General features: G+C 60.9%; 52 protein-coding genes (2 of these 52 running past the window's edge). 26 read left to right on the forward strand and 26 right to left on the reverse strand.

The genetic code is table 11. The annotated features are described in order from the left end of the window. Positions 1 to 886 carry the 5' portion of a methionine ABC transporter ATP-binding protein gene (locus CRX69_RS27015; protein WP_047229777.1) on the reverse strand. It extends 122 nt beyond the left edge of the window, so only the first 886 of its 1,008 coding nucleotides appear in the window; it begins with the start codon at positions 884 to 886; its stop codon lies beyond the left edge, outside the window. 265 nt (positions 887 to 1,151) lie between these two features. Here CRX69_RS27015 and katE point away from each other — a divergent pair, with 265 nt between their 5' ends. Continuing rightward, positions 1,152 to 3,290, forward strand: a complete 2,139-nt coding sequence (gene katE, locus CRX69_RS27020; RefSeq protein ID WP_047229778.1) for a catalase HPII — start codon at positions 1,152 to 1,154, stop codon at positions 3,288 to 3,290. A 116-nt stretch (positions 3,291 to 3,406) separates the two neighbouring features. On the opposite strand, the gene CRX69_RS27025 is transcribed toward katE, so the two are convergent. The 4 genes from CRX69_RS27025 to zur are packed head-to-tail and all read right to left on the reverse strand — an operon-like array spanning position 3,407 to position 6,203. Next, on the reverse strand, positions 3,407 to 4,120 hold the full coding sequence (locus CRX69_RS27025) for a PA5502 family lipoprotein (protein WP_047229779.1): 714 nt from the start codon (positions 4,118 to 4,120) through the stop codon (positions 3,407 to 3,409). A 37-nt stretch (positions 4,121 to 4,157) separates the two neighbouring features. Beyond that, positions 4,158 to 4,946 (reverse strand): zinc ABC transporter permease subunit ZnuB, encoded by a 789-nt coding sequence (gene znuB / locus CRX69_RS27030; protein WP_047229780.1) that lies wholly within the window; start codon positions 4,944 to 4,946, stop codon positions 4,158 to 4,160. After that, positions 4,939 to 5,721 carry a zinc ABC transporter ATP-binding protein ZnuC gene (gene znuC, locus CRX69_RS27035; RefSeq protein ID WP_076383150.1) on the reverse strand — a complete coding sequence of 261 codons (783 nt, stop codon included), beginning with the start codon at positions 5,719 to 5,721 and terminating at the stop codon, positions 4,939 to 4,941. Before znuC ends, znuB begins: the two co-directional genes overlap by 8 nt. Then, a complete protein-coding gene (gene zur / locus CRX69_RS27040) occupies positions 5,721 to 6,203 on the reverse strand; it encodes a zinc uptake transcriptional repressor Zur (RefSeq protein ID WP_047229782.1) in 483 nt (160 codons plus the stop codon). The genes znuC and zur overlap by 1 nt, the downstream gene beginning before the upstream one ends. 66 nt (positions 6,204 to 6,269) lie before the next feature. On the opposite strand from zur, the gene znuA reads away from it, so the two are divergent. Then, positions 6,270 to 7,199, forward strand: coding sequence for a zinc ABC transporter substrate-binding protein ZnuA (gene znuA / locus CRX69_RS27045; protein WP_107323309.1), 930 nt, complete (start codon positions 6,270 to 6,272; stop codon positions 7,197 to 7,199). Between the two features lie 131 nt (positions 7,200 to 7,330). On the opposite strand, the gene CRX69_RS27050 is transcribed toward znuA, so the two are convergent. Both CRX69_RS27050 and CRX69_RS27055 read right to left on the reverse strand, forming a co-directional pair. Continuing rightward, the gene (locus tag CRX69_RS27050) at positions 7,331 to 8,281 is read right to left on the reverse strand and encodes a homoserine kinase (protein ID WP_076383149.1); all 951 of its coding nucleotides are present in this window, start codon (positions 8,279 to 8,281) and stop codon (positions 7,331 to 7,333) included. Between the two features lie 60 nt (positions 8,282 to 8,341). Beyond that, positions 8,342 to 8,629: a DUF2782 domain-containing protein gene (locus tag CRX69_RS27055; protein WP_047229784.1), complete on the reverse strand. Its 288-nt coding sequence runs from the start codon at positions 8,627 to 8,629 to the stop codon at positions 8,342 to 8,344. A 74-nt stretch (positions 8,630 to 8,703) separates the two neighbouring features. On the opposite strand from CRX69_RS27055, the gene polA reads away from it, so the two are divergent. Then, positions 8,704 to 11,472 carry a DNA polymerase I gene (polA, locus tag CRX69_RS27060; protein ID WP_076383148.1) on the forward strand — a complete coding sequence of 923 codons (2,769 nt, stop codon included), beginning with the start codon at positions 8,704 to 8,706 and terminating at the stop codon, positions 11,470 to 11,472. A 319-nt stretch (positions 11,473 to 11,791) separates the two neighbouring features. Here the strand turns inward: polA and yihA are convergent, their stop codons facing one another. Beyond that, a complete protein-coding gene (gene yihA / locus CRX69_RS27065; RefSeq protein WP_107323183.1) occupies positions 11,792 to 12,433 on the reverse strand; it encodes a ribosome biogenesis GTP-binding protein YihA/YsxC in 642 nt (213 codons plus the stop codon). Positions 12,434 to 12,624: 191 nt separating this feature from the next. Here yihA and CRX69_RS27070 point away from each other — a divergent pair, with 191 nt between their 5' ends. The 7 genes from CRX69_RS27070 to CRX69_RS27100 all read left to right on the forward strand — a co-directional run bounded on the left by CRX69_RS27070 (position 12,625) and on the right by CRX69_RS27100 (position 19,945). After that, positions 12,625 to 12,915: a c-type cytochrome gene (locus CRX69_RS27070; RefSeq protein WP_003196231.1), complete on the forward strand. Its 291-nt coding sequence runs from the start codon at positions 12,625 to 12,627 to the stop codon at positions 12,913 to 12,915. A 46-nt stretch (positions 12,916 to 12,961) separates the two neighbouring features. Further along, on the forward strand, positions 12,962 to 13,570 hold the full coding sequence (locus CRX69_RS27075; protein ID WP_047229787.1) for a c-type cytochrome: 609 nt from the start codon (positions 12,962 to 12,964) through the stop codon (positions 13,568 to 13,570). Between the two features lie 198 nt (positions 13,571 to 13,768). Next, a complete protein-coding gene (locus tag CRX69_RS27080) occupies positions 13,769 to 14,413 on the forward strand; it encodes a thiol:disulfide interchange protein DsbA/DsbL (RefSeq protein WP_047229788.1) in 645 nt (214 codons plus the stop codon). Between the two features lie 14 nt (positions 14,414 to 14,427). After that, complete coding sequence (locus tag CRX69_RS27085) at positions 14,428 to 15,306, forward strand: endonuclease/exonuclease/phosphatase family protein (protein WP_047229789.1); 879 nt, start codon at positions 14,428 to 14,430, stop codon at positions 15,304 to 15,306. Further along, positions 15,303 to 17,375 (forward strand): GGDEF domain-containing protein, encoded by a 2,073-nt coding sequence (locus CRX69_RS27090; RefSeq protein WP_107323184.1) that lies wholly within the window; start codon positions 15,303 to 15,305, stop codon positions 17,373 to 17,375. The genes CRX69_RS27085 and CRX69_RS27090 overlap by 4 nt, the downstream gene beginning before the upstream one ends. Positions 17,376 to 17,476: 101 nt before the next feature. Then, the gene (locus CRX69_RS27095) at positions 17,477 to 18,256 is read left to right on the forward strand and encodes an N-acetylmuramoyl-L-alanine amidase (protein ID WP_047229791.1); all 780 of its coding nucleotides are present in this window, start codon (positions 17,477 to 17,479) and stop codon (positions 18,254 to 18,256) included. Between the two features lie 75 nt (positions 18,257 to 18,331). After that, entirely contained in the window at positions 18,332 to 19,945 is a 1,614-nt protein-coding gene (locus CRX69_RS27100) for an EAL domain-containing protein (protein ID WP_076386507.1), read from the forward strand. Positions 19,946 to 19,951: 6 nt separating this feature from the next. Here CRX69_RS27100 and CRX69_RS27105 read toward each other — a convergent pair whose 3' ends face one another. Next, positions 19,952 to 21,742 (reverse strand): ATP-binding protein, encoded by a 1,791-nt coding sequence (locus CRX69_RS27105; protein WP_047229792.1) that lies wholly within the window; start codon positions 21,740 to 21,742, stop codon positions 19,952 to 19,954. Between the two features lie 10 nt (positions 21,743 to 21,752). Then, the gene (algB, locus tag CRX69_RS27110) at positions 21,753 to 23,099 is read right to left on the reverse strand and encodes a sigma-54-dependent response regulator transcription factor AlgB (RefSeq protein ID WP_047229793.1); all 1,347 of its coding nucleotides are present in this window, start codon (positions 23,097 to 23,099) and stop codon (positions 21,753 to 21,755) included. Positions 23,100 to 23,537: 438 nt separating this feature from the next. On the opposite strand from algB, the gene CRX69_RS27115 reads away from it, so the two are divergent. From CRX69_RS27115 to CRX69_RS27135, 5 genes are all read left to right on the forward strand, one after another. Beyond that, positions 23,538 to 23,819, forward strand: coding sequence for a hypothetical protein (locus tag CRX69_RS27115; RefSeq protein ID WP_047229794.1), 282 nt, complete (start codon positions 23,538 to 23,540; stop codon positions 23,817 to 23,819). 80 nt (positions 23,820 to 23,899) lie between these two features. After that, positions 23,900 to 24,064, forward strand: a complete 165-nt coding sequence (locus tag CRX69_RS27120; RefSeq protein ID WP_003177151.1) for a DUF1328 domain-containing protein — start codon at positions 23,900 to 23,902, stop codon at positions 24,062 to 24,064. Between the two features lie 2 nt (positions 24,065 to 24,066). After that, complete coding sequence (locus tag CRX69_RS27125; RefSeq protein WP_047229795.1) at positions 24,067 to 24,531, forward strand: inhibitor of vertebrate lysozyme family protein; 465 nt, start codon at positions 24,067 to 24,069, stop codon at positions 24,529 to 24,531. Positions 24,532 to 25,235: 704 nt separating this feature from the next. Next, positions 25,236 to 26,567: a glutamate/aspartate:proton symporter GltP gene (gene gltP, locus CRX69_RS27130; protein ID WP_047229796.1), complete on the forward strand. Its 1,332-nt coding sequence runs from the start codon at positions 25,236 to 25,238 to the stop codon at positions 26,565 to 26,567. Between the two features lie 226 nt (positions 26,568 to 26,793). Next, positions 26,794 to 28,023, forward strand: coding sequence for a nucleoside recognition domain-containing protein (locus tag CRX69_RS27135; RefSeq protein WP_047229797.1), 1,230 nt, complete (start codon positions 26,794 to 26,796; stop codon positions 28,021 to 28,023). 43 nt (positions 28,024 to 28,066) lie between these two features. On the opposite strand, the gene CRX69_RS27140 is transcribed toward CRX69_RS27135, so the two are convergent. From CRX69_RS27140 to CRX69_RS27185, 10 genes are all read right to left on the reverse strand, one after another. After that, on the reverse strand, positions 28,067 to 28,702 hold the full coding sequence (locus tag CRX69_RS27140) for an ABC-type transport auxiliary lipoprotein family protein (protein WP_076383144.1): 636 nt from the start codon (positions 28,700 to 28,702) through the stop codon (positions 28,067 to 28,069). After that, positions 28,699 to 29,637 (reverse strand): MlaD family protein, encoded by a 939-nt coding sequence (locus tag CRX69_RS27145; protein ID WP_107323185.1) that lies wholly within the window; start codon positions 29,635 to 29,637, stop codon positions 28,699 to 28,701. The genes CRX69_RS27140 and CRX69_RS27145 overlap by 4 nt, the downstream gene beginning before the upstream one ends. Position 29,638: 1 nt before the next feature. Further along, on the reverse strand, positions 29,639 to 30,445 hold the full coding sequence (locus CRX69_RS27150) for an ABC transporter ATP-binding protein (protein ID WP_171061294.1): 807 nt from the start codon (positions 30,443 to 30,445) through the stop codon (positions 29,639 to 29,641). Continuing rightward, positions 30,439 to 31,587, reverse strand: a complete 1,149-nt coding sequence (locus CRX69_RS27155) for an ABC transporter permease (RefSeq protein ID WP_107323186.1) — start codon at positions 31,585 to 31,587, stop codon at positions 30,439 to 30,441. Before CRX69_RS27155 ends, CRX69_RS27150 begins: the two co-directional genes overlap by 7 nt. Positions 31,588 to 31,639: 52 nt before the next feature. After that, on the reverse strand, positions 31,640 to 32,668 hold the full coding sequence (locus tag CRX69_RS27160; protein WP_047229801.1) for a DUF5924 family protein: 1,029 nt from the start codon (positions 32,666 to 32,668) through the stop codon (positions 31,640 to 31,642). 72 nt (positions 32,669 to 32,740) lie between these two features. Continuing rightward, positions 32,741 to 34,114: a M16 family metallopeptidase gene (locus tag CRX69_RS27165; RefSeq protein ID WP_047229802.1), complete on the reverse strand. Its 1,374-nt coding sequence runs from the start codon at positions 34,112 to 34,114 to the stop codon at positions 32,741 to 32,743. A 172-nt stretch (positions 34,115 to 34,286) separates the two neighbouring features. Further along, positions 34,287 to 35,945: a Na/Pi cotransporter family protein gene (locus CRX69_RS27170; protein WP_047229803.1), complete on the reverse strand. Its 1,659-nt coding sequence runs from the start codon at positions 35,943 to 35,945 to the stop codon at positions 34,287 to 34,289. A 338-nt stretch (positions 35,946 to 36,283) separates the two neighbouring features. Then, entirely contained in the window at positions 36,284 to 37,051 is a 768-nt protein-coding gene (locus tag CRX69_RS27175) for a TerC family protein (RefSeq protein ID WP_076383142.1), read from the reverse strand. A gap of 75 nt (positions 37,052 to 37,126) precedes the next feature. Beyond that, positions 37,127 to 38,434 carry a CitMHS family transporter gene (locus tag CRX69_RS27180; protein ID WP_047229805.1) on the reverse strand — a complete coding sequence of 436 codons (1,308 nt, stop codon included), beginning with the start codon at positions 38,432 to 38,434 and terminating at the stop codon, positions 37,127 to 37,129. Between the two features lie 324 nt (positions 38,435 to 38,758). Next, positions 38,759 to 39,085, reverse strand: coding sequence for a DOPA 4,5-dioxygenase family protein (locus tag CRX69_RS27185; protein ID WP_076383141.1), 327 nt, complete (start codon positions 39,083 to 39,085; stop codon positions 38,759 to 38,761). A gap of 86 nt (positions 39,086 to 39,171) precedes the next feature. On the opposite strand from CRX69_RS27185, the gene CRX69_RS27190 reads away from it, so the two are divergent. Further along, complete coding sequence (locus CRX69_RS27190) at positions 39,172 to 39,831, forward strand: NAD(P)-dependent oxidoreductase (protein WP_047229807.1); 660 nt, start codon at positions 39,172 to 39,174, stop codon at positions 39,829 to 39,831. Between the two features lie 44 nt (positions 39,832 to 39,875). Here the strand turns inward: CRX69_RS27190 and CRX69_RS27195 are convergent, their stop codons facing one another. Then, entirely contained in the window at positions 39,876 to 40,826 is a 951-nt protein-coding gene (locus CRX69_RS27195; RefSeq protein WP_076383140.1) for a choline sulfate utilization transcriptional regulator, read from the reverse strand. Positions 40,827 to 40,940: 114 nt separating this feature from the next. On the opposite strand from CRX69_RS27195, the gene betC reads away from it, so the two are divergent. The 3 genes from betC (at position 40,941) to CRX69_RS27215 (ending at position 45,140) form a co-directional block, all read left to right on the forward strand. Then, on the forward strand, positions 40,941 to 42,455 hold the full coding sequence (gene betC, locus CRX69_RS27200) for a choline-sulfatase (RefSeq protein WP_047229809.1): 1,515 nt from the start codon (positions 40,941 to 40,943) through the stop codon (positions 42,453 to 42,455). 15 nt (positions 42,456 to 42,470) lie between these two features. Continuing rightward, entirely contained in the window at positions 42,471 to 43,388 is a 918-nt protein-coding gene (gene choX, locus CRX69_RS27205) for a choline ABC transporter substrate-binding protein (protein ID WP_047229810.1), read from the forward strand. 183 nt (positions 43,389 to 43,571) lie between these two features. Further along, positions 43,572 to 45,140: a SulP family inorganic anion transporter gene (locus CRX69_RS27215; RefSeq protein WP_107323187.1), complete on the forward strand. Its 1,569-nt coding sequence runs from the start codon at positions 43,572 to 43,574 to the stop codon at positions 45,138 to 45,140. A gap of 126 nt (positions 45,141 to 45,266) precedes the next feature. On the opposite strand, the gene aroE is transcribed toward CRX69_RS27215, so the two are convergent. Together aroE and hemF are read right to left on the reverse strand one after the other, a co-directional pair. Then, complete coding sequence (aroE, locus tag CRX69_RS27220; RefSeq protein ID WP_107323188.1) at positions 45,267 to 46,088, reverse strand: shikimate dehydrogenase; 822 nt, start codon at positions 46,086 to 46,088, stop codon at positions 45,267 to 45,269. 13 nt (positions 46,089 to 46,101) lie between these two features. Next, positions 46,102 to 47,016, reverse strand: coding sequence for an oxygen-dependent coproporphyrinogen oxidase (hemF, locus tag CRX69_RS27225; protein WP_047229813.1), 915 nt, complete (start codon positions 47,014 to 47,016; stop codon positions 46,102 to 46,104). Positions 47,017 to 47,179: 163 nt separating this feature from the next. Between hemF and CRX69_RS27230 the strand changes: the two genes are divergently transcribed. Further along, positions 47,180 to 48,157 (forward strand): NADPH:quinone reductase, encoded by a 978-nt coding sequence (locus CRX69_RS27230; protein WP_047229814.1) that lies wholly within the window; start codon positions 47,180 to 47,182, stop codon positions 48,155 to 48,157. 146 nt (positions 48,158 to 48,303) lie between these two features. On the opposite strand, the gene tsaC is transcribed toward CRX69_RS27230, so the two are convergent. From tsaC to CRX69_RS27250, 3 genes are all read right to left on the reverse strand, one after another. Further along, positions 48,304 to 48,861, reverse strand: a complete 558-nt coding sequence (gene tsaC, locus CRX69_RS27240) for an L-threonylcarbamoyladenylate synthase type 1 TsaC (protein ID WP_047229815.1) — start codon at positions 48,859 to 48,861, stop codon at positions 48,304 to 48,306. A gap of 60 nt (positions 48,862 to 48,921) precedes the next feature. Continuing rightward, positions 48,922 to 50,016: a DNA-processing protein DprA gene (gene dprA / locus CRX69_RS27245; RefSeq protein WP_047229816.1), complete on the reverse strand. Its 1,095-nt coding sequence runs from the start codon at positions 50,014 to 50,016 to the stop codon at positions 48,922 to 48,924. A 79-nt stretch (positions 50,017 to 50,095) separates the two neighbouring features. Beyond that, the gene (locus CRX69_RS27250) at positions 50,096 to 51,121 is read right to left on the reverse strand and encodes a LysM peptidoglycan-binding domain-containing protein (protein WP_107323189.1); all 1,026 of its coding nucleotides are present in this window, start codon (positions 51,119 to 51,121) and stop codon (positions 50,096 to 50,098) included. A 157-nt stretch (positions 51,122 to 51,278) separates the two neighbouring features. On the opposite strand from CRX69_RS27250, the gene def reads away from it, so the two are divergent. From def to CRX69_RS27285, 6 genes are all read left to right on the forward strand, one after another. Then, on the forward strand, positions 51,279 to 51,785 hold the full coding sequence (def, locus tag CRX69_RS27255) for a peptide deformylase (protein ID WP_003196300.1): 507 nt from the start codon (positions 51,279 to 51,281) through the stop codon (positions 51,783 to 51,785). A 69-nt stretch (positions 51,786 to 51,854) separates the two neighbouring features. Continuing rightward, entirely contained in the window at positions 51,855 to 52,814 is a 960-nt protein-coding gene (gene fmt, locus CRX69_RS27260; protein WP_107323190.1) for a methionyl-tRNA formyltransferase, read from the forward strand. Beyond that, the gene (gene rsmB, locus CRX69_RS27265; protein ID WP_107323191.1) at positions 52,811 to 54,121 is read left to right on the forward strand and encodes a 16S rRNA (cytosine(967)-C(5))-methyltransferase RsmB; all 1,311 of its coding nucleotides are present in this window, start codon (positions 52,811 to 52,813) and stop codon (positions 54,119 to 54,121) included. Before fmt ends, rsmB begins: the two co-directional genes overlap by 4 nt. 24 nt (positions 54,122 to 54,145) lie before the next feature. Beyond that, positions 54,146 to 55,519, forward strand: a complete 1,374-nt coding sequence (trkA, locus tag CRX69_RS27270; RefSeq protein WP_107323192.1) for a Trk system potassium transporter TrkA — start codon at positions 54,146 to 54,148, stop codon at positions 55,517 to 55,519. A gap of 177 nt (positions 55,520 to 55,696) precedes the next feature. Further along, a complete protein-coding gene (locus tag CRX69_RS27275) occupies positions 55,697 to 56,008 on the forward strand; it encodes a tetratricopeptide repeat protein (RefSeq protein ID WP_047229821.1) in 312 nt (103 codons plus the stop codon). A gap of 352 nt (positions 56,009 to 56,360) precedes the next feature. After that, positions 56,361 to 56,908, forward strand: the 5' portion of a protein-coding gene (locus CRX69_RS27285; protein WP_107323194.1) for an alpha/beta fold hydrolase. The gene runs 67 nt beyond the window's last position; the window shows 548 of its 615 coding nt (coding positions 1–548); its start codon is at positions 56,361 to 56,363; the stop codon falls past the right edge of the window.

Genomic DNA, 56,908 nt, shown 5'->3' on the forward strand with positions numbered 1-56,908 from the left:
GACCGGCCAGAATGCTGTAGTCCACGCCGGTTTCCCGGGCGACGGTGCCGAGCAATGGCGCGTAGGTCGCTTCGCCTTGGAACGTCAGGCGCACGATGCGCCCTGGTACGTGGGCAAAGTCGTCGCGCTGTTCGCTTTCGTCGATCTGCTCGTCTTCCTGGACGAAACGCTTGGTGGTCGGGTGCTTGGGATGCAAGAAGACCTCGGCCACGGGTCCTTGCTCGACGATCACGCCGGCGTCCATCACCGCCACTTCATCGCAGACGCGGCGGATCACGTCCATTTCATGGGTGATCAGCACGATGGTCAGCTTCAGCTCGCGGTTGATTTCCGCCAGCAGTTGCAACACCGATGCGGTGGTTTGTGGGTCCAGTGCGCTGGTGGCTTCATCGCACAGCAGGATCTTGGGCTTGGTCGCCAGGGCGCGGGCGATGCCGACGCGCTGCTTCTGGCCACCGGACAACTGCGCCGGGTATTTTTTGGCGTGGTCGGACAAGCCCACCCGCGCCAGCAATTCGGCGACGCGCTGGTCGATTTCGCTGCGGGACAATTCACCCGCCAGCGTCAGTGGCAGCGCCACGTTGTCGGCCACGGTCTTGGACGCCAGCAAATTGAAGTGCTGGAAAATCATCCCGACCTGCTGACGGAAACGCCGCAAGCCGCCGGCGTCCAGGGCAGTGACTTCCTCGCCGTCGACGATGATCTTGCCGCCGCTGGAGTCTTCCAGGCGATTGATCAGGCGCAACAGGGTACTTTTTCCCGCACCGGAATGGCCAATCAGGCCGAAGACCTGACCGTTCTCAATCGTCAGACTGGTCGGGTGCAGGGCGGGGATATCCCTACCGGCGACCCGGTAGGTTTTATGGACGTTTTGAAACTCGATCACGTAGCGAACCTTGTGGGGCGCGTTGGAAAAGGATCAGCGGTTAGCCGGGCGCGCATTTTAGCCTGTCCGTATAGAGGTTCTTAGCATTTATTTGCGATTGAACCAGCCATTTGGCAATAAGGCGATCAAAGGACATAAAAAAGGAACGCGGCGAATCGGTATCGGTCACTCACTAAGCAACTCGAAAATGCCCGGGTACCGTGCCTGCGGCATCGAACTCAAGAGTCCTGGCCACGGCGGGGATCGCAACGAGGAGTTATGTCTGATGAGTACCAACAAGCCCACCGGCACCGAGAGCCAACTGGCCGGGACCGACACGCTGGATCGCGGCAACACCAACGCCAAGCTTGAAAGCCTGGAACAGTTTCGCTCCGACGCCACCGAGCAGGCGCTACGCACCAATCAGGGCGTGAAGATTGCCGACAACCAGAACACCCTCCGGGTCGGGGCGCGCGGGCCTTCATTGCTGGAAGACTTCATCATGCGTGAGAAGATCACGCATTTTGACCATGAGCGCATCCCGGAGCGTATTGTCCACGCCCGCGGCACCGGCGCCCATGGCTACTTTCAGAGTTATGAAGCGCATTCGGCGCTGACCAAGGCTGGTTTCCTACAGGATCCGAGCAAAAAAACGCCGGTATTTGTGCGTTTTTCCACGGTGCAAGGTCCACGAGGATCCGGCGACACCGTGCGAGATGTGCGGGGCTTTGCGGTGAAGTTCTTTACCGACGAAGGCAACTTCGACCTGGTGGGCAACAACATGCCGGTGTTTTTCATCCAGGATGCGGTGAAGTTTCCAGACTTCGTCCATGCGGTGAAACCCGAACCCCATAATGAAATTCCTACGGGCGGTTCGGCCCACGACACCTTCTGGGATTTTGTCTCGCTGGTGCCGGAGTCGGCCCATATGGTGATTTGGGCCATGTCTGACAGGGCCATTCCCAAAAGCCTGCGGTCCATGCAGGGTTTCGGCGTACACACCTTCCGCATGATCAACGCCGAGGGCCGGAGCAGCTTCGTCAAATTCCACTGGCGCCCCACAGTCGGCACCTGTTCGCTGGTGTGGGACGAAGCGCAGAAGCTCGCCGGTAAAGATACCGACTACCACCGTCGCGATCTTTGGGAATCGATCGAGATGGGGGACTACCCGGAATGGGAATTTGGCGTACAAATTGTCCCCGAGGAAGACGAGCATAAGTTCGACTTCGACCTCCTCGACCCCACCAAGCTCATTCCCGAAGAGCTCGTTCCTATCACGCCCCTGGGCAAGATGGTATTGAACCGCAACCCGGATAACTTCTTTGCCGAGGTCGAGCAAGTCGCGTTCTGCCCTGGGCATATCGTGCCGGGCATCGATTTCACCAATGATCCGCTGCTGCAAGGCCGGCTGTTTTCCTACACCGATACGCAAATCAGCCGACTCGGTGGGCCGAATTTTCATGAGCTGCCGATCAACCGGGCGATTACCCCGGTGCATAACGGCCAGCGTGACGCCATGCACCGCACCACCATCGACAAGGGCCGCGCTTCCTACGAGCCGAACTCCATCGATGGCGGCTGGCCGAAGGAAACCCCGCCCGGCCCGCAGGACGGCGGCTTCGAAAGTTATCCAGAGCGCATTGATGCCCACAAGATTCGTCAACGCAGCGAGTCGTTTGGCGATCACTTTTCCCAAGCGCGGCTGTTCTACAACAGCATGAGCCCCCACGAGCAGGAACACATCATCGCCGCCTACAGTTTCGAACTGGGCAAGGTGGAGCGGGAGTTCATTCGGGCACGACAGGTCAATGAAATCCTCGCCAACATTGATCTGAAGTTGGCCGAGCGGGTGGCAATAAACCTCGGGCTGCCAGCACCGACCGCCTGCACCGTGGACGTACCGAAACCTTCGTTGGAACAATCCCCCGCCTTGAGTCAGGCGAACCTGCTGTCCGGGGACATCAAGACCCGTAAGGTGGCTGTGCTGGTGGCCAACGGTGTCGATGGAGCGATTATCGATGCGCTCAAGCAAGCCTTGGAAGCCAAGGGAGCTCACGCCAAAGTGCTGGGGCCGACCTCCGCCCCCGTCACCACAGCCGCTGGGCAAAAACTGCCGGTGGATGCGTCCATGGAAGGTATGCCGTCCATTGCCTTTGATGCGGTGTTCGTCCCAGGTGGCGCGGAATCGATCAAAGCCTTGAGTGCGGACGGCGTGGCGTTGCATTACGTACTGGAAGCCTACAAGCACCTGAAAGCCATCGCGCTCAACGGCGAGGCCCGGCAATTGCTGGTGCTGTTGAAGCTGGAGGCGGATGCGGGGCTGATTCCCGACGCGGATGCCAGCCAGTTCCCGGCATTCTTCGACGCTATTGCCCAACATCGGGTGTGGGCGCGGGAGCCTAAGGCCAAGGCGATTCCGGCTTGATGGGCGGCTGACAGAGCTTTTGTTGGTAGGACGCTATCGCGAGCAGGCTCGCTCCCACAGTGGTTTTGTGTCGATCACAAAGCCTCATGTGGGAGCGAGCCTGCTCGCGATGCTTTTTAGGGATTGCGCGGTGTCAGCACCATTTGCGCCGGTACGTTGCGCAGAATCTGCTTCTGCAGTTTCAAATCAAACCCCGGGTCCAGTTTCTTGACCCGCTTGGTCAGCAAAGTCGCCAACCACGGATAATCGTCGGTACGCGGCGCCTGGATGCTGACGTCACATTGAAAATTCACCACGTCGGCGGCAATGGCATCCAGTTGTCGACGCATTTTCTGGATATCGCCGATATTCAGCGCAACTGTCGTGCTTTCAGCACTCGGGTCGATCACTTTGGCGACCGGTTTGGCTTCAGCGGCCTTGAGGGCGGCCTCGGCTTTTTCCAGCTCGACCTTGCGGGCCTCGGCAATGGCGCTGTTGACCTCACCGGAGAGCGCCGGCGCCTTGGGCATCAAGGCTCGGGCTCGGCTCAGGGCGGTGGCGGCGGCGTTTACATCGCCTTTTTGCAGGTCAATTTGGCTGCGGCGCAGATACGCCTCGGCCAGTTGCCGTTGGTAGGGTTCCAGCGCCGGGTCTTCCGGCGACTGGGCCTGCAAGGCGGCCAGCTGGTCTTCAGCAGTGGCCAGCTCATTGCCGGCCAGACTTTGTTCAAACTGCGCGAGGGCCGGGCCCCGGGTGTCGGGGGCCTCGGCGACTGGCGGCGAACTCTGGCAGGCGCCCAGCAGCAGGGAAAATGCGACAAGGAGCAGATAACGGGAGGCGAACGGCTTCATTCCTGCGACTCTCTATTTGCGCAAAAAGCGAGCAAGTCTACACCCCTCGGCGGGGCAGGACAAAACTCAGCAGAAATAGCGCGGCGGCGCTGACCACAATCGACGGCCCGGCCGGGGTGTCCTTGAACCACGATAGCGCCAGCCCGCCGCATACTGCGAGCATGCCCAGCAGGCTGGCGCCCAGGGCCATCTGCTCCGGGGAGCGGGCGTGCCGCTGTGCTGCGGCTGCCGGGATAATCAGCAAAGAAGTAATCAGCAATACACCGACGATTTTCATCGCCACGGCAATGACCACCGCAATCAACAGCATCAACGCCAGCCGCAAACCCACCACGGGCAAGCCTTCGACCCGCGCCAGTTCCTCATGCACAGTAACCGCCAGCAACGGGCGCCAGAGCGCTACCAGCAGCAGCAGGACGGCCGCGCTGCCACCCAGGATCCACGAAAGATCCATGGGGCTGATGGCAAGCAGATCACCAAACAGGTAGGCCATCAGATCAATCCGCACGTCATGCATGAAGCTTAGTACCACTAGCCCGAGAGACAGGGTGCTGGGCGCCAGAATGCCCAGCAGCGTGTCGGACGCCAGCGGTTGACGCTGTTGCAGCGTCACCAGCAGCACCGCCAGCAACAGGCAGCCGACGGTCACCGCCACTGCGGGGCTGACGTCCAGCAAAAAGCCCAGGGCCACGCCCAGCAAGGCCGCGTGGGACAAGGTATCGCCGAAATAGGCCATGCGCCGCCAGACCACGAACGAGCCCAGGGGGCCGGCCACCATCGCGAGGGCCAGGCCTGCGAGCAGGGCGTACAACAGAAAATCAGCCATGCTTGCAGCCATCTCCATGAACATGGGTAGTAACAGACGAGTCGCTGACCACCGAACCATGCAGGTCATGGGCGTGATCGTGATGGTGGTGATAAATCGCCAGGCTTTGTGCGTTCTTTCCGAACAGTTCGACGAATGCCGGATCGCCGCTGACCTGCTCGGGATGCCCGGAACAGCAGACGTGGCGATTGAGGCAGACCACCTGGTCAGTGGTGCTCATGACCAGGTGAAGGTCATGGGAAACCATCAGCACGCCGCAGCGGTGACGGTCGCGCAGGCGGGTGATCAGGCTGTACAGCTCGGCCTGACCGGCCACGTCGACCCCTTGTACGGGCTCGTCGAGCACCAGCAGCTCGGGTTCGCGCAGCAGAGCGCGAGCCAGCAACACGCGCTGCATTTCACCGCCGGAAACACTTTGTACCGGACTGTCGATCACCTGTTCGGCACCGACTTCGTTGAGCGCCGCCAGGGCCCGTGCGCGATCCACGCCAGGCACCAGGCGCAAGAAGCGCAGGACCGACAGGGGCAGCGTCGGGTCCACATGAAGCTTTTGCGGCATGTAACCGACCCGCAGCTTCGGCTTGCGCCAGACGCTGCCGCTGTCGGGTTTGAGCAACCCCAGAACGGCACGCACCAGAGTCGTCTTGCCGGCGCCGTTGGGGCCGATCAGGGTGACGATCTGCCCCGGCTCGACGCTCAGGTAGATGTTATCCAGCACGCTCTGGCCGGCGAACGTCACGCCTACGTGCTCGAGACGGATCAACGCATTGCTCATCAGGCCCCCTGGCAACCGGAGCAGAGCCCGACCACTTCGACGGTCTGGGTATCAACCACGAAACCCACTTCTTTGGCGCTGGCAACGATGGCATCGCTGATGGACTTCTGCTCCAGCTCGATGGCTGCGTGGCATTCGCGACAGATCAGGAACTGGCCCTGGTGCGCGTGTTCCGGATGATTGCAGCCAACGAAGGCATTCAACGACGAGATGCGATGCACCAGGCCGTTTTCCAGCAGGAAATCCAGCGCCCGATAAACCGTGGGCGGCGCGGCGCGGCGGCCGTCCTGCTCACTGAGCACCGCGAGTATGTCGTAGGCGCCCAGCGGCTTGTGGCTTTGCCAGACCAGCTCCAGCACGCGTCGACGCAAAGCGGTCAGGCGCAACCCTTGGCGCGCACAGATGGCGTCGGCCTCGGACAGCGCGGTGTGCACGCAGTGAGAATGGTCATGGGGACGACTGGCAAGGGGCGTAATAGGCATGGGCAGCGACGATTTTAGTGAGAGACGTTATTATGTTACCCGTTCTCGCCTCTCCGAGTGGTCATCGTGTCCCGAAATTTTTCGATCTTTGTCGCTTTTGTCGCCAGTTTTCTGCTGATCGGCCCGGCCCAGGCCGAAGTCAAAGTGCTTACCAGCATCAAGCCATTGCAACTGATTGCCGCCGCGGTGCAGGACGGCGTGGCGGTTCCTGAGGTCCTGCTGCCGCCCGGCGCTTCACCTCACCATTACGCCCTGCGGCCTTCCGACGTACGGAAGGTGCAGTCGGTGGATTTGCTCTACTGGATTGGCCCCGACATGGAAAGTTTCCTGCCGCGCGTGCTGAACGGTCGTACGTTGCCGTCCGTCGCGGTGCAGGATGTGCCCGGACTCAAGCTGCGTCACTTCGCCCAGGACAGTCATTCCCACGCCGAAGATGAGCATGACGCCGATGAGCATGATCACGACCATCGCCCCGGCACCATCGATGCCCATCTGTGGCTCTCGCCAACCAATGCCCGGGTGATTGCCGCCAAGATGGCTGCCGACCTCAGCGCGGCCGATCCGGCCAATGCCAGCCGCTATCAAAGCAACCTCAAGGGTTTCAACCAGCGTCTCGATGCGCTGGATGCGCGTTTGAAGACCCGTCTGGCCGGCGTCGCGGGCAAGCCGTATTTCGTGTTCCACGAAGCGTTCGACTATTTCGAAGACCACTACGGCCTCAAGCACGCCGGAGTTTTTGCCGTGGCCACCGAAGTCCAGCCCGGCGCCCAACACGTGGCGGCGATGCGCAATCGCTTGCAGGCCGTGGGCAAGACGTGCGTCTTCAGCGAACCGCCCCTGCGCCCGCGCCTGGCCGAAACCCTGGTGGCCGGGTTACCGGTGAAATTGGCGGAGTTGGATGCGCTGGGCGGCTATACCCCTGCGACGGCGCAAGGGTATGAGCAGTTGCTGGAGAAGTTGGGGAATGATCTGGCGGGGTGCCTGGAGTCGCTATAACTGCCGAGCGCAAACCCTGTGGCGAGGGAGCTTGCTCCCGCTCGGTTGCGCAGCGACCGCAAAATCTTAGGGCTGCTGCGCACGCACCCCAGCGGGAGCAAGCTCCCTCGCCACAGAGGCATTCAGTTGCGTCAGAGGGCGAACGGCAACATCGCACTGACCGTCTGCCGCTGCGCCAGGCGCTGCTGAAACTCCATTGGATCGTGGATCAGTACATCCTGCCCGGCAAAAGACTCGGCGGCGATCAACCGTGACAGCCAGAAGCGCACGCATGCCACGCGCAGCATCGTCGGCCATGACTCGGCCTCGGCAGCGGTGAATGGGCGCAGCGCAGCATAAGCCCCCAACAAGGCCCGCGTCCGTGGGCCATCGAGCACACCGTTGTCATCCGAACACCAGTCGTTCAGGGCGATGGCAACGTCATACAGCATTGGCCCGGAGCAGGCGTTATAAAAGTCGATCAGCCCGGTCAGGTGTGTGCCCTCGAACATCGCATTGTCGCGGAACAGGTCCGCGTGGATGTTGGCCCGGGGCAGCGCCAGAATTTTTTCCTTCTGTTGGGCGATTTCATCCAGCGCAGCCTCCAGCAACCGACGGGGTTCGGCATCCAGGTGCGACAACAGCTTCGCGCCCTCCTCCTGCATCCAGTCCAGGCCGCGATCAGTCTTGCGCTTGATCATGTTGTTCTTGGTCGCCAGGTGCAGATGGGCCAGTAACTCCCCCACCTGGGCGCAATGCTGTGCGTTGGCCTGCTTGATGTGCTTGCCGGCCAGGCGCGGTTGCAGCAGCGCCGGCTTGCCAGCCAGTTCTCGCAGCGCAACGCCGTCGGTGGTACGCAAGGCGTAAGGCACCGGCAGGTCGGCGTCATGCAGTACATCCAACAGCTCGATGAAGAAGGGCATTTCCTGCACCGGGCCGCGTTCCACCAGGGTCAGGACAAATTCACCCTGCTCCAGGCTGATAAAAAAATTGGTGTTTTCGCTGCCGGCGGCGATCCCCTGGAAATCAAGCAGGCGGCCGAGCCCATAAGGGGCGAGAAAGGTTTCCAGCTCGGGCCGAGCCAGGGGAGTGAACACAGACATGGTTAAAAACTGCCAGTACGGGCGCCCATCAGCGAGCGCCGGTTGAAGTCGAGAGCGGTATTACCACTCAAAGATTTTCCACGATGGAATCAGCATATCCGGCTGATCCGAGCGGATGAAATTCCCGTCGCTGCCATCGGCACGGACCAGGAAATAAGGCTTGCCGTTCTTGGGCGTGACCTTGATCGCGTACAGAAAGCCGTTTTGCCGGTACTCCTGAATGGTCCTATCGCCTTCGGTGCGGATGGTGACATCCGGGTCCGCCGAGGGGGCGTCGTCCGCCGCCATGACGGCCAGCGGGGTGATTGCAAACAAGCCAGCCAGTAACAGGCGATTTAGTGTACGCATGATAACCTTGTCCCTTTGTCGTCAACGGTCCCGCTATTCTAGCCCCGGACCCGCCGAAAAGGTTGATCCTGCTCATGAGCCAAGCCCCCCTCGTCCTGGTGGACGGTTCTTCTTATCTTTATCGCGCCTTTCACGCGCTACCACCGTTGACCACCTCCAAAGGCCTGCCGACAGGCGCGGTCAAGGGCGTGCTGAACATGCTCAAGAGCCTGCGCAAACAGTATCCGGACAGCCCGTTCGCCGTGGTGTTCGATGCCAAGGGTGGGACCTTTCGCGATGAGCTGTACGCCGAATACAAGGCCAACCGCCCCAGCATGCCCGACGACATGCGCGTGCAGATTGAGCCGCTGCATGCCAGCGTCAAGGCCCTGGGCTTCCCGCTGCTGTGCGTGGACAACGTCGAAGCCGATGACGTGATCGGCACCCTGGCCCGCAGCAGCGCCGCAGCCGACCGTCCGGTGGTGATCTCCACCGGCGACAAAGACATGGCGCAACTGGTTGACGGGCACATTACCTTGGTCAACACCATGACCGGTAGCGCCCTGGACGTGGCTGGCGTGAAGGAGAAGTTTGGCGTCGCTCCGGAGCAGATCATCGATTATCTGGCACTGATGGGCGATTCTTCCGACAACATTCCCGGTGTTCCGGGAATCGGTCCGAAGACCGCCTCGGGCCTGCTGGTGGGCGTCAATGGCGGCCTGACCGAGCTGTATGCGCAACTGGACATCGTCGCCACCTTGCCGATTCGTGGCGCCAAGACCCTGGCCGCCAAACTCGAAGAACACAAGGAAATGGCCCTCCTCTCCTACGAGCTGGCGACCATCAAGACCGACGTGCCGTTGGATGTCGGTCTCGACGACCTGCAAATGGGCCAGCCGGATCACGAGAAACTCGCCGAGCTGTATACGTTGCTGGAGTTCAAGAGCTGGTTCGAAGAAAACCAGCGCGATGCCAAGCGTGCCGGTCAGGAGATCGTCGAAGCTGCCGACGAACAACCCGGCGCCGCTGAGGCCAAGTACGAGATCATTCTCGACCAGGCACGTTTCGACGCCTGGCTCGCCAAGCTTGAACAGGCGCCGCTGTTTGCTTTCGTCACCGAAACCAATGGTAACGACGCCCAGCATGCGCAACTCGTAGGGTTGTCGTTTGCCGTCGCGCCCTTTGAGGCGGCCTACGTTCCCTTGACCCATTCCTACATGGGCGTGCCGGAGCAACTGGATCGCGACACGGTGCTCAAGGCGCTCAAGCCATTGCTGGAGAACCCGAACAAGCTCAAGGTCGGCCAGCATGCCAAATTCGAAACCAACATCCTGGCCAACTGCGCCATCGGTGGTGATCAAAACAACGGCATTCTTGTGCAAGGCATTGCCTTCGACACCATGCTTGAGTCCTACGTACTGGACTCCACAGCAACCCGTCACGACATGGACAGCCTGGCGCTCAAGTACCTGGGACAAAGCAAGACCGATATCCAGGACATCGCCGGCAAAGGCGTCAAACAGCTGACCTTTGACCAGATTGCCCTGGAACTGGCCGGCCCTTACGCCGCCGAAGATGCGGACGTGACTTTCCGCCTGCACCAGGCCTTGCAGGAAAAACTGGCTGCCACGCCAAGTCTGGGCAAGGTGCTCAACGAAATCGAAATGCCGCTGATGCCGGTCCTGGCACGCATTGAGCGCCAGGGTGCGCTGGTCGATGCCAACCTGCTGGGGGTGCAGAGCGTTGAGTTGGGCGAGAAGCTCGTGGCTCTGGAACGCGAGGCATTTGCCATCGCCGGGGAGGAATTCAACCTGGGTTCACCCAAGCAACTGGGGGTGATCCTCTACGAAAAACTTGGCTTACCGGTGCTCAGCAAAACCGCCAAGGGCCAGGCGTCTACCGCCGAAGCGGTGCTGGCCGAGCTGGCCGAGCAGGATTATCCGCTGCCCAAGGTATTGATGCAGTACCGCTCGCTGAGCAAGCTCAAGAGCACCTACACCGACCGCCTGCCAGAGCAGATCAACAGCCGCACGGGCCGCGTCCATACCAATTATCAGCAAGCGGTCGCCGCTACCGGGCGACTGTCCTCGATCGACCCCAACCTGCAGAACATTCCGATTCGCACCGCCGAAGGCCGCAGGATTCGTCAGGCATTCGTTGCGCCGAAAGGCTACAAGCTGCTGGCGGCGGACTACTCGCAGATCGAACTGCGGATCATGGCGCACCTGGCCAAGGATGAAGGCCTGCTCCACGCCTTCCGCAATAATCTGGATGTGCACCGGGCCACCGCCGCCGAGGTTTTCGGCGTAGAGCTGGACGCCGTCACTCATGACCAGCGCCGCAGCGCCAAGGCGATCAACTTCGGCCTGATCTACGGCATGAGTGCTTTCGGTCTGGCCAAGCAGATCGGTGTGGATCGCAAGCAGTCCCAGGCTTACATCGACCGCTACTTTGCCCGCTACCCAGGCGTACTGGCCTACATGGAGCGCACTCGTGCCCAGGCAGCCGAGCAAGGTTACGTCGAAACCATTTTCGGGCGTCGGTTGTACCTGCCGGATATCAACGCGAAAAATCCGGCTTTGCGCAAAGGCGCAGAACGCACGGCCATCAACGCGCCGATGCAGGGCACTGCGGCAGATATCATCAAGAAAGCCATGGTGGCGGTTGATCGCTGGCTGACTGCGTCGGGGCTGGATGCCAAGGTCATCCTGCAGGTCCACGACGAATTGGTGCTGGAGGTGCGCGAGGATCTGGTCGACCAGGTGCGCGAGGAAATTCGCCAGCACATGAGTGCCGCCGCCACGCTGGATGTGCCGCTCCTGGTGGAAGTGGGCGTGGGCAATAACTGGGATGAGGCGCACTGAGTCTCAACTGCTGAAATTGCGGGGACCTGTGTGGGTCAGGGATATATGGTAGGCCCTGTGGCGAGGGAAATCCCCTCGCCAAATCGAATCCTGGCCTCATTAGTTCGGAAAATTCCTAAGGTTATTTCCAAAAATAATCTGAACTAAAACCGTGAATTGCTACTCAGAGTTTCTGAAAGGCTGGTGAAGCCCTTCAATGCTCCTATGTTGTGTTAAGTGTTGGCAGATATCTGGACCCCGCCCTAGCGGTCCGGAACTTGGACCCCGAACTTCCCCCTCCCCATACGAAGTCCGGGGTTTTTTTTGCCCGCGATTTGGCTTATTCCGCCTCTTCGCTGCCCTTGTCTGCCAATTCCATCCAGTCGGCCAATACAGTGTAGGCCTCTTCCAGGCCCATGCGCTTGGACGCCGAGAACAACTGGATGGTGATCGTCTCGCCCCACCCTTTGCGAATTTCCGACTGCACTTTGAGCAGGGTGTTCTTGGCTGCGCCGTAGGTGAGCTTGTCTGCCTTGGTCAGCAGGATGTGCATCGGCATGCCGCTGGCGACAGCCCAGTCGAGCATCAGCAGATCGAAGTCGGTCATCGGATGGCGGATGTCCATCATCAGAATCAAGCCTTTCAAACTCTCGCGGCTGCCCAGATAGGCTTCCAAATGGCGCTGCCAATGCTGCTTGAGCGGAATCGGTACTTTCGCGTAGCCGTAGCCGGGCAGGTCGACCAAACGGCGTTCATCGTCTAGCTTGAAGAAGTTCAAGAGCTGCGTGCGGCCCGGAGTTTTCGAGGTGCGTGCCAGGCTTGCATGGGTCAGGGTGTTCAGCGCGCTGGATTTACCGGCATTGGAACGCCCGGCGAAAGCCACTTCAAAGCCTTCGTCGTCGGGGCATTGATCGACTTTGGCGGCGCTGAGCATGAAGGTGGACTGTTGGCACAGGCCAAGGATGGGGTTCTTCAGTTGCATGGGATTTCCGATGTGGGTGGCGTCGGGAATGGACGCGGCAAGCTGTGTCGTTTCCGTTTCAGTGACGCCAGTATATAATGCCGCAGATTTTGTGTGCGCTTTGTCCCAGCGTAGGATGAAGCTCACGGGAGCGACCGACTGAAATTGCGCACTAGAACGCAGCTCGCTCTCAACCCTGAAAAGGTCGTTTTATGACGAAATGGCTGCTAGCTGCCGGTGTCTTGATGCCGCTTTACAGCGCTCAGGCTACACAGGATCCGGAAGCTGTGTACAACCGTGTTTGTGGTGCCTGTCATTCCGGCCAACTCCCCATGGCACCCCGCAAGGGTGATCAGGAAGCTTGGACGCCGAGGTTGGCGAAAGGTATGGAGACGCTGGTGCAACACGTGACCCAGGGTTTCAAGGCGATGCCGCCGCGTGGTTTGTGCATGGACTGCAGTGCCGAGGATTACCGAGCCATCATCCAGTGGATGAGCGAGTAAACCCGGTCCATAACTCTTTAACCCTTAGCCGTAGTTGGATTAGCTGATGAACAAACTGATCGTGAGTCTGCTGTTGACATTGGGGATATCCGGCGTAGCCCATGCCGCTGGCGATGCCGCCGCCGGCCAGGCGAAAGCCGCCGTATGTGGGGCCTGCCATGGTCCGGATGGCAACAGCATGGCACCAAACTTTCCAAAACTGGCGGGCCAGGGCGAGCGTTACCTGACCAAGCAGTTGAAGGACATCAAGGACGGCAAGCGTGTCGTGCTGGAAATGACCGGCCTGCTGACCAACCTGAACGATCAGGACCTGGCGGACATGGCGGCTTATTTCGCCAGCCAGAAGGGCAGCGTTGGCGCCGCCGATCCAAAACTGGTCGCACGTGGTGAAGCGCTGTTTCGCGGAGGCAACCTGGAAAAGGGGCTTCCAGCTTGCACCGGTTGCCACTCGCCTGACGGCAAAGGTAACGCAGCGGCCGGCTTCCCGCACCTTGGGGGCCAGCACGCTCAGTACATTGCCAAGCAGCTGACTGACTTCCGCAAGGAAGCAGACGGTCGTAACAATGATGGCGAGGCGATGATGCGCACCATTGCCCGCAAGCTGAGCGACGAAGAGATCGCGGCGGTGGCCAGCTACATCCAGGGCCTGCACTAAGACCGTTGGCCGGGCGTTGTGAGGGTTTACATCTCTTGCAACGTTAACGCTCGATTAATCTGTCGATGCGAACATCAAAAGGGTGGCTTTGGCCGCCCTTTTTTGTGGCCGCTACCGTTACACTAGCGAACTTGAACCCGTCACGGCCTGTCTGAAAAACACGCCTCGCGAGGTCACCTCATTGTCCAGGAGTAAAGCATGCGTAATCTGATCATCAGCGCCGCGCTCGCCGCTGTCAGCCTGTTCGGCATGGCCGCCCAAGCCAACGCCGAGGAATCGAAAGCCCCTTACGTCGAATTGAGCAATCCCGTTCCGGTGGCCGTGCCTGGCAAGATCGAAGTGGTGGAACTGTTCTGGTACGGCTGCCCGCATTGCTACGCGTTCGAGCCGGTCATCAACCCATGGGTCGAGAAACTGCCTTCGGACGTTAATTTCGTACGCATTCCGGCCATGTTCGGCGGCCCATGGGACGCCCACGGCCAGATGTTCCTGACCCTCGAAGCCATGGGCGTCGAGCACAAGGTTCACGCTGCAGTGTTCAATGAGATCCAGGTTGAGAAGAAGCGTCTGACCGATCCTGAAGAAATGGCTGAATTCCTCGCCACCCAAGGTGTGGACAAGGACAAGTTTCTGGCGACGTTCAACTCCTTCGCCATCAAGGGCCAGATCAACAAAGCCAAAGAACTTGCCAAGAAATACGAGATCACTGGCGTACCCACCATGGTCGTCAACGGCAAATACCGCTTTGATATCGGTTCGGCCGGTGGTGCTAACCAGGCGCTGGAGCTGGCCGACCAGCTGATTGCCAAAGAACGAGCGGCAACCAAGGCCGCCGCCAACTAAGCGCGGCGCTGACCATGGCCCGCTGGAGCACCGAACGCGTCGTTGGCCTGCATGAACCGCGGGTCAATGAGCATCATATCGCCTCCACGGGCCTGCCTGCCGACAACTGTCTGCGGCTGCTCAGTTTCAATATTCAGGTGGGCATCAGCACAGAGCGTTACCGGCATTACCTGACCCGTGGCTGGCAACATCTGCTGCCGCACACCGGACGCGCCGTCAACCTGCAGAAGATCGGCGACCTGCTGAAAGATTTCGACCTGGTGGCCTTGCAAGAGGCCGACGGTGGGAGCCTGAGATCGGGCTACGTCAATCAGGTGGAGCATCTGGCTCAACTGGGTGCTTTCCCCTACTGGTACCAACAACTCAATCGCAACCTCGGACGCCTGGGCCAGCACAGCAATGGTGTGTTGAGCCGCCTGCGGCCGTGGGCGATAGAAGACCACCCGTTACCCGGTCCCAAGGGACGCGGAGCGATCCTGGCGCGCTTTGGCGAAGGTCCGGAGGCGTTGATCGTGGTCATGATGCACCTGGCCCTTGGGGCTCGTACCCGAACGATGCAACTGGCCTACATCCGCGAGCTGATTGGTGACTACAAGCACCAGGTATTGATGGGCGACATGAATACCCATGCCAACGACTTGCTGCAAAATTCGCCGTTGCGTGATCTTGGGCTGCTCGCCCCCCAACTCGAAGCCACATTCCCCAGCTGGCGCCCCCAGCGCTGTCTGGACCATATTCTGTTGAGCCCCACCTTGACCCTCGAACGGTTCGAGGTGCTGGCTCACCCCATTTCCGACCACCTGCCTGTCGCGGTCGAAATTCGTCTGCCGGGTTCGCTCACGGCGGATGCATTCCCCGCACTGAGTCCTGCCCCTCGCGGATCCCATGAATGAGCGACGAAGCCGAACGCTGGAGAGAGAAGTACTTCAAGAGCATCGAACAGCAAGAAAAGCTCGAGCGCCGCTGGGCGGCTCGGCTCGACTTGCTGCGTCGCGGCCTGGTGCGCAGTACGCTGGCCGCCGAAGGCACTGACCGGGCGGTCGATCAGTGCATGAAAGAAATGCGCGAAGTGGTGCGCAGCGATGACATGGATGCCGCCCTCGCCGCTCTTTTGCCCCGCCTGGAAAAAGCTGTGCTTGATTCCGAGCAGCGTCGCGAGACTCGGGTCGAACAGGTGAGCGCCGCATTGACTTCCCTGGTCGCTCAGTTGCAAACCTTGCCGCTGCCAAAGGAAGTCAGCCGGCCCTTGAAAAAGTTTTCCAAGCAGTTGGAAGACCGGGTGGACCAGGCTCGGGAGATTCCTTTGCTGCTCAGTGAACTGAGCAGCTTGCAGGGCCAGGCGCTGAGTGTGCTGGAAGCGCCCACTGAACCGAATCGTCCCGGCCTTCTGCAACGGTTGTTTGGTGGCCACGGCCAGGAAGAAGCGGCGCCTCCGCCGCACGAACCTGCCCAGCGCAGCGCGGTGCCGGTTTTGGAAACGACACCGCCGGCACCGGCACAGTTAGCGACTGACGCTGCGCCTGTCATAACTCCAGCTCCAGCCCCGGCAATGTTAGCCGGACCCGTGGCAACGGTGGATGAAGCGCCTGAACCGGTCGCGTTCATTCCGCCAATGGTCGATCCCGATCCAGAACGCTCTCCGTCGCCGGTATCCGAAGCTGCCGAGCCGACTCTGGAACGAGATGAAGCTACCGAGCAGGAGGAGGCAACCGAGCCGGCACCGATTCCCACGGAACAGGCGGTGCCGGTACCCGCCCTTGGGAACCCTGATGAGCTGATGCCCGAGGAGCCGCCGCAAGCGCTGGACGAGTCGCTGCCCCTCCCGGAAGAGCCCGTCGAACCCTCGGCCGCGGTCGAGCCGGCAGCGTCTGAGCCGGAGGACGACCATTATGAACTGCCCGACTCACCGGAGCCGTCCTACAGTTCGGTGGCCAGGCATATAGAAGACACCCTGTTGGGCCTGCTGGGCGATCTGACCCTGCCCGAGCGTCATCGTCCCCAGGCCGAGGCCATGCGCGAACGGCTGCAAAATGGCTTGAACTGGTATGAATTACTGCCAATTCTCGACGATCTTGCCGTGCTCATGCTGGCAATTACCGACACCGGCCAACATGAATTCGAAGCGTACCTGCAGCGCCTCAATGATCGGCTTGAGTCCTTCCAGAGCAGTTTACGGGCAGCCAGTGAAGACCATGCCGATAACCAGTCGGCCTCCCGGGAAATGGACACGCAGATTCGCGAGCAGGTGGATGGCTTGCAAAGCAGCGTGCAGGAAGCTGATGACCTGGAAGGTCTCAAGCAAGTGCTGGAGAACCATCTTGAAGGCCTGCTTGGCACGATGGACCAGCACCAGAAGCAGCGCGATCAGCGCGAGCAGGAAGTGTCGGCTCGCCTCAAAAGCCTGGCCGAGCGCGTCGCGCTGATGGAGCAGGATGCCCAGGTTGTCCGGGATAATCTTGAAGAGCAGCGGCAAAAAGCGCTTATCGATCCGCTCACTGGGCTACCTAACCGCGCCGCCTGGTCCGAGCGTCTCGAACAGGAAGTTGCCCAATGGCAGCGGCACGGCAACAGTCTGCTGCTGGCCATGCTCGATCTGGATCACTTCAAGCGCATCAACGATAACTACGGCCACCTGGCAGGTGATCGGGTGCTGAAGATCATCGCTTCGGTGCTGCGCAGACGTTTGCGTGGCAGCGATTTTATCGCCCGCTTTGGCGGTGAGGAATTTGTCCTGCTGGTGCCCGACACACCGCTGGCGGCCGGGGCAAGACTGGCCGAGTCCCTGCGCGCAGCCATCGAGGCCTGCCCGTTTCACTTCAAGGGTGAGCCGGTCACGATCACCGTGTCCGTGGGCATGACCGCGTTCAAAAGCGGGGAGCACAGCGATTCGGTGCTTAAAAGAGCCGATCAGGCGCTATACAGAGCCAAAAATGCCGGGCGCAACCGAGTGGAATGGGGCTGAAGGCAATTGTTCCATTTTGTGAATCCCGCTATACGAGCCAGATCATCGCAACGCGATACGTTACACTGTTGCATTACCCCCAGCGTGTAATGCACCTTGCCATGAAATTTTTTTCGCTCATTGCCTTCTTACTGGTTCTGGCCGGTTGCGCCAGCGGCCCCAGGCTCGATACCAGCCACCCTTCAGTCAATCATGACAACCGTATCCAGTTCGTGGTGCTGCATTACACTTCCGCTTCCCTGGAGCGGTCCCTGGCTTTGCTCACCCACGGCGAAGTCAGTGCGCATTACCTGATCGGCGATGATAAAAGCGCGACCGTCTACAAGCTGGTAGATGAAGGCCGGCGCGCCTGGCACGCCGGAGACAGTGAATGGGATGGCCGGACCTGGCTCAATTCCAGCTCCATCGGCATTGAGATCGTCAATCCCGGTTTCGTCGATACGCCCACCGGGCGCCTCTGGTATCCCTACAGCGAAGCTCAGGTCCAGGCCTTGATCGCCTTGCTCAAGGACATCTCCCAGCGTAATGGGATCAACCCGCGCAACATCATTGGGCATAGCGATATTGCCCCGATGCGCAAGCTTGACCCTGGGCCGCTGTTTCCCTGGAAGCGCCTGGCGCAAGCTGGGGTGGGGATTTGGCCAGACGAGCAGGCGGTAATCCGCCAGCAGGCGGTTTTCGCGGCGCAGGTACCGAACGCCAGTTGGTTCCAGGCCGAGCTGGCCCGTTTCGGTTACCCGACGCCCCGCACCGGCGAATGGGATGTGGCCACTCATCATGTGCTCGCTGCCTTCCAGATGCGCTTCCGGCCGACCCGGTTCGACGGCATGCCGGATGCGCAAAGTGCGGCTATCCTGCAGGTGCTCAACCAGACAAAATAATGACGCCCGTCCGACGGTCAGGGCTAAATCCAAATCAGAAGCTATAACTCATTGGTAACTTTCGGATTACCAATGATGACGCCTGCCCGCGAAACCCTGCAAAGCTGGCTCCATCGCCCGTTTCTCCTGGCGATGATGGCGGCTGTCCTGAGTACCGTGCTATTGCTGGGCGCCAGTCTGTTCGTGGTGATGCAGCAAATCCAGCAGCGCGAAAGCGACCAGATGAATGCTCAGGGCGAGCGCTTTCTGCAGCGACTCGAGCAGCTTTTCGGACAGTTGCGCGAAAGCCTCGACGATCTGCAAAACCAGCCGTTGCGCAGATGCGACGACGACATGATCGCGACGTTGCAGCAGGTCAGCTTCAACTACCGTTTCGTCTACGAAGCGGCGTATATCGATAGCAGCGGGGTTTGTTCCAATCGTCCACGCCGCAGCGGGTTATCGGTGATCCGACCGCCTGACATCCGGGGCCCGACCTACAGCTACTGGCTCAATACCACCACCGAGCCGGATGAAAACCGTGCTGCATTGATGCTGGGGCGTGGCAATTTTCGCGTTGCGACTTCCCGCGGGCATCTGACCGACGTGGTCGACCTGCCCCCCGGCAGTAGCCTGCTTGTGGTGCTCGATCATGGCGAGCGGGCGATACCGGTGCTGGGCACCGATCAATACTGGCCGCCCACGGAGCCTTGGCCCTCGAAAAGCCGCAATGCATTGCAAGTGACGCAGAACCGCCTGATCTATCGGATGCAGACCGACAGCCCGGAATATCAACTGGTGCTGATTGCTCAACGCAATGGTTTCAATATTCCCTCCAACGCCTGGTGGTTGCTGCCCATCAGCCTGATGCTGGGCCTGGGGATTGGTTTCCAGGTATTCCTGCTGGCGCGTCAGCGCCAATCGATGGACGCCGAGCTGCACGGGGCCATCCGGCGCGGGGAATTGCAGGTGCTGTACCAGCCGATCTTCGACCTGCGCAGTCGCAATTGCGTCGGTGCTGAAGCCCTGTTGCGCTGGCGGCGCCCGGACGGCACCCTCACCAGCCCGGATCTGTTCATTCCGATGGCAGAGAACACCGGGCAGATCCGTCAGATCACAGACTTCGTGCTGCAACGCCTGTTCGACCAGTTGGGTCAGCTGCTGCGGGCCAATCCGCAGCTCTACATCTCGGTGAACCTGGCAGCGTGCGACGTCATGGTGCCACGTATCGGCGAAGTGATCGCCCGCCTGCTGGCGTTGCATCGGGTGTCGGCGCACCAGATAGCCTTTGAAGTGACCGAACGCGGATTGGTCGATGTCCTGGTCGCCCGGGATAATCTGCAATCGCTGCGCGATGTCGGGCATCAGGTGTTGATCGATGATTTTGGCACGGGCTATTGCAGCCTCGCCTATCTGCAAACCTTGCCGGTGGACTGCTTGAAAATCGACAAAGCCTTCATTGACGCCCTGGGGCACGATGCCGCCAGCAGCGGTGTGGCCCCGCATATTATCCGCATGGCCCACGCGTTAGAGCTCAAGGTGATTGCCGAGGGCATCGAGCATGAAGCCCAGGCGTCTTACCTGAGCAGCGAAGGCGTGACTTTCGGGCAGGGTTGGCTGTTTGCCCATGCGCTCAGTGCCGTGCAGTTGATCGAGCTGATTACCCGCGGCCGGCGCCTGTTGGGGCGACGCCTGGACGATGAGGCCTGAGCCGACTCAGACCGCCAGCGCCATATAGAACTGGGTGCCCTGCCCCGGCCGTGAATAAACGCCCATGCGCCCACCGTGGAGCTGCACGATTTCCTTGCACAGCGCCAGCCCCAGCCCTGCGCCGCCCTTTTTGCGACCGACCTGGACGAAAGGTTCGAAGATCCTTCCCTGCTGGCCGTAGGGAATGCCCTCTCCATTGTCCTCGACGCTGATGATCACCCGCTCGCCGTGACGACGGGCCTGCAGGCGGATCTGACCGTGGTCGCCCGTGTGACGCATGGCATTGTCGATCAGGTTATCCAGCACCCGGTCCAGTTGCGCAGCGTCGGCATGCAGGCGCGGTAAGGGTCCCTGGATCGCCACGAGCAATTGGATGCCCTTGGCCTGGGCCTGTGCGGCAAACCGCAGCCGGGCCGACTCCAGCAGTTCTTCGATGGAACAAGGTGCCAGCGTCAGCTTTTGCAGGCCGTTCTGGTAGCGGGAGAAGTTCAGCAGGTCATTGATGAGCTGCATCAGGCGCTGCATTTCTTCGTTGACGGTGTTGAGCAGATCGGCTTCGCGCGATTCCTCAGGAAAATGCACGCGCTCCTGCAACAGGCCGAACGCCATGTGCATGCCGGTCACTGGGGTACGCAGCTCGTGGGACGCGCGCAACACGAACTCACTGCGCACCCGTTCGAAAGCGCGTTGTTCGGTGACATCGTGCAACACCATCACCGCCCCGAGGATGTGCCCCTGGGTATGGCTGACGGGGGTGAGGCTATACGTCAGCAACCGCGACTCGCCATCCACTTCGATGCTCAAGTCGTCCGGCGCCCGCTCCAGCGTTCCCCCGCGCAGCACCAGTTGCAGTTCCTCATCCAGATCCTTGCGTTCCAGCGCCTCGCCCAATCCCTGGCCCAGGCGCTCCTCGTCCCAGCCCAATTGACGCTGGGCCACCGGGTTGAGGTGCTCCAGGCGACCCTGGCGATCGATCATCAGCAAGCCGTCGTCGATGCTGTCGAGTACCGCTTGCAAGCGTTGCTGGCCGGCGAGCAGCTCATCGACGTTGGTGGCCTGATGCTCGCGCAGAGCCTGGGCCATGATGCCGAAGCGTCGGGTCAGCAAGTTCAATTCCGAGGCCGAGGAGATCGGCAGCGTCACCTCGAAGTTGCCCTGACCGATATTATCCGCCGCCGCCGCCAGCGCCTCGATCGGCGCCCCGAAACGTCGGGCGATACCGTGGGCTGTGATGAAGCCGATGATCAGCACTGCCAACCCTACCAGCCCCAGTAATCCGGAAATCAGCAACGCGCGCTCGCGAGCTTTGTTCTGGGTGTCGCTGATGTTGTTCAGCGCCTGCCGATACGCGTCGATCAAGCCCGTGCGCAGCACGTTGAATTTTTCGGTGAGGTTCTGGATACCGGACAGTTGGGCCGGTAGCTGGCGAGAGGCTGAAAAAGCCTCCAGAAAACTGATGTAATCGGCTTTGGCCTTGCTGAAGCTGTCGGCTGAATCGTCCAGCACCTGTTCGTGGGCGATGCCCTCGTCGAGCAACTCGAAGTATTGCCGTTTGGATGCTTCCAGAGCCACCAGGTCGGGCTTCTCATCGAGCATGATCATCAACTGGTCGCCCAGGGTCTGACGCAGCTTGAGGCCCAGGTCGAGCAGGATGAAGTTGTCGCGCACCGATTGTTCTTGGGTATTGGCCATCTGCACCACGCTGACCAGGCCAAGCAACAGCCCCAGCAATGCCACGGTAATCAGCGCCGAGATACTCAGAAACAGCCGTGTGCGCAGCTTCATCGCCAGTTTCATAAGATGACGCTCACAGGTTGTACTGCTTGCGTTTGCGATACAGCGTGGAGGCATCGATTCCCAGAGTCTTGGCGGCCTGATCCAGCGTGTCGGCCGTGGCCAGCACTGCGCCAATATGCGCCTTTTCCAATTCGTCGAGGCTTAGCGCAGCCCCGATTCGCGGTGCATTGTTGACGGGTTGCTCGGCCATGCCCAAGTGGCTGATTTCGACTTTTTCCTGCGCGCAGATGATGCTGGCGCGCTCGACCACGTTGCGCAGCTCCCGGATGTTGCCAGGCCAGCGATAGCCTAGCAGCGCTTCACGAGCCTCGTCGCTGAAGCCGCGCGCCGGGCGGGCGTATTCCTTGACGAAGCGCGCCAGGAAGCGGTCGGCCAACGTCAGAATGTCTTCGGCCCGCTCGCGCAGTGGTGGCAGATGCAGGGTAATCACATTCAGGCGGTACAGCAGGTCTTCGCGAAAGCGCCCGTCGCGCACCATGTCCTCAAGGTTGAGGTTGGTCGCCGCGAGGATTCGCACATCGGCACGACGGGTCACCGGATCGCCGACCCGTTCGTATTCCTTGTCCTGAATGAAACGCAGCAACTTGGGCTGCAATGTCAGGGGAAAATCGCCGATTTCGTCGAGAAAAAGCGTACCGCCGTCGGCCTGGTTGACCCGTCCCAGCGTGCTTTCACTGGCGCCGGTAAATGCACCGCGGCTGTGGCCGAACAGTTCGCTTTCCATCAACTCAGCGGTCAACGACGGGCAGTTGATCGTGACGCAGGACTTCTTCGCGCGTTTGCTCCAGCCATGGATGGCTCGGGCCAGTTCGCCCTTACCGGTGCCGGACTCGCCAAGGATCAGAATGTTGGCGTCAGTGCTGGCGACCTGGCGAGCGGTTTCGAGCACGACTTTCATCGCCGGGCTGTGGGAGTCGAGGCCGTCATTGGGTTTGCGCACTTCCCCTTCCAGGGCTTCCAGTCGCGCCGATAACTGGCGCACCTCTAACTGTTTGGCGGTCGCCAGGCGCAGTTGATCGGGGCTGCAAGGCTTGACCAGATAATCGGCGGCGCCCGCCTGGATCGCATCAACGGCGGTGTCGACCGCCGAGTGGGCGGTGACAATCACCACCCGCATCCAGGGTGCCTGGATGCGCATTTGCGCCAGGACATCAAGGCCGTTGTCTTCTCCCAGGCGCAAGTCCAGAAAGCACAGGTCAAACACCTGCCGCTGCAGCAGGGTGTCCGCCTGGGCAGCGCTGTTGGCGGTGGCGACGCTGTAGCCTTCGTCTTCCAGGCAATAACGGAATGTACGCAGGATGGCGGACTCGTCGTCTACCAGCAGAATGCGGCCTTGATGCTCAGTGGCGGATTCCATTTTTCCTACGCTCCTTTAATGAATGATGTTGGTTAGTGTCAGAAAAATCGGGCAAGTTGCATGGTCGTTTCTGAGGGGATATTACCCACCGACAGCGTACTTGCGAGTGTCTGACTCCTAAAAGGTTGATTTAGGTCCCTTTTTTGCGCCCGCGGCCGCCTCGTACGGTATGGCTTGCCCATTCCGACATCTATTTCCGACGGGCAATTCAAAAAGATTCTATCGCGTCTATCTCCGCCGTTCGTGCATTACGCACGACCTTTGTCGTGGCCATCGTGCAGGATGCGCTCCGGCTGGCTCGCAAGTCATCCATAACTAATTGATTTTAAAGATATTTATATCGCCAAAAATTCTGGCATGCCGAGTGCAATGGTTAGCTCAACGTGGCGTCAAGGCGCCTCAACCAGGTCACCACTCGGGGTGGGGAGGAATTTCAGGATGAATCGTCAACGTGCCGCTCAGTTTCGAATCTCTGCCCTGCATGTTCAGCAGGGTTTGTGGGCAGCAGTGGCCCTGCTGATCACGCTTGTGGCTGGCCAGCAGTTGATGCTTTGGCATCAGAGCCAACAGCCTGAAGCGCCTCTGTTGTCAATTCAGCGCGCCCCGCAAACTCATTTCAGCGCTGTCAGCAGCCTCTCGGATATTTCCGCCTCGATGCGAATGATGGAAGTCGATCAGTCTGTGAACGGCATGCCCCACCAGGAGCGCTGGGTGTTTTAACTCGATGAACCGGTCGTCCACTGCGCCGGAACCATCACTGCAAGACCCTAACTAAATAGAAAAGCGTAAGGAGAATCACCATGTTGAGCTGGGCAATTACTTTCCTGATCATTGCCATCATCGCCGCAGTACTGGGCTTCGGTGGTATCGCAGGCACCGCCACGGGCATCGCCAAGATTCTCTTTGTCGTGTTCCTGGTGATGTTCATCGCTTCCTTCTTCTTTGGCCGCCGCGGCCGAGGCTGACCATGAGCGTCGCACTCAAAGGATTGGTCGCTGCCCTGCTGCTGGGCGGCGGCACCATGGCCATGGCTGCCAACGACGGACAGATGCGGGTCAATCAGTTGCTCAAGGCCGACCCGCAATATGTCGAGACTTGGCAGCAAGTGGTTAAAAAGGAAGAACGCCTGCCGGAATGGGTGATGAACCTGTCAGGCGATTCGCAGCAGATGAATGCTGTCGAGGAAGATGGCGACAAATACCTGGTCGGTCCGTTGTGCGAAACCCAGGCGACATGCCGCAGCAAGCGCTTGTTCGTCGCTTTCAGTTTCGACAAGGACGAGGCTTATGCATTGCTGGTTGAAGTCCCTGCCGGACTTCCGGCCGACAAGTCGCCGACACGTCATGCTGATTACCGGTTCCTCGGCAATCCTGATGAAGGTATGCAAGAACTGTTAATGGAGCAACTCAAGAAAGATCCGAACTGGTACTGATTCTGAAAGCGAGAAAAGCACGTTGTTTTTCTCCTCTGCACAGTCCGAAGAGGGCCGATGCATGACCAGGGGGCCGGGACGCTCTGCCCGTCTAAGGGCGCAGTGACCTACGGGCACAAGGGGTGCCTGCGAAAGGGCCGGGTCAGGAAAAAGCTTCCACGCAGGTTCGCACAGTCATGACGACTGGCGAACTTGCGTGGAGCTTCGTGCGTTGTAAAGTTCATGCCAGAGCGGTTGGCTATCCTGGCGTCTGCGCCACCCCTGCGTACCACCATCGTTTTTCCACGCTGCTCCACTCCCCCGCATCCGACCGTATATCGGAGATTTATCCGCCCGGTCCGCTCTTTCAAGTGTGCTTCATTCTTCCGTCCTTTGAGCGCTTTTTACGAGGCCGGACAAAAACCCCGTTGCGCGGAAAATGGCCGGTTCACGGCATTTTTGCCTGCCGAAATGGCGTATTCGAACCGATGGGTACGCACGTTTTATTTCAAAGACATCATGCCGATTCGGCATAGGGTAGGCGTTTACGGCATTAGACGCCCCTCCTTTGCATCGCAATAGTTGCGCCTTTTTTCGCCTGCCAGTGCGCCTTTGGCGCGTACTCGGGGTGACCTTATATGGGGGCAGCGGCACGCATTCGTATCGCCATCGGGTGGTTCGGTTTGTGGCAGTTGCCCGAGTCCAACTGAAGTAAGGGTAAAGATATGAAGAAGGCAAGACTAAGCCTCGCCTGGCAGATCCTCATCGGTCTGGTGCTCGGGATTGCAATTGGCGCGCTGCTCAACCATTTCAGTACCGAGAAGGCCTGGTGGATCAGCAACGTGCTGCAACCGGCAGGCGATATCTTTATCCGTCTGATCAAGATGATCGTGATCCCGATCGTGATTTCTTCGCTGATCGTCGGTATTGCCGGGGTCGGTGACGCCAAGAAACTCGGGCGTATCGGCCTCAAGACCATCCTCTACTTCGAAATCGTCACCACTGTCGCCATCGTCGTCGGTTTGCTGTTGGCCAATTTCTTCCAGCCGGGCAGCGGCATCGACATGAGCACCTTGGGTACGGTGGATATTTCCAAGTACCAGGCCACGGCCGCCGAGGTTCAGCATGAACATGCGTTCATCCAGACCATTCTCAATCTGATCCCGTCGAACATCTTCGCGGCGGTGGCGCGTGGCGAGATGCTGCCGATCATTTTCTTCTCCGTATTGTTTGGCCTGGGTCTGTCCAGCCTGCAATCGGATCTGCGCGACCCCCTGGTGAAAATGTTCCAGGGCGTCTCGGAAAGCATGTTCAAGGTCACCCACATGATCATGCAATACGCCCCGATCGGCGTGTTCGCCCTGATCGCGGTGACGGTTGCCAACTTCGGCTTCGCTTCGCTGTTGCCATTGGCGAAGCTGGTGATCCTAGTTTACGTCGCCATCGCGTTCTTCGCCTTCGTGGTGCTGGGGCTGATTGCACGTCTGTTCGGCTTCTCCGTGGTCAAACTGATGCGCATCTTCAAGGATGAGCTGGTGCTGGCCTACTCCACCGCCAGCTCCGAAACCGTGTTGCCACGCGTGATCGAGAAGATGGAAGCCTACGGTGCACCCAAGGCGATTTGCAGCTTCGTGGTGCCGACCGGTTATTCGTTCAACCTCGACGGTTCGACCCTTTACCAGAGCATCGCGGCGATTTTCATCGCTCAGTTGTACGGCATCGATCTGTCCATCAGCCAGCAATTGCTGTTGGTGCTGACCTTGATGGTGACCTCCAAAGGCATCGCCGGCGTACCGGGTGTCTCTTTCGTGGTGCTGTTGGCGACCCTCGGCAGTGTCGGTATTCCGCTGGAAGGTCTGGCGTTCATTGCCGGTGTCGACCGCATCATGGACATGGCCCGCACCGCGCTGAACGTGATCGGCAATGCCCTGGCCGTGCTGGTCATTTCCCGCTGGGAAGGCATGTACGACGATGCCAAGGGCCAGCGCTACTGGAATTCCCTGCCCCACTGGCGCAGCAAAGAGCCGATGCCGGCGGGAGAAACTGCCAGCCGTTGAGGCGCATGATCCCTGTGGGAGCCGAGCTTGCTCGCGATTGCGGTGTGTCAGCCAACATCAATGCTGACTGATCCGGCTCCATCGCGAGCAAGCTCGGCTCCCACAGGATCTGCCATAGGATTTTTGTAGCCCCTGCGCAGTGCCAAACAAACCCCGGAGAAATCCGGGGTTTGTCGTTTCTGCCAGCCCCGCTATCATTCGCGGCATCTTCCGGGGGACTTAACCGATGCTCAATGGCCTGTGGCTTGGCTTCTTTATCGTGGCAGCCGTATCGGCGCTGGCGCAGTGGCTGATCGGCGGTAACGCCGGGATCTTCGCCGCCATGGTGGAAAGCATTTTCGCCATGGCCAAGCTGTCGGTGGAGGTGATGGTCCTGCTGTTCGGCACCTTGACCCTGTGGCTGGGGTTTCTGCGGATCGCCGAAAAGGCCGGTATTGTCGACTGGCTGGCCAAGGCGCTCGGGCCATTGTTTTTGCGGCTGATGCCGGAGGTGCCGGCGGGCCATCCGGCGATTGGCCTGATTACCCTCAACTTTGCGGCAAACGGCCTGGGGCTGGATAACGCGGCGACCCCGATCGGCCTGAAGGCCATGCGAGCCCTGCAGGACTTGAACCCCAGCCCGACCATCGCCAGCAATGCACAAATCCTGTTCCTGGTGCTCAACGCCTCATCGCTGACGCTGTTGCCGGTGACCATTTTCATGTATCGCGCCCAGCAAGGGGCGCCGGACCCGACCCTGGTATTCCTGCCGATCCTGCTCGCCACCAGCGCCTCAACCCTGGCGGGGCTGCTGTCAGTGGCGTTCATGCAGCGCCTGCGCCTGTGGGACCCGGTAGTGCTGGCTTATCTGATTCCGGGTGCGTTGGTACTGGGCGGTTTCATGGCGCTGCTGGCGACGCTCTCAGCCACGGCGCTGGCCGGGCTGTCTTCGATTCTCGGCAACCTGACGCTGTTCGGCTTGATCATGATGTTTCTGGTGGTGGGCGCGCTGCGCAAGGTCAAGGTTTATGAAGCCTTCATTGAAGGTGCCAAAGAGGGCTTTGACGTCGCCAAGACGTTGCTGCCATACCTGGTGGCCATGTTATGCGCCGTCGGCGTGCTGCGGGCCTCGGGTGCGCTGGACTTCGGCCTGGACGGCATCCGGCACCTGGTGCAGTGGGCCGGCTGGGACACCCGTTTCGTCGACGCCTTGCCGACTGCCATGGTCAAGCCATTCTCCGGCAGCGCCGCCCGGGCGATGCTGATCGAAACCATGAAGACTTCCGGCGTGGACAGCTTCCCCGCGCTGGTGGCCGCGACCATTCAGGGCAGCACCGAAACCACCTTCTATGTGCTGGCGGTGTACTTCGGCGCCGTCGGTATCCAGCGGGCGCGGCATGCGGTGGGCTGCGCGCTGCTGGCCGAGTTCAGCGGCGTCGTGGCGGCGATCGGGGTTTGCTACTGGTTCTTTGGCTGAACCATATCCCCTTGCCACAGGCCCGGATTGCAGTCACGGGCCTTTAGGGGCGTGCGGGTATCGCCAAGCGCTGGCCTTGTTCTACCGTCCAGTTCACAACCTCGGCGGTCAGTCGATCGCTGGCCTGGCCGAAACCTTGCACCACTGCCGGCACTTGCACGTCGCTCAAGGGCTGGCGGACTTCAAAACGATGACTGGCAAGGATGCGTTGGTCAAATCCTCGCACCAGCAATGCGTCCAGGCGAATCACCACGCTGGCCCCCGCGCCTTGATATTCGGTTTGGAAGGCCTGCAATTGGCCACCCAACTCCAAATCCGTTTGCAAGTTGCTGTCGGCGACACTCAATAGCCCGACACGTCCATCCTGTGCGAACCCATCGAGCAAGCGATTGCGCAGCAACACCGGTGCCGGGTCGCTCCAGCGTGAGGCTGCGTAGCTGCTCAACAGATTGCCGTGGGGAATGACCGCGATTTTAGGGCTGTTGAGCACTTCGCTGGCCTGCGGGCTGGCCAGGCGCAACGACCACTTCACGGGCGTGCCCGGGGCTGCGGGCGCCTGAGTCGCGGGTAAGCGATAGACGTCCGCGGGCTCGGCCTGGGGCAGAATCGAGCAACCGCCAACCAGGACACATCCTGCCAGCAAGAGGATAGGGCGGACGAACCGAGCAAACGGCTTCATGGCGTGAATTCCTTGTTCTTGTCATTGCCCAGCAGATAGCCGCTGGGGTTGGCATCCAGGCGCCGGGAAATACCCCGCAGCGCGCTCAGGGTGTCGCGCAGTTCCCGCACCGCCGGCGACAGGGCATTGAGCCCCTGCATGCCATTGTTCAGCGCGTCGCGATTGTCGTTGAGCAGTTTGTCGAGGGTTGCGGTGCTGTGGGCCAGCGATTGCATGGCCTGGTCTGCGCTGCTCATGACCTCTTTGCCCTGATCGTTGAGCAGACCATTGGCGCTGCGCATCAATGCCGTAGTCTGCTCCAGGGTGGCGCTGGCCTGTTTGCCGACAGATGCCAGTTGCTGCATGGCCTGGCGAATATCGCCGCGTTGATCGGCGATGACCCCGGTGGTTTGCTCCAAGTGTTCAAGGGTCTTGCCCAACCGCTGGACATTGTCCGAGGAAAACACCGCGTTGGCGTTATGCAGCAGCAGGTTGATGCTGGTCATCAGGTCATCGCTGTTGTTCAGCAGGCGGGCGATGGGCGAGGGCGCTGCGATGATCACTGGCGGCTCGCCATCGTGCCCGGTCAGTGGCGGGCTGTTGGGGGTGCCGCCACTGAGTTGGATAATCGAGGTGCCGGTGATGCCGGTCAGTGCCAGTTTGGCCTGGGTGTCCTGCTTGACCGGTGTTTCAGCACTCAAGCGTACCCGCGCCAGTACCCGGCGCGGGTCGTTCGGGTCCAGGCGCAGATTGACCACGTCTCCGACCTTGATGCCGCTGTACTCCACCGAGCTGCCTCTGGACAAGCCGCTGACCGCTTCGTTGAACACCACTTCGTAATCCTTGAATTCGCTGTCCACGCTGGACTTGGCCAGCCACAACCCAAACAGCAGGGCGCCGACCACCACGATCACGGTGAACAGGCCGATCAATACATGATGGGCTCGGGTTTCCATGTCAGACCTCGTTCAATTGTGTAGCGGCCGTCAAGGCCGCGCGGCCGCGAGGGCCGTGGAAGTATTCATGGATCCAGGCATCGTCGGTTTCCGACACTTTGTCGATGACATCGGCCACCAGCACTTTTTTCTGGGCCAGCACCGCCACCCGGTCGGTGATGGTGTAGAGGGTGTCCAGGTCATGGGTGACCAGAAATACGCTCAAGCCCAAGGCGTCGCGAAGCGTCAGGATCAATTGGTCGAACGCTGCCGCGCCGATGGGGTCGAGGCCGGCGGTGGGTTCGTCGAGAAACAGAATGTCCGGGTCCAGGGCTAGCGCCCGGGCCAAGGCTGCACGCTTGATCATGCCGCCGGACAGCGAGGCGGGGTATTTGTCCGCCGCCGATAGCGGCAGCCCGGCCAACGCCAGTTTCACCGCCGCCAGATGTTCGGCATCGGCCCGGCTGAGCCCGGCGTGTTCGATCAGGGGCAGGGCGACATTCTCTGTCACAGTCAGCGAAGAAAACAGCGCGCCTTTCTGAAACAGCACCCCAAAGCGTCGTTCCACTTGCGAACGCTGTTGCTGGGGCAGGCTCGGCAGATCCTGGCCGAATACTCGCACGGCCCCTTCACTGGGCCGGTTCAAGCCGACAATGCTGCGCAACAGCACCGATTTGCCACTGCCGGAGCCGCCGACCACCGCGAGGATCTCGCCCTTGTATACGTCCAGGTCGAGGTTTTCGTGCACGCTCTGCAGGCCAAAGCGATTGCACAAGCCACGTACCTGTATCACCGCCTCGGTGGGCGGCCTGGAAGGTCGACTCACCATTGCATCTCCATGAAAAACAGCGCGGCTACCGCATCGAGCACGATCACCACAAAAATCGACTGCACCACGCTCGAGGTGGTGTGAGCCCCGACAGACTCGGCGCTGCCGCTGACTTTGAAGCCTTCCAGGCATCCCACCGCGGCAATCAGGAAGGCAAAGATCGGCGCCTTGACCATTCCCACCACGAAATGCTGGACGCCGATGTCCGACTGCAACAGCGTCAGGAACATCGCCGGAGAAATATCCAGCGACAGGGCACACACCACACCGCCGCCGACAATGCCCGAGAGCATGGCCACAAAGGTCAGCATCGGCAACGCCACCAACAGGGCCAGCACTCGCGGCACCACCAGCAACTCGATGGGATCGAGGCCCAGGGTACGAATCGCGTCGATTTCTTCGTTGGCCTTCATCGAGCCGATCTGGGCGGTGAAGGCGCTGGCGGTGCGACCTGCCATAAGAATCGCAGTCAGCAACACGCCGAATTCGCGCAGAAACGAGAACGCCACCAGGTCCACGGTAAAAATACTGGCGCCGAAATCGGCCAGCACCGTCGCCCCGAGAAACGCCACCACCGCGCCCACCAGAAAAGTCAGCAGGGCGACGATAGGGGCCGCGTCCAGCCCCGTCTGTTCGATGTGAACAACCATCGGGGTAATGCGCCAGCGTTTCGGGCGAAACAGGCCCCGGGCCAGCGTTTCTAGGATCAAGCCGACAAAGCCCAGTAATTGCAGGGTATCTTGCCAGACCTTGTCCACGGCTCGACCGATGCGTGTCAACAACTGGGTCACGACACTCACCGTCGGCTCTTTGACCGGCACGCAGAAGTCGGTCAGCGAGCAATAAACCGTCTGCAACAGTGCCCGATCGGCGGACGACAACGTGCAGTCGCGGTGCTCGGCGGTCTTGCCCAGCCGCTCGGCACCCAGCAGTTCCACCAGCAACGAAGCGCCGGCGGTGTCGAGGGCACCCAAGCCATTGAGGTCGATCAGGGTGTTGTCGTCGTACTGGCCGCGCAGCGAGTCGCTCAAACGCTTGAGCTGCGTGTAGTGAGCCAGTGTCCAGTCCCCGCTGATCCATAGCTGCGCCAGGGAGTGAGAGCGATCCAGTCGGGCACTGCCAGCCAGAGTGCCAGGGGTCATAAGCGCCATGCTCGTTCGGCTCGAAAAGTGTTACCTAATAGCACGCCCGGCATTATTTTGTCCCAGGCTCGAGCGCAGCGCTGACCTTAAAGCGCAATACACCAATCACCTGGCCATTTTCCGTCAGCACCCGCACCTGCCATTTACCGGTGGGGTCTTCCGGGAAGTTCTGCTTGTGGGTCCAGGCGCGATAGCCTTCCTTGCGCCCGCCATGAATGTCCAGGGCGATACGGTCCACTTCTTTGCCGTTGAATTGCCAGACGTGATAAATCCGCTCATCGAGCCCTCGCGGCGCATTGATAGCGGTGTAGGCATACAGACCATTGCCGCGTATCTGGTCAGCGGTGACTTCCTTCAGGCTGGCGCCCGGCGTGCGGTCCTCCAGCTGGGTGCTGATTGCCACCTCAGTCATCCACAAGGTTGCCGGCGGCACCCAGGAGCGCAGCACCCACCCGGCCGCGCCGATCCCCACCGTGATGCACAGAATCGCCAGGGCGTTGCGCACGGTGCGGATCGGAAAGATCGAAGCCAGGCTGGGGAACGACAACAGCATGGCAGTGCCCAGCGCCAGCTTGAAGCTCTGGTCGGTGGTCAGGTGCAGGATGATCGGCAGTGCGGTGAGCAGGGCGGCAAACAGCGTCAGGGTGTGCAGCGCCAGGAACGCCCAGCGCCGGGGCGCCAGCCATTTGTAGTACAGCGGATCAATGATTGAGACCAGTGCCGAGGCCGCCAGCAGGCCGGTGAAAATCACTTGGCTGCTGTTCCAGGTGGTGGTGATGAAAAAGAACGGCAAGACGAAAAACAGGCTTTCCTGGTGAATCATCTGCGTGGCGTAACGCAGCAGCGGCTGGGGGATTTCCCGTTTGAATATGCGGGTAAAAAGCCGGGTCAGGCTGTTCTCCAGCATCAGCCAGAGCCAGCTCACCAGCATGATGATGGTGATCCAGGTCGCAAGACCCTGCTGGCGGTCCACCAGCATGAAACTGCCGACTCCAGAGATGAAGCCACCGAGTGCGATGACCCCTGGATAGCGCTTCATCAATTCGAGAAGGCGCTGGATGTAATGAGTCAGGTTCGGCATTCGGCAGTTCACAGTGAGTCGTAGGAAATATCCCTGACAGAGTATCGCCAGGACATCGATGTGACGAGCGCTCTAAGCCCTGCGACGCAATCTCCACCCGACCAGGACCAACAGCAACCCCAGCAGCCCGGCCACGCCCCAAACCAGCTCATCGTCGCCGAGCATGGGTTTCTCGATGCGCAGGTAGCCCGGGTCCTTGAGCAGTTCACGCAGGGCCTGGTTGGCCTGTTCCAGGCTCACCGCCTGAAGGCGCACGGCCGGATTGGTGAAGCGGCCGTCGTCGTAATCGCCAAGGGCACCCCAATAGTAATCGGCCAGTGCGCTGTTGCCTTGAACCGCCCACGACTGATGGGCGATGGCGGCGCGTTTGATGCGCACGAAACTCTCCGGGTCGAGGCCATCCTTGAGCAACGTGGTGCGCATTTGCTCCAGCGCCTGCTCGGCCTGGGGCAGGTCATCACGGGCCAGGTCCGCGTTCAGGCTGAAGAAGCCAACGCCGCCAAACACCTCTCGCTCCACCCACGGCCCGTAGGACAGGCTGCGGGCCAGGCGCAGCTGGCGATAGAGCGCCCAGTCCAGATAGTCCTTGAGCAGGTCGAAGGTTTCGTCGTGTTGCTGTTCCAGCACCGGCTCCGGAAACAGCCAATGAAGCTTGGCGCTATTGCCCACCAGGCCGCGCATCAGGTTGCGCTTGGTGACCGCGCTGTAGCGGATCTGCGGTAACGCTGCGTGAGCGCTGGGCTCGACCGGCTCCAGTTCGCCGAAGGTCCGCTCCAGATAGGCCGGTAGCAACCGGTCCAGGTCGCCGACCACGATCAGCGTCATGTTGTTCGGTGCATACCAGGCCTTGCGTGCCTGCTCAATCCTGGCAAGGGTGAGGTGCCCGACTTCGGCGCGTTCGGCACAGCGCAGACCCAATTCCACTGCCAATTGATTGCCCGCCTTGTGGCCCAGGTCCTGATGATCGAGCCAGCGTTGCAGATGGGTGTAGTGGCCGCCATCCTCGCGTTCCACCACACGTTTGGCCGCCTGCAGGGCGTTGTCGTCGATGCGGGTACGAGTCAGCAGGGCGATCAACAGGTCCAGGACCTTGCGTTGATTGCGCGCCGGTGCCTCGATGACGAACGTGGTGTCGGCGTTGCTCGTGAAGGCATTCCACTCGCCGCCCAGCGCCTGCATACGCTCTTCCAGCCCGCCTTCGCCGCCGTCATCGACACCGCTGAACAGCAAATGCTCAAGCAGGTGGGGCAGTTCCTTGTCGGCGCAGTTGAAGTCGTCCAGTCCCACGCCCACTACCAGCCGGATCGCCACATGCCCGCGCTCGCTGCCCGGCTTGAGCAGCAGTTGCATACCGTTGGGCAGCACATACCCCTCGACCTGGAATCGATCCAGCGCGACCGACGGCAGTGAACCGAGCAAAAGAACGGCGAGCAACAGACAACGCATAGCGAGCTTCCTGGCGGCTGATTGGAGGTCCATGTGCCGGGCAGGCCGTCATCGCAGGCAACTTCGCGCCCCACCTCGAACCCAATGGATCTCCATGGCGACGTGGGGCCGGCTTGCGTGCGAATGGTTTAAGCCCAGGCCAATCTTACTGACTGAGCAATGCGCCAGTCGTTCAAGGCGAATGGGTGACGTCGGAAATTTCATCAACCGCGAGCGCACCTGTCTCGGAAGTCCCCAGCACCACGTAGGCGCTGCCGCAGAACAGCGAGTTGAGGCGTTTCATGTCGGCGATCAGTTCTAAGTGCAGGGAACTGGTCTCGATGCTTTGTACGATTTTTCGCTGTAGACGGCTGACGTGTGCGTGGGCCAGTCGTCTTTCCTGCGCTCGAAAGCGACGTTTCTCACGCAACAGCTGACGGGCGCTCTCGGGATCGGCACTGAGGAACACCGACAATCCCAGCCGCAGATTGGCGATCAACTGGCTGTGCAGTGTCGCCAACTCTTCCAGGCCAACCTCGGAAAAGGACCGACGTTGCGCGGTTTTCTGTTGCTGGACCTTGCGCAACATGCGTTCGATGAGGTCGCTGGCCAGCTTCAGGTTGATCGCCAGCTCAATGATTTCCGCCCAGCGGCGGCTGTCCTGTTCACTGAGGTCCTCACGGGGCATTTGGGCCATATACAGCTTGATGGCGCTGCACAGCGCCTCGACGTCATCGCCCATGCTCCGTACTTGTTGGGTGACTGCGGTCTGCCCGCCGCGCAGTACGTCGAGCATGGCTTCGAGCATGGTTTCGATCAGATCACCGATGCGCAGGGTTTCCCGGGCAGCATTCGCCAGGGCCAGGCTCGGCGTGGCGAGGGCGGTGAGGTCCAGGTGGCGGGGCTTGGCCGTGCCGTTGGTGTCAGGACGCTCCGGCAGCAGCCAGGCACACAGTCTGGCCATCGGCCCGACGCTGGGCAGCAGCACCAGGCAGCGCACGGTGTTGTAGAGCAGGTGAAAACCGATCACCGTTTCCTGGTGGCTGAAATCCAGGCCGTCCAACCAGCCCACCAACGGATCGAGCACTGGAATGATCAACAACAGGCCGATCAACTTGTACAGTAGGCTGCCCAGCGCCACCTGGCGGCCGGCGGCGTTCTGCATGCTGGTGCTGAGAAAGGCCAGCACGCCGCTGCCGATGTTGGCGCCGATCACCAGGCCGATGGCCACCGGCAGACTGATCACCGCTGCGCCGGCCAGTGTCGCGGTCAACAGCACGGCGGCGAGGCTGGAATAGGAGATCATCGCGAACAGCGCACCCACCAGTGCATCGAGCAGGATGTCGCCGGTCAGCGAGGCAAAGATAACTTTCACGCCCTGGGCCTGGGTGATGGGCGCGGCGGCTTCGACAATCAATTGCAGCGCCAGGATGATCAAGCCCAAGCCGATGCCGACCCGGCCCATTTGCCCCAGGCGGGTCTGTTTGCGCGACAGGAAAAAAATCACCCCGAGGAAAATCAGCAGCGGCGATAACCAGGACAGATCCAGGGTCAGTACCCGCGCCATCAGCGCCGTGCCGACATCGGCGCCGAGCATGGTCGCCAGGGCAGGGGTCAGCGCCATCAGGCCCTGGCCGACGAATGAGGTGACGAGCATGGCCGTGGCGTTGCTGCTCTGGACCATGGCAGTGACCATGATGCCTGCGACGAACGCCAGCCAGCGCTTGGACATGTTTTGGCCAATGACATGGCGCAGGTTCGTGCCATAGACCCGCAGAATGCCGGTACGGACGATGTGCGTGCCCCAGATCAGCAGGGCCACGGCGGAGAGCAAGTTCAGCAGGGTCAGCATGAGAAGCCCCCTGTTAGCGTCCCAAAGGGACCAATTGACGGTGCCACATTTTTCTTCGTTGTACTTAAGCTGTAGTTGGCCAACGGTTCGAGCGCCAGCATTGCACAGCTAAAGACGGGTTTGAAACAAAACTGTCATAAAAAGCCATTGACCAAAGACCCCACGAAACCCAGTGGGAGCGAGCCTGCTCGCGATAGCGGTCTGTTAGCCAATGAAGATGTTGAATGTTGCGGCCTCATCGCGAGCAGGCTCGCTCCCACCGGTTTTGCATCCAGTTACTTTCCGGCAGGCATGAAAAAGGGGCTCGATGAGCCCCTTCGTTCATTGCCCTGTGCCGCTTACTGACCCGGCATATCCTTACGCAGTTTTACCGGATCCTGCTGCTTGCGCTTGCGCGCCATGGCAGTGCGCATCTTGATGTTGAACGCTTCGACCGCCAGGGAGAAGGCCATGGCGAAGTAGACGTAGCCTTTTGGCACGTGCACGTCCAGGGACTCAGCGATCAGCACGGTACCGACCACCAGCAGGAACGACAGCGCCAGCATCTTCAGCGACGGGTGCTTGTCGATGAACGAGCTGATGGTGCCCGCCGCCAGCATCATCACCAGCACCGCCACGACGATTGCCGCGACCATCACCGGTACATGGGAGACCATGCCCACGGCGGTGATCACCGAATCCAGGGAGAACACGATGTCGATGATCGCGATCTGGACGATGGTGTAGATGAAGCTGCCGCCCGTGCCCGCAGGCGTCTCGCCGGTTTCGTCTTCGCCTTCCAGCGCGTGGTACATCTCCTGGGAGCTTTTCCACAGCAGGAACAGGCCACCGAAGAACAGGATCAGGTCACGACCGGAAATGCCCTGGCCGAACACTTCGAACAGGTCGGCGGTCAGGCGCATGACCCAGGTGATGGACAGCAGCAACAGGATCCGCGTGATCATGGCCAGGGCCAGACCGAAGATCCGGGTGCGTGCCTGCATGTGCTTGGGCATGCGGCTGACCAGGATCGAGATCATGATGATGTTATCGATGCCCAGGACAATTTCCAGGGCGGTCAGGGTGAAGAAGGCAACCCAGATTTCCGGGTTGGTCAGCCATTCCATGTGAGTTCCTTTAGCGAGTGTTGGGCCGCGCCGCGCCTTCGATTATCGAAAGGGGCGACGCAGCGGGCATTGCTTTTATAGAGTGCTGAACAGCGGAAAAATCCCCATCAGCAAGGCGGCAAACATTATGCACAGGCAAACCAATACTGCCCACTTCAAGGTGAAGCGTTGGTGATCGCCAAACTCGATCCCCGCCAGGGCCACCAGCAGGTAAGTCGATGGAACCAGCGGGCTCAGCAAATGAACGGGCTGGCCAACGATCGAGGCGCGGGCCATTTCAACGGCAGTGATGCCGTAGTGGCTGGCGGCTTCGGCCATGACCGGTAACACCCCGTAATAAAACGCATCGTTCGACATGAAGAAGGTGAACGGCATGCTCGCCAGCGCGGTAATCACTGCCAGGTATGGGCCCAGGAAATCCGGGATCACCGCCAGCAGGCTCTTGGACATGGCGTCGACCATGCCGGTCCCGGACAGGATGCCGGTGAAGATACCCGCCGCGAAAATCAAACCGACCACCGCCAATACGCTGCCGGCATGGGCCGCAACGCGGTCTTTCTGCTGTTGCAGGCAAGGGTAGTTGACGATCATCGCGATACTGAACGCCACCATGAACAGCACCGGCAGCGGTAACAGGCCGGCGATCAGCGTGCACATCAGGCCCAGGGTCAACGCACCGTTGAACCAGATCAGCTTCGGACGACGGGCGTCCGGGAACTGGGAAACGCTGATTTCGCTGTGGTCGATGTCATCACCGGCGAGGTGCAATTCACCCAGACGGGCGCGCTCGCGTTTACCGTACATGTAGGAAATCGCCAGGATCGCCGCTACACCCGCGAGCATCGCAGGAATCATCGGAACGAAGATGTCGGACGGATCGACATGCAGCGCGCTGGCTGCACGGGCCGTCGGGCCGCCCCAGGGGGTCATGTTCATCACGCCACCGGCGAGAATGATCAGGCCGGCCATGATCCGTGGGCTCATGCCGATGCGGCTGTAGAGCGGCAGCATGGCGGCCACGCAGATCATATAAGTGGTCGCGCCGTCACCATCGAGGGAAACGACGAGCGCCAGAACGGCGGTGCCGACCGAAACTTTCAACGGGTCGCCCTTGACCAGCTTGAGGATCTTGCGCACGGCCGGGTCGAACAGGCCGGAGTCGATCATCAGGGCAAAATAAAGAATCGCGAACATCAGCATCACCCCGGTCGGGGCAAGCTTGGTGATGCCTTCGAGCATCATCGGACCGATCTTTGGTGCAAAACCACCGAACAGAGCGAACAGGATCGGGATGATGATCAGGGCAATCAGCGCGGACAGGCGCTTGGTCATGATCAGGAACATGAACGTGATGACCATGGCAAAGCCAAGGAAAGTCAGCATAGGAAATACTCCAGGCGTGGCGCGACGGGCAAAGGCAGACCGAACAGGTCAGCGCAGAATGCAAAGCACGGGACGGACGGAGGGAGTGGGTTCAGCGGGGCGCGTAGCAGCGGACATCAGAATCACCATTGTTGTTGTTAAAAGGGCCTAACGAGCCTTAGCCGCTCGCTTCTGGCCACCGGTCTGTTGCCGGTAGTGGGGGCGATCCTAATCGCGCAAGCTTTCAGCCACCTTTCGCCGCTGTAATGGAGTTTTTCTGTAGGGCAAGTCTTACCTGTAGGAGCAAGCTTTATTCCCACAGACAATCTGCGCTCCACCGATAAATCAAAACACCGAAAGATCCAACGGCCGCACCGCGCCCATCCAAATCGCATGCTCGGTGTGGTCCGTCAGGTCGTCGCCGGTGTCCGGGTGAAGAAATATCACCAGGCCTTTGCGATTGAGCGCCAGCCACGGCAAGACCACGCCGATGTGCTGTGGATCGAACGCCAATTGGCAGCTCCAGTCCGGGTGCGGCCCGACTGGGCGTTGGTGGATACGGCCCATTTTCAGCCCAAACAGTCGCGTTGCTTCCTCGCACAGTGCCCGCGCCTGGGCGATGGTATTGGCGTCGAAATAGACATGGGCGTGGTAGCCCTTGATCCGCTGCATGTGCTTCTCCTCGAAAACTGGCCGAACCGAGGTTGTCTCCCGCGGGTCAGAGCCTTTACATGCGGGACAAAAAAGGAAAAACAGCCATGAAAAATGCCGAAACCCCGGTCACCAAAGTGGTGCTCTATGGTGCCATGAGTAGCCTCGGCAGTGCGTTGATGGCTGAAATGCTGCGGCGCCAGCACGAAGTCATCGCTGTTCTCGACGACCTTACGGCCCTGGCGCCGCGCCCCGGCCTGCGGGCCAAGACCGGCGACCTCTACGATCCCCAGCGGGTCAAGCAAAGCGTGGCCGGCGCCAATGCCGTGGTGTGTCTGTTGAACGCTCCAGGGTTGCCGATGAACAGCGAGCACGTGGAGCGCACGCTCATTCCCGGTCCCGTGGAGCAGGTGTTGGCGGTGGATGCGCTGATCGCCGGGATGGAGGCGGCGAGTATTTCCCGGCTGTTTCTGGTGGGCGATTTCGCCGTGCTCGACGAGGAGCCGGCAGACGATGTATTGCAGCGCCATGCCGCCGAAGAAGTCCTCGACGCCCTGAACAACAGCACGTTGCAATGGACCCTGATTGACTCACCCTACGCAACGCCCGGTTTGAGCATCGAGCACTTCAGCCAGGTCAGCACCAGCCTGGAGGCCGGCATGGCCGAATCACTGGAGCGGCTTGGCCGTGTGGCCGTCGGCATTGCCGATGAGCTGCGCCTGAACCTGCATGTGGGCCAGCATGTCAGTTTTGTCGCCGCCGATTAGCCTGTGCGGTCGCCGTCTCCCGAGTTGGCGCAGGGGAGGGCTGGTTACACCGCAATGGAAGGCAAGGCCAACCCCGTGAGCGATTCGGCGCTGTTGGCCTGCTCCTCCATCAACCAGTCCACAAACTGCCTGATCAATACCCCGCGCCGTTTACGCTGGGGCAAGACCACGTAATACCCTGACCGCGACAACACTGTTTCAGCGACCGGACGGCACAGCAGCCCTTGGGCCAATAAGTTATCCACAAGGTATCGCCAACCGATGGCAACGCCCTGACCGCCAATCGCCGCCTGGATGAGCAAGGTGTAGTTGTCGAACCGCAACTGCCCGGGCGCCGGGGGTGAGGTAATGCCCAGCTCACGGAAAACGCCACTCCAATCGAACCAGTGGCTACTGTTTTCCCCGCGCAAATGCAGGAGCGGGAACTCCGACAAGGCTTGAGCCGACAAGGGCAGGGAGCGTTCCTTGAGCAACAGCGGGCTGCACACGGGAAAGACTTCTTCGCTGAAAAGCCAGCGACTTTCGCCTTGTTTGAAGCGACCGTCTCCAAATAGCACCGCAACGTCGATATCCGTGCGCAGCATGTTGTGATTGCGTTCGCTGGTCACCAGGCTGACGTCCACCTGTGGGTTGGCGGCGTGAAACCGATGCAAGCGGGGCATCAGCCAATAGGCGGCAAACGCAAAATCGGTGGCCACTTGCAGCACCTCATGCTGGTCATGGGCGGTGATCGCGCTCAATCCTGCGTCGATATTCTGCAAACCGGCCTGCACCTGCTCGAACAGGATTGTTCCGGCCTCGGTCAGCTCGATGCCGCGATAGATGCGATCGAACAACCGTGTACCCAGTTGTTCTTCCAGGCGCTTGATCTGCTGGCTGATGGCCGGTTGCGTGGTGCCCAGTTCGATCGCCGCTGCCGTAAAGCTGCGGTGGCGCGCCGCGGCTTCAAAGGCGCGGAACAGGTCAAGGGACAGGTCACCCAGGGCTTCATACATAAGCTGTGCTTATCCTAGTCATTGCCTTGCGTGGGCTTTACCCATAAAGGCGGGGGCTACATGCTCAATCGCAGCAATTTCGCATAACTGTTTACTATGGAATGCCGCGAATACATGAAGCGCAAGAACATTCTTTTCATCATGGCCGATCAAATGGCCGCGCCAATGTTGCCGATCTACGGTCCTTCGCCGATCAAGCTGCCGAACCTGTCGCGCCTGGCCGAGCAGGGCGTGGTGTTCGACGCCGCGTATTGCAACAGCCCACTCTGCGCACCGTCGCGCTTTACCCTGGTGAGCGGTCAGTTGCCCAGCAAGATCGGCGCCTACGATAACGCGGCGGATTTTCCTGCGGACGTCCCGACGTACGCCCACTACCTGCGGCGTCTGGGTTATCGCACGGCGCTGTCCGGCAAGATGCATTTTTGCGGGCCGGACCAGTTGCATGGCTACGAAGAACGCCTGACCAGTGACATTTACCCGGCCGATTACGGCTGGGCCGTGAACTGGGACGAGCCCGACGTGCGGCCAAGCTGGTATCACAACATGTCTTCGGTGTTGCAGGCTGGTCCGTGCGTGCGCACCAACCAGTTGGATTTTGACGAAGAAGTGGTGTTCAAGGCCCAGCAGTATCTGTTCGACCACATCCGCGAGGATGGCGACCAGCCGTTCTGCCTGACGGTGTCCATGACCCACCCACACGACCCGTACACCATTCCCAAGACCTTTTGGGATATGTATGACGACAAGGACATCCCGCTGCCGCAAACCCCGGGGCAAACGGAGCTGGACCCGCATTCCCAGCGCCTGTTGAAAGTCTATGACCTGTGGGACAAGCCACTGCCTGTGGATAAGATCCGCGATGCGCGCCGCGCGTACTTCGGTGCGTGCAGCTACATTGACAGCAACGTCGGCAAGTTACTGCAAACCCTGGAAGACACCGGCTTGATGGACGACACGATCATAGTGTTCTCCGGCGATCATGGAGACATGCTCGGTGAAAAAGGCCTCTGGTACAAAATGCACTGGTTCGAGATGGCGGCTCGCGTTCCCTTGCTGATCAGCGCACCGGGCCAGTTCGCCAGCGGGCGGGTCGGGGCGGCGGTGTCCACTGCCGACTTGCTGCCGACCCTGGTGGAGTTGGCGGGTGGCCGGCTTGAGCCCGGACTGCCGCTGGATGGCCGTTCGCTGGTGCCCCATCTGCAGGGGCAGGGCGGTCATGACGAGGTCTTTGGTGAATACATGGCCGAAGGCACCATCAGCCCGTTGATGATGATCCGTCGTGGACCCTGGAAATTCATCTACAGCGAAGACGATCCGTGCCTGCTGTTCGATCTGCGCAATGACCCCAAAGAACTGGAGGACCTTAGCCAATCGGCTGAGCATCAGTCCCTGTGCGCGGATTTTCTCGCCGAAGCGCGAGCTAAATGGGATATCCCAACCATTCACCAACAGGTGCTCGCCAGTCAGCGACGTCGACGTTTCGTCGCCCACGCGTTGACCCTGGGCAAACTCAAGAGCTGGGATCACCAGCCGCTGGTGGACGCCAGCCAGCAGTACATGCGTAACCACATTGACCTCGACGATCTGGAACGCAAGGCCCGTTATCCACAACCCTGCCAAAACCAATAACGTAAGGGGAAGCACATGCAAAAGTTATCCACAGTACTGACCGCTGGGCTGTTGGCGCTTAGCAGTTCGGCGTGGGCCGAGCAAAGCTGCGAGACGGTAAAGATGGCCGACCCCGGTTGGAGTGACATCGCTGCGACCAACGCGATCACGGGTTTTTTGCTTGATGGCATGGGCTACAAGGCCAAGGTCGACACCCTCGCGGTGCCGATCACCTTCGGCGGCCTCAAGGACGGCCAGGTTGATGTATTTCTGGGTAACTGGATGCCGGCGCAGCAAGGGTTCTACGACAAGTTCGTGGCCACTGGCGATGTCACGCAGTTGGCCAAGAACCTGGACGGCACCGAATTCACCCTGGCGGTCCCGGATTACGTGTGGGATGCCGGTGTGCATAACTTCGCTGACCTGAACAAGTTCGCCGATAAGTTCGACAAGAAGATATACGGGATCGGCTCCGGCGCCCCGGCCAACCTCTCCCTGAAGGAAATCATCAAGACCAACGATTTCGGCATGGGCGAGTGGAAACTGGTGGAGTCGAGTGAGCAGGCCATGCTCGCGGAAGTCTCCCGGGCGGTGAGGAAACAGAAGTTCGTGACCTTCCTTGGCTGGACGCCACACCCTATGAACGTGCAACTGAAAATGCACTACCTCAAGGGCGGCGAGAAGTATTTTGGCGACACGGGCAGTGTCTATACATTGACTCGCAAAGGTTATGCACAGGCCTGCCCGAACGTAGGCAAGCTGTTGACCAACCTGAGTTTCACCCAGGAAATGGAAAACAGCATCATGGCCGAGGTGGTGAACAACAAAGTCAGCAATGCCGATGCGGCCAAGGCCTGGATCAAGGCGAATCCGGCGGTGCTGGATAAATGGCTGGATGGTGTGAAGACGCTGGATGGCAAGGATGCGTTGGCGGCGGTGAAGGCCAAGCTCTGACAATCATGTGGCGAGGGAATCTATGTGGGAGCAAGGCTTGCCCGCGATGAAGACGACTCGGTCTTTCAGAGACCGAGCTGCCTGTTTCGCGAGCAAGATTTGCTCCCACATTAATCTCCTCGCCACAGCGAGAACGGTGCCTTGTCCTGATACTCTTGCGCCAAACCCCACCCTTGAGGCCCCATGGCATTGCCCACCCGCCATTCACTCTTTCCGTTCCTGAGCTGGCTGCCGCGGCAGACCCGCGCCAGTGTCGGCCGTGACCTGATCGTCGGCCTGAGCGGTGCGATTCTCGCGTTGCCGCAGTCGATTGCCTACGCCCTGATTGCCGGACTGCCGCCGGAATACGGCTTGTATGCGGCGATTGTGCCGGTGCTGATCGCCTGCTTGTGGGGTTCGTCGTGGCACCTGATCTGCGGTCCTACGGCGGCGATTTCCATTGTCCTGTATGCCAGCGTCAGTCCCCTGGCCATGCCGGCCACCCAGGACTACGTCACCTTGATCCTGTTGCTGACGGTGCTGGCGGGGGTTTTCCAGTGGCTGCTGGGGTTGTTGCGTTTCGGCGCGCTGGTGAACTTCGTCTCACACTCGGTGGTGCTGGGTTTCACCCTGGGCGCGGCGGTGGTGATCGCCCTGGGGCAGTTGCCCAACCTGGTGGGTCTTGATCTGCCCAACGAAGCCACGGCGTTGAAAGGGCTGCTGATGTTGGTCAGTCATATCGAGGCTGTGAATAAGCCTTCTCTGTTTCTCGGTTTGGGCACGCTGGTGGTGGGCGTGGTGCTCAAACGGCTGCTGCCGCGCTGGCCGAGCCTGTTGATAACTTTGGTCATCAGCAGCCTGGTGGTCTGGCTGTGGCCAGGGATGTTCGGGCATGTCGCGCTGGTCAGCGCCTTTGCCGGGCGCTTGCCGCCGTTCTCTGCGCTGCCGCTGGACCTGGATCTGATCCTGCGCCTGCTGCCCGGCGCGGTTGCGGTGGGCATGCTCGGGTTGGTGACCAGCCTGTCCATTGCTCGCTCGTTATCGGTACGCTCGGGGCAATTGCTGGATGCGAACCAAGAGGTCAGGGCGCAGGGGCTTTCCAATATTGTGGGAGGGTTCTTTTCCGGATCCTTGTCAGCGGGTTCCTTTACCCGTTCCGGCCTCAGCTATGAAGCCGGCGCTTGCTCGCCCCTGGCCGGGGTGTTCTCGGCGCTGTGGGTGGCTTTGTTTGCGGTAACCGGTGCCAAGCTGATTTCGCACATTCCGATACCGGCCATGGCCGGCAGCATTCTGCTGATCGCCTGGGGGCTGGTGGATTATCGCGGCGTCCGGGCGTTGTTTCGCGTGAGTCGCGCCGAATTCGTGGTGATGAGCCTCACTTGCCTGGCCACGCTGCTGCTGGAGCTGCAGACCGCTATCTATGCCGGCGTGCTGGCGTCGCTGTTCTTCTACCTCAAGCGCACCTCGCAACCGCGGGTGCAACACGCCCGTGAGGGTGAAGCTGACATCCTGCGGGTTGGCGGTTCGATCTTTTTTGGTGCCAGCCATTACCTGCAAGTGCGTCTGCAACGGTTGCAGGCACAACGGGTGGTGATCGATGCCCAGCAGATCAACTTCATCGACTACTCCGGCGTGGAAATGCTGCACCAGGAAGCCCGGCGCTTGCGCACCCAAGGGCGCAGCCTGACGTTGCGCAGGGCCAGGCCCCATGTGGTGGAAGAGTTGAAGAAGCTGGAAGGGCCGGAGCACTGTCCGATCCATTTCGAAGACTAGGGCTTAAGGTAGACGCACCCTGTGACGAGGGGATTTATCCCCGCTGGGGCGCGCAGCGGCCCTGGTTTTTTGGGACTGCTTCGCAGTCCAACGGGGATAAATCCCCTCGCCACAACAGTCTGTAGCCTACAGTGCGAGCTGGCGCCGCAATTCGGCCAGCACTGGCGCGGTGTCCGGGCGTACCCCGCGCCACAGGTAGAACGCTTCGCCCGCCTGCTCGGCGAGCATGCCCAAGCCATCCATCGCCACCGCCGCGCCGTGTTCGCTGGCCCAGCGACAGAACGAAGTGGGCTCCTTGCCATACATCATGTCGTAGCAGAACGTCATGCCGGGCTCGATCAAACTTGCGGCAATCGGCGGTACATCACCGGACAGGCTCGCCGATGTGGCGTTGATAATCAGGTCCACCGGCTCTTGCAGCCAGTCGAAACCGCTGGCCGAGACCGGGCCCAGGTCCGCGAACAACTCGGCCAGCAACTCGGCTTTTTCCACCGTGCGGTTGGCGATGATCACCGAGGCCGGCGCTTCGGCCAGCAGCGGTTCCAAGGCACCGCGCACAGCACCGCCGGCGCCCAGCAACAGGATGCGTTTGCCCTTGAGGTTTAAACCTGCGTTGACGGTCAGGTCCCGTACCAGTCCGGCGCCATCGGTGTTGTCACCCAACAGACGGCCATCGGCCAGCTTGCTCAAAGTGTTCACCGCCCCGGCCCGCTGGGCCCGCTCGGTCAGGCTGTCGGCCAGGCGGAAGGCGTCTTCCTTGAACGGCACGGTGACATTCGCCCCACGCCCCTCGCGGAAGAATTCCCGCGCGCAGCCGGCGAAATCGTCCAAAGGCGCGAGCAGCGTGCTGTAGTCCAGTGTTTGCCCGGTCTGCTCGGCGAAGAGACGGTGGATCAGCGGCGATTTGCTGTGGCCGATCGGGTTACCCATTACAACGTAGCGGTCCATGGATAATCCTCGTTCAGGCCGTCGCCAGCCAATCGCGATCCTGCAGGAAATACTCGGTCAGCCGCGCCTCTTCGCTGCCCGGTTCGGCTTTCCAGTCATAGCCCCAGCGCACTTGCGGCGGTAGGGACATCAGGATCGACTCGGTACGCCCGCCCGATTGCAGCCCGAACAGGGTGCCGCGGTCGTAGACCAGGTTGAACTCCACGTAGCGTCCGCGGCGAAACTCCTGGAATTCCCTTTGTTTGGCGGTGAACGGGTCCTGCTTGCGGCGGCGCACGATAGGCAGGTAAGCCTCGATGTAGGCATCGCCGATGGCGCGCATGAAGGCGAAGCTAGTGTCGAAATCCCACTCGTTCAGGTCGTCGAAAAACAGGCCGCCAATGCCACGGGGCTCGTTGCGATGCTTGATATGGAAATAGCTGTCGCACCAGGCTTTGTAGCGCGAATACACGTCGGGGCCGAACGGGGCACAGGCCTGTTGGGCAACGCGGTGCCAATGCACGCAGTCTTCTGCCACGCCGTAGTACGGTGTCAGGTCGAAGCCGCCGCCGAACCACCAGACCGGCTCTTCGCCTTCCTTTTCAGCGATGAAAAAACGCACATTGGCGTGGGACGTAGGCACATGAGGGTTGTGGGGATGGATGACCAATGACACGCCCAGCGCTTCGAAGCCGCGCCCGGCCAGTTCCGGCCGATGGGCGCTGGCCGAGGGGGGGAGACCGCTGCCGAAGACGTGGGAAAAGTTGACGCCGCCCTTTTCGATCACCGTACCGTTTTCAATCACTCGCGTGCGACCGCCACCACCGGCGGGGCGGGTCCAGGCATCTTCGACGAAACGAGTGCCGCCGTCTTCGGTTTCCAGGGCCGCACAGATGCGGTCTTGCAGGTCGAGCAGGTAGGCTTTCACGGCCTCGGTGCGAGTGGTCATGACATCACCTTGATCAGGGCTACGCTACGCGGCTTGCAGCGGGCCGGTGGCAAATGGGCGCACAGGATACCACCGCACTTGCCTACGCCACAGTTGACGAAGGTCAAGCTTAGGAGTCCGATAGCAGGCTTGGTAAAAAGTCCACGACAAGGAGAAAGTGAAGATGGCCAAACGTATTCAGTTCAGTTCCCACGGCGGCCCCGAAGTGCTCGAGTACGTGGGCTACCAGCCTGCCGAACCGGGCCCGCAGCAGGTGCGGGTCAGCAACAAGGCGATCGGCCTGAACTTCATCGATACCTATTATCGCAGCGGTCTTTACCCGCCACCGGCCTTGCCGTCGGGCTTGGGGGCCGAGGGGGCGGGTGTGGTCGAGGCCGTCGGTTCAGACGTCACGCGGTTCAAGGTCGGTGACCGGGTAGCTTATGGCAGCGGTCCGCTGGGGGCCTACAGCGACGTGCATGTGTTGCCCGAGGCCAATCTGGTGCATTTGCCCGAGTCCATCAGTTTCGAACAAGCAGCCGGCGTGATGCTCAAGGGCCTGACCGTGCAATACCTGCTGCGTCAGACCTATGAGCTCAAAGGGGGGGAAACCATCCTGTTCCATGCCGCCGCCGGTGGCGTGGGCTCTTTGGCCTGCCAGTGGGCCAAGGCCCTGGGCGTGCGATTGATCGGCACCGTCAGCTCAGCGGAAAAAGCCGCCATCGCCAAATCCCACGGCGCTTGGGAAACCATCGACTACAGCAAGGAAAACGTCGTACAGCGTGTGCTGGAGCTGACCGACGGCAAGAAAGTCCCGGTGGTCTATGACGGTGTCGGCAAGGACACCTGGTTGACCTCCCTGGACTGCGTAGCGCCCCGTGGCCTGTTGGTGAGTTTCGGCAATGCTTCCGGTGCTGTGGACGGCGTGAACCTGGGGATACTCGCGGCCAAAGGCTCGCTGTACGTCACCCGTCCGACCCTGGCCACTTACGCCAATAACGCCGAGAACCTGCAGCGCATGGCCGATGAGCTGTTCGGCATGATCAGCAGCGGCAAGATCAAAGTGGATATCAACCAGCGTTATCCACTGGCCGAAGCGGCCAAGGCCCAGGCCGAGTTGTCGGCGCGGCGCACAACCGGGTCGACGATTCTTTTGCCCTGATTTAGAGGGTGCTAAAGAACCTGTGGGAGCGAGCCTGCTCGCGATAGCGGAGTATCAGCCAACATCTATGCCAACTGATCCGACGCTATCGCGAGCAGGCTCGCTCCCACAGGGTTTGACGCAAGATCCGGAAGGTGTGTTCGGGCTCAGTCCGGCCGCACCACGTTGCCGGTCGCCAGGTCGCGAATCACGCTGGGGTTCTTGCGCCCACCCAGGTTACCGCCCAGCACCAGGTCGATCTGCCCACGGAAATATTGCTCGACGCGAATTCGCGTGCGCGCCGCCGGGCGGCCCTGAGGGTTGGCCGAGGTGGACACCAGCGGCCCCACCAGTGAGCACAAGTCGCGCACGGTGGGGTGATCGCTGACCCGCAGCGCAACCGTGTCGTGCACACCGGTAATCCATTGCGGCAGCAGATTCTGGTGCGGCACCAGCCAGGTATTAGGCCCAGGCCAGGTGCTGGCCATTCGATCCATCCAGGTTTCAGGGAAATCTTCGAACAGAAAGTCGAACTGGTGGATGTTGTCAGCCACCAGGATCAAACCCTTATCGGGCAGTCGCGACTTGATCGCCAGCAGGCGCTCCACCGCGTCTTCGTTCCACGGGTCGCAGCCCAGGCCCCAGACCGCTTCGGTTGGATAGGCAATCACCGCCCCGGCGCGAATTTCTCGCGCGGCTTGTTGCACACGCCAACTGTTGACCATGAAAGACTCTCCACAACGCAAATAAGGCTGTGCGCAGTTTACCGATCTTCCCCATAAAACCTAGCGCGCAAACCAGCGCCCGTTGTCACAGACCGCCCGTCCCTCCATTTCCAGCTCAGTCAGCGCCGCCAGGACTTTGGGCAAGCTCCAGCCGCTGGCGGCGGCCAGCGCTTCGCTGCCAAGCGGCGCGGCATGGAGCAAGCGCAACAGCGGATGGGTGACGGGCGTCGGTTCCATGGACAGCGGCAACTGCTGCCAGCCCCGCAATGCTTCAAGGATGTGCTCGACGGTTTCCACCAGCGCCGCGCCGTCGCGGATCAACTGATGGCAGCCCTTCGCGCCGGGGTGATGGATCGACCCCGGAATGGCGTACACCTCGCGCCCTTGTTCGGCCGCCAAGCGTGCGGTGATCAGCGAACCGCTGGCGACACTGGCCTCCACCACCAGTACACCGAGGGACAGACCGCTGATGATCCGGTTGCGACGAGGAAAGTTGCTGGCGTGGGGCGGCGCGTCCAGCGGGAACTCCGACAGCACCGCGCTGCCTTGGGCGATCATCGCGTCCGCCAGCCGACGATTGCGCTGTGGATAAAAATTTTCCAGCCCTGTGCCCAGCACGCCAATTGTTTGCCCACCCACATCCAGCGCTGCTTGATGGGCCGCCGCGTCGATCCCCAAGGCCAGGCCGCTGGTGATGACAAAACCGGCACCGGCCAGGCTTCGGGAAAACGCCGCGGCGGTGTCCATGCCCGGTCGCGATGCCCGGCGGCTGCCGACCATCGCCAGCTGTGGTTTTTCCAGAATGGTCGCGTCGCCGGCGACGAACAACAGCGGTGGCGCATCGCTGATCTGCGCCAGCAGCGCGGGGTAGTCAGGCTGGTCCCACATCAGTAAACGCTGGGCCGAACCCTCCAGCCAGGCCAATGCATGGGCGGCGCCGTCACGCACATCCGGGTTGCGCCGAGCCTCGGCACACGCCGCGGGCAACCTCAGCGCTCGCCAGGCGCTGGCCGGTGCGCTGATGGCTTTGGAGGCCGAGCCAAAGGCCTCCATCAGGGTCATGAAACGTTTGGGGCCCAGTTCCGGCAAGCGGTGCAGGCGCAGACGGGCCTCCAGTTCCGCAGGGGAAACCGAAGCAGATTCAGGCAATGACATGGATCATCCTTGATCGTTATAAGCCCCGTCGAAACGGGAACAAGCTGTGGATAACTCTGTTGGTAACTTGTGAGACCCGTTATGGATTGCGCACTTTGTCGAGTACCGCCAGCGAGCGCGAGGCGTATAGCACCAAGCCATAGCTGAGCTTGTCGTAGGTGCGAAAAACCATCAGCAGGCCAGCACGTTCATCGGGAATTTTCACCTGCTCGCCGGTGATGCGGTCGCGCACGGTCTCGCCGGTCTTCATCACCGCCAGCACATTGCCTTCGGCCAGCCCGTCGCGACGGCCCTTGTTCAGGGTCACTACATCCAGGGCGCCGATCTGGGTGACGCCGCGGGGTACATCGAGGATCAGCCCGTTGATCTCCGATTTCGGTGCGCTGGGCATGAACGTCGAGTTGATCGAGCGTTCTTCGCCACTGAACAGGCGATCGCCCAGGCGCACCTCCTGGGTCGTGCGTTGCAGGGCCAGGGTTGTGATGTCGCCTTCGCTCGCCACGACTTCACCGCTGCCGATGTCATCGGCGTTGATGCCCAGGAACTCCTTGGTTTCGGGATCGGTGTAGACCTTGCCCTGCCGGAAGATGCCATACGCCGACTGGTTTGCGTCGAAGGGGCCGCGGGCAAAGATCCGGTCTCCCGTGCCGCTGAGGACCCGTTCGGCATCGCCGGCAACGATGTAGGGCGCCTTGTCGAAATCCTCGGCCGTGTCGACGATGCGGTTGCTCAGCAAAAAGCTGTTGATGGCCTGCAGCGGGATGCTCGGAATCGCGTCGGCCACCGGCGAGCTGCGAATGCGCGGTGACAGCTTGATGGTGCCCCGCGAAGCGCCGCGATTGAGGGTCAGGCGCGGTTGACCGTTGACGTAGACCAGCGACAGGGTGTCGCCGGGATAAATCAGGTTGGGGTTCTCGATCTGTGGGTTGGCTTGCCAGAGTTCGGGCCATTTCCACGGTTCACGCAAGTATTTGCCGGAGATGTCCCACAGCGTGTCCCCCGTCACCACTGTGTATTGCTGGGGAAAACCTTCCCGAAGTTGCACTTGCCCGTGCGCGATACCGGCCGAGGCCAGAAGCAGCAGGGCGAGTAGTGATTTCCTCATGCGGTGAATCCCTTTATTATGTGCGTTCGCGTAAAACGCCAGAGCCCCCGTGGCTCGCTCCGTGATTGAGGAGCAACGTTTTACAACGGTAGCCTGCATCCCAAGACACGCCAGGCCAGCCACCCGACTTTACTTCACACGTGCATTTATCAAGCTTATGGCCATTTTGAACATTCTCGAATTTCCGGACCCGCGCCTGCGCACTATCGCCAAACCGGTGGCCGTAGTGGACGACGAAGTGCGTCAGTTGGTCGATGACATGTTTGAAACAATGTATGAGGCGCCAGGCATCGGCCTCGCCGCGACCCAGGTCAACGTGCACAAACGTATCGTCGTGATGGACCTTTCCGAAGACCGCAGCGAGCCCCGGGTGTTCATCAATCCCGAGTTCGAAACCCTGACCGACGAGATGGACCAATACCAGGAAGGCTGCCTCTCGGTGCCCGGCTTCTACGAAAACGTCGACCGCCCGCAGAAGGTCAAGATCAAAGCCCTGGACCGTGACGGCCAGCCTTACGAGCTGATCGCCGAAGGGTTGCTGGCGGTGTGCATCCAGCATGAGTGCGACCACCTCAACGGCAAGCTGTTCGTGGACTACCTGTCTACCCTCAAGCGTGACCGGATCAAGAAAAAACTGGAAAAACTTCATCGCCAGAATGCTTGACGCCCCCTTCAAAGGCTTGCCGCGGCAAGCCTTTTTCTTTTGCGACTGCTTTGTAAATGAGAGCTTCCCATGACTGAGCCACTGCGCATCGTCTTTGCCGGCACTCCCGAGTTCGCCGCCGAACACCTCAAGGCCCTGCTGGCCAGCCCCCATGAAATCATCGCGGTCTACACCCAGCCGGATCGGCCGGCCGGTCGTGGGCAAAAACTGATGCCCAGCCCGGTCAAGCAACTGGCCCTGGAGAACGGTCTGCAGGTCTTGCAGCCGCCGACCCTGCGCGACGCTCAGGCCCAGGCCGAATTGGCCGCGCTCAAACCCGACTTGATGGTGGTGGTCGCCTACGGCCTGATCCTGCCCCAAGTGGTGCTGGACATTCCGCGCCTGGGTTGCATCAACAGCCACGCCTCGCTGCTGCCGCGCTGGCGCGGTGCGGCGCCGATCCAGCGCGCCGTGCAAGCCGGTGATTCCGAGAGCGGCGTCACCGTGATGCGCATGGAAGCCGGTCTGGACACCGGGCCGATGCTGCTCAAGGTCGGCACGCCCATCAGCGCCGAAGACACCGGCGGCAGCCTGCACGACCGCCTCGCACTGATCGGCCCGCCCGCCGTGGTCCAGGCCATCGCCGGCCTCGCCGCCGGCACGCTGGAAGGCGAAGTGCAGGATGACAGCCTCGCCACCTACGCCCACAAACTGAACAAGGACGAGGCGCGCATCGACTGGAGCCGCCCGGCCGTCGAACTGGAGCGCCTGGTGCGTGCCTTCAACCCGTGGCCGATCTGCCACAGCACCTTGAGCGGCGAGGCCCTGAAAGTGCTGGCTGCAAGCCACGCCGAGGGGCAGGGCGCGCCGGGTGAAATCCTTGGTGCCAGCAAGGACGGCCTCGTTGTCGCCTGTGGCGAGCAGGCCCTGTGTCTGACACGTCTGCAATTACCCGGTGGCAAGGCGCTGAACTTCAGCGATTTGTACAACAGCCGTCGTGAGAAATTTGCCGTCGGCACGGTGCTGGGCCAAGCGGCGGACGCTTCATGAACCCGCGTCTGGCCGCCGCCAAGGCGCTTGCTGCGGTCCTGAGCGGAAAAGCCTCACTCAACAGTTCCCTGCCGACCCAACTGGACAAGGTTGAAGACCGTGATCGCGGTTTCACCCAGGACCTGGCATTCGGCACCGCCCGTTGGCAGCCACGGCTGTCGGCCCTGGCGGCGAAGCTGCTGCAGAAACCGTTCAAGGCCGCCGATGCCGACGTCGAAGCGCTGCTGCTGGTGGGGCTCTATCAATTGCTCTACACCCGCGTGCCTGCCCACGCCGCCATCGGTGAAACCGTGGGCTGCGCCGACAAACTGAAAAAGCCGTGGGCCAAGGCCCTGCTCAATGCCGTGCTGCGCCGCGCCCAACGGGAAAGCGAAACCCTGTTGGCCGAGCTGGAACACGACCCGGTGGTGCGCACTGCCCATCCGCGCTGGTTGCAAAAATCCCTGAAAGCCTTCTGGCCCGAGCAGTGGGAGGCCATCTGCGCGGCCAACAATGCCCATCCGCCGATGATCCTGCGGGTCAACCGTCGCCACCATACGCGCGATGCCTACCTGGCGTTACTGGGCGAGGCTGGTATCCCGGCCATCCCGTGCCAGTACAGCCGCGACGGCATCGTGCTGGAAACCCCCGGCGATGTACGCGCGCTGCCGGGCTTTGCCGACGGTTGGATCAGCGTCCAGGACGAAGCCGCGCAACTGGCTGCCGACCTGCTGGAGCTGGCGCCCGGCCAACGCGTGCTGGATGCCTGCTGCGCACCGGGTGGCAAGACCTGCCACATTCTCGAGGCCGAGCCGAAGCTGGCCGGCGTGGTGGCGGTGGACCTGGAAGCCAAGCGCCTGGTGCGCGTGAAGGAAAACCTCGAACGCCTTGGCCTGGACGCCGAACTGATCGCCGCCGATGGCCGCGACACCGCCAGCTGGTGGGATGGCAAGCCATTTCAACGCATCCTGCTGGACGCACCGTGTTCGGCCACCGGCGTGATCCGCCGTCATCCCGACATCAAGCTCACCCGCCAGCCGGACGATATCGCCGCATTGGCGGTGTTGCAGGGGCAATTGCTCGATGCGTTGTGGATAACCCTGGAAGTCGGCGGCATGCTGCTGTATGCCACGTGTTCAACGTTGCCGACCGAGAACACCGAAGTGATCGAAGCATTCCTCGCCCGTACCCCCGGTGCCCGGGAGCTGGACATTGCCAGCCAGGCCGGGGTGAAGCAGCCCCATGGTCGGCAGTTGCTGGCCCAAGAGGGCGGCCACGACGGGTTCTACTACGCCAAACTGATCAAGATCGCCGCCGCACGCGGTTAAAACCGATTCGATAGGAGTGACCGGATGAAAATCATCATCCTCGGCGCAGGGCAGGTCGGCGGTTCGCTGGCTGAACATCTGGCCAGTGAAGCCAACGACATCACCGTGGTCGACACCGACGGTGACCGCCTGCGCGATCTCGGTGACCGCCTCGACATCCGTACCGTACAGGGCCGTGGCTCATTGCCTACGGTGTTGCGTCAGGCCGGTGCCGACGATGCCGACATGCTGGTGGCTGTCACCAACAGCGATGAAACCAACATGGTGGCCTGCCAGGTCGCTCACACGCTGTTCCACACCCCGACCAAGATCGCCCGGGTGCGCGAGGCGGCCTACCTGACCCGCGCCGACCTGTTCGACAACGAAGCGATCCCGGTGGATGTACTGATCAGCCCCGAGCAAGTGGTGACCAACTACATCAAGCGCCTGATCGAACACCCGGGCGCTTTGCAGGTGATCGACTTTGCCGGAAGCAAGGCGCAATTGGTCGCGGTCAAGGCCTACTACGGCGGACCGCTGGTGGGCCAGCAACTGCGCCAGCTGCGCGAGCACATGCCGAATGTGGAGACGCGGGTCGCGGCGATTTTCCGACGTGACCGGCCGATCCTGCCCCAGGGCGATACCGTGATCGAAGCGGACGACGAGGTTTTTTTCATCGCCGCCAAGGCCAATATTCGCGCGGTGATGAGCGAAATGCGCCGTCTCGACGAAAACAACAAGCGCATCGTGATTGCCGGCGGCGGGCAGATCGGCGAGCGTCTGGCCGAAGCCATCGAAAGCCGCTATCAGGTCAAGATCATCGAGATGAACCCGGCGCGCTGCCGTTACCTCTCGGATAACCTCGACAGCACCGTGGTGTTGCAGGGCAGCGCCTCGGACCGTGACTTGCTCCTGGAAGAAAACATCGCCGACGCCGACATCTTCCTGGCCCTGACCAACGACGACGAAGCCAACATCATGTCCTCGCTGCTGGCCAAGCGCCTGGGGGCGAAGAAGGTGATGACCATCATCAACAACCCGGCCTACGTCGACCTGATCCAGGGTGGCGAGATCGACATCGCCATCAGCCCGCAACTGGCAACCATCGGCACCTTGCTGGCCCACGTGCGGCGCGGCGACATCGTCAGCGTGCACTCCCTGCGCCGTGGCGCGGCCGAAGCCATCGAGGCGATTGCCCATGGCGATGCCAAGTCCAGCAAAGTCATCGGCAAGGCCATCCGCGACCTCGGCCTGCCGCCAGGCACCACCATCGGCGCGATCATCCGCGACGAACAAGTGCTCATCGCCCATGACGACACCATGATCCAGACCGGCGACCATGTGATCCTGTTCCTGGTGGATAAAAAGCACATTCGCGATGTGGAGAAGCTGTTCCATGTGGGGTTGAGTTTCTTCTGATCCAGAATTTTGCGGTGATGGACCGGGCCTCATCGCGAGCAGGCTCGCTCCCACAGAGGATCTCCATTGCTCACAAATATCGTGGGCAACCCCAACCCCTGTGGGAGCGAGCCTGCTCGCGATAGCTATCTAGCAGCCAACGGATCAACCCCTGACACAACCGATAAGGACGCCGCCATGCTCGACTCCCTGGAAAAAATGCTCGCCAAAGGTGTGGATAACTCATTGCTGCGATTCGGCCTGGGCAAGGGCTACCTGGACCTCGGCGAATTCGCCCGGGCCGCCGAACACTTCCAACGCTGCGTCGAACTCGACCCAAAATACTCAGCCGCCTGGAAACTGCTGGGCAAGGCCCACCAAGGCCAAGGCGACCTACCGGCAGCCCGCCAAGCCTGGGAACAAGGCCTCGAAGCCGCCCGAGCCCACGGCGACAAACAAGCCGAAAAAGAAATGACCGTGTTCCTCAAAAAACTGGACCGCCACCCCTGACTTCACACAAAACTGCTTTTGTGGCGAGGGAGCTTGCTCCCGCTTGAGTGCGAAGCACTCACAAAAAAGCCCTCCCAATCCACTGCCGATCCGCTAAAAGCTCAGCCGGCGCAAAATCTGTGGGAGCAAAGCTTGCTCGCGATAGCGATAGACCAGCCAAACCAGATGTCGACTGACCTGCCCCAATCGCGAGCAAGCTTTGCTCCCACAGGTTTGCGGCTTAACTGATCGTCATTGGCCAAGACCAACCCTTCGCTACCGGCGGCTCTCGTTGCGAAGTGGTTGCCGAAGCTTGCGGCATCCATTTGTCCTCCTACTGACTCTTTCAATCCCACCTTCAAGGACCGAACCCGTGATTGCATCCCCCACCAAACTGCTCTTCCTACCCGGTGCCTCTGGTAACACCCAGTTCTGGCACCCGGTTGCCGAGCGCCTGGCCTACCCGGCGCAGCAGGTCCATATCGGCTGGCCTGGCTTTGGAGACACGCCGCCCATGCCTGGCATAACCGGCATGGAAGATCTGGCGACGTGCGTGCTGGCCGAGATCGACCGGCCGACAGCGCTGGTGGCGCAGTCCATGGGCGGTATCGTTGCTGTGCTTGCAGCGCTTGAACGCCCTGAGTTGATCACGCACCTGACGCTGACCGTCACCTCTGGCGGGATGAATATGTCTGATCTGGACGCGCAGGACTGGCGCCCGGATTTTGCTGCCGCCAACCCGACACTGCCGAGGTGGTTTCTCGACGATCGCACCGACCTCACGCTCCGGTTGGCCGAGTTGCGTATGCCGGTCCTGCTCCTCTGGGGAGATGCTGACCCGATCAGCCCCGTTCGCGTCGGCCAGTGCCTTGCTGAACTGTTACCCCGTGCGCAGCTACACGTTTTCCCTGGCGCCGATCA

Source organism: Pseudomonas rhizophila (genome assembly GCF_003033885.1).
GTDB classification, from domain to species: Bacteria; Pseudomonadota; Gammaproteobacteria; order Pseudomonadales; family Pseudomonadaceae; genus Aquipseudomonas; species Aquipseudomonas rhizophila.

Coding starts and splice junctions, on each gene's coding strand:
- katE (WP_047229778.1), top strand. CDS start 1,152: ATGAGTACCAACAAGCCCACCGGCACCGAGAGCCAACTGGCCGGGACC.
- CRX69_RS27025 (WP_047229779.1), bottom strand. CDS start 4,120: ATGAAGCCGTTCGCCTCCCGTTATCTGCTCCTTGTCGCATTTTCCCTG.
- znuB (WP_047229780.1), bottom strand. CDS start 4,946: ATGGCTGATTTTCTGTTGTACGCCCTGCTCGCAGGCCTGGCCCTCGCG.
- znuC (WP_076383150.1), bottom strand. CDS start 5,721: ATGAGCAATGCGTTGATCCGTCTCGAGCACGTAGGCGTGACGTTCGCC.
- zur (WP_047229782.1), bottom strand. CDS start 6,203: ATGCCTATTACGCCCCTTGCCAGTCGTCCCCATGACCATTCTCACTGC.
- CRX69_RS27050 (WP_076383149.1), bottom strand. CDS start 8,281: ATGTCTGTGTTCACTCCCCTGGCTCGGCCCGAGCTGGAAACCTTTCTC.
- CRX69_RS27055 (WP_047229784.1), bottom strand. CDS start 8,629: ATGCGTACACTAAATCGCCTGTTACTGGCTGGCTTGTTTGCAATCACC.
- polA (WP_076383148.1), top strand. CDS start 8,704: ATGAGCCAAGCCCCCCTCGTCCTGGTGGACGGTTCTTCTTATCTTTAT.
- yihA (WP_107323183.1), bottom strand. CDS start 12,433: ATGCAACTGAAGAACCCCATCCTTGGCCTGTGCCAACAGTCCACCTTC.
- CRX69_RS27070 (WP_003196231.1), top strand. CDS start 12,625: ATGACGAAATGGCTGCTAGCTGCCGGTGTCTTGATGCCGCTTTACAGC.
- CRX69_RS27075 (WP_047229787.1), top strand. CDS start 12,962: ATGAACAAACTGATCGTGAGTCTGCTGTTGACATTGGGGATATCCGGC.
- CRX69_RS27080 (WP_047229788.1), top strand. CDS start 13,769: ATGCGTAATCTGATCATCAGCGCCGCGCTCGCCGCTGTCAGCCTGTTC.
- CRX69_RS27085 (WP_047229789.1), top strand. CDS start 14,428: ATGGCCCGCTGGAGCACCGAACGCGTCGTTGGCCTGCATGAACCGCGG.
- CRX69_RS27090 (WP_107323184.1), top strand. CDS start 15,303: ATGAGCGACGAAGCCGAACGCTGGAGAGAGAAGTACTTCAAGAGCATC.
- CRX69_RS27095 (WP_047229791.1), top strand. CDS start 17,477: ATGAAATTTTTTTCGCTCATTGCCTTCTTACTGGTTCTGGCCGGTTGC.
- CRX69_RS27100 (WP_076386507.1), top strand. CDS start 18,332: ATGACGCCTGCCCGCGAAACCCTGCAAAGCTGGCTCCATCGCCCGTTT.
- CRX69_RS27105 (WP_047229792.1), bottom strand. CDS start 21,742: ATGAAACTGGCGATGAAGCTGCGCACACGGCTGTTTCTGAGTATCTCG.
- algB (WP_047229793.1), bottom strand. CDS start 23,099: ATGGAATCCGCCACTGAGCATCAAGGCCGCATTCTGCTGGTAGACGAC.
- CRX69_RS27115 (WP_047229794.1), top strand. CDS start 23,538: ATGAATCGTCAACGTGCCGCTCAGTTTCGAATCTCTGCCCTGCATGTT.
- CRX69_RS27120 (WP_003177151.1), top strand. CDS start 23,900: ATGTTGAGCTGGGCAATTACTTTCCTGATCATTGCCATCATCGCCGCA.
- CRX69_RS27125 (WP_047229795.1), top strand. CDS start 24,067: ATGAGCGTCGCACTCAAAGGATTGGTCGCTGCCCTGCTGCTGGGCGGC.
- gltP (WP_047229796.1), top strand. CDS start 25,236: ATGAAGAAGGCAAGACTAAGCCTCGCCTGGCAGATCCTCATCGGTCTG.
- CRX69_RS27135 (WP_047229797.1), top strand. CDS start 26,794: ATGCTCAATGGCCTGTGGCTTGGCTTCTTTATCGTGGCAGCCGTATCG.
- CRX69_RS27140 (WP_076383144.1), bottom strand. CDS start 28,702: ATGAAGCCGTTTGCTCGGTTCGTCCGCCCTATCCTCTTGCTGGCAGGA.
- CRX69_RS27145 (WP_107323185.1), bottom strand. CDS start 29,637: ATGGAAACCCGAGCCCATCATGTATTGATCGGCCTGTTCACCGTGATC.
- CRX69_RS27150 (WP_171061294.1), bottom strand. CDS start 30,445: ATGGTGAGTCGACCTTCCAGGCCGCCCACCGAGGCGGTGATACAGGTA.
- CRX69_RS27155 (WP_107323186.1), bottom strand. CDS start 31,587: ATGACCCCTGGCACTCTGGCTGGCAGTGCCCGACTGGATCGCTCTCAC.
- CRX69_RS27160 (WP_047229801.1), bottom strand. CDS start 32,668: ATGCCGAACCTGACTCATTACATCCAGCGCCTTCTCGAATTGATGAAG.
- CRX69_RS27165 (WP_047229802.1), bottom strand. CDS start 34,114: ATGCGTTGTCTGTTGCTCGCCGTTCTTTTGCTCGGTTCACTGCCGTCG.
- CRX69_RS27170 (WP_047229803.1), bottom strand. CDS start 35,945: ATGCTGACCCTGCTGAACTTGCTCTCCGCCGTGGCCCTGCTGATCTGG.
- CRX69_RS27175 (WP_076383142.1), bottom strand. CDS start 37,051: ATGGAATGGCTGACCAACCCGGAAATCTGGGTTGCCTTCTTCACCCTG.
- CRX69_RS27180 (WP_047229805.1), bottom strand. CDS start 38,434: ATGCTGACTTTCCTTGGCTTTGCCATGGTCATCACGTTCATGTTCCTG.
- CRX69_RS27185 (WP_076383141.1), bottom strand. CDS start 39,085: ATGCAGCGGATCAAGGGCTACCACGCCCATGTCTATTTCGACGCCAAT.
- CRX69_RS27190 (WP_047229807.1), top strand. CDS start 39,172: ATGAAAAATGCCGAAACCCCGGTCACCAAAGTGGTGCTCTATGGTGCC.
- CRX69_RS27195 (WP_076383140.1), bottom strand. CDS start 40,826: ATGTATGAAGCCCTGGGTGACCTGTCCCTTGACCTGTTCCGCGCCTTT.
- betC (WP_047229809.1), top strand. CDS start 40,941: ATGAAGCGCAAGAACATTCTTTTCATCATGGCCGATCAAATGGCCGCG.
- choX (WP_047229810.1), top strand. CDS start 42,471: ATGCAAAAGTTATCCACAGTACTGACCGCTGGGCTGTTGGCGCTTAGC.
- CRX69_RS27215 (WP_107323187.1), top strand. CDS start 43,572: ATGGCATTGCCCACCCGCCATTCACTCTTTCCGTTCCTGAGCTGGCTG.
- aroE (WP_107323188.1), bottom strand. CDS start 46,088: ATGGACCGCTACGTTGTAATGGGTAACCCGATCGGCCACAGCAAATCG.
- hemF (WP_047229813.1), bottom strand. CDS start 47,016: ATGACCACTCGCACCGAGGCCGTGAAAGCCTACCTGCTCGACCTGCAA.
- CRX69_RS27230 (WP_047229814.1), top strand. CDS start 47,180: ATGGCCAAACGTATTCAGTTCAGTTCCCACGGCGGCCCCGAAGTGCTC.
- tsaC (WP_047229815.1), bottom strand. CDS start 48,861: ATGGTCAACAGTTGGCGTGTGCAACAAGCCGCGCGAGAAATTCGCGCC.
- dprA (WP_047229816.1), bottom strand. CDS start 50,016: ATGTCATTGCCTGAATCTGCTTCGGTTTCCCCTGCGGAACTGGAGGCC.
- CRX69_RS27250 (WP_107323189.1), bottom strand. CDS start 51,121: ATGAGGAAATCACTACTCGCCCTGCTGCTTCTGGCCTCGGCCGGTATC.
- def (WP_003196300.1), top strand. CDS start 51,279: ATGGCCATTTTGAACATTCTCGAATTTCCGGACCCGCGCCTGCGCACT.
- fmt (WP_107323190.1), top strand. CDS start 51,855: ATGACTGAGCCACTGCGCATCGTCTTTGCCGGCACTCCCGAGTTCGCC.
- rsmB (WP_107323191.1), top strand. CDS start 52,811: ATGAACCCGCGTCTGGCCGCCGCCAAGGCGCTTGCTGCGGTCCTGAGC.
- trkA (WP_107323192.1), top strand. CDS start 54,146: ATGAAAATCATCATCCTCGGCGCAGGGCAGGTCGGCGGTTCGCTGGCT.
- CRX69_RS27275 (WP_047229821.1), top strand. CDS start 55,697: ATGCTCGACTCCCTGGAAAAAATGCTCGCCAAAGGTGTGGATAACTCA.